Origin of the sequence: Undibacterium sp. GrIS 1.2 (assembly GCF_040544435.1) — a bacterium.
Lineage (GTDB): Bacteria > Pseudomonadota > Gammaproteobacteria > Burkholderiales > Burkholderiaceae_D > Undibacterium.
In genome coordinates this window covers 57672-114669 of record NZ_JBEONP010000007.1, presented here as the reverse complement: position 1 = coordinate 114669, position 56998 = coordinate 57672, and the positions used below count along the sequence as shown (strand labels likewise).

65 protein-coding genes (2 of these 65 only partly in view) are annotated in these 56998 nt (G+C 47.6%); 22 read left to right on the top strand and 43 right to left on the bottom strand.

All coding sequences use genetic code 11. The features are described 5' to 3' along the window. A protein-coding gene (gene sbcB, locus AAKU61_RS04805) for an exodeoxyribonuclease I (RefSeq protein ID WP_354330074.1) crosses the window boundary here: on the top strand, nt 1-706 show its end. Its footprint begins 743 nt before the window's first position; only the last 706 of its 1449 coding nucleotides appear in the window; its start codon lies beyond the left edge, outside the window; its stop codon occupies nt 704-706. A gap of 75 nt (nt 707-781) precedes the next feature. Here the strand turns inward: sbcB and AAKU61_RS04800 are convergent, their stop codons facing one another. From AAKU61_RS04800 to AAKU61_RS04620, 37 genes are all read right to left on the bottom strand, one after another. Further along, nucleotides 782-1420 (bottom strand): peroxiredoxin, encoded by a 639-nt coding sequence (locus AAKU61_RS04800; RefSeq protein WP_322120221.1) that lies wholly within the window; start codon nt 1418-1420, stop codon nt 782-784. 134 nt (nt 1421-1554) lie between these two features. After that, nucleotides 1555-3348: a protein-disulfide reductase DsbD gene (gene dsbD, locus AAKU61_RS04795; protein ID WP_503012578.1), complete on the bottom strand. Its 1794-nt coding sequence runs from the start codon at nt 3346-3348 to the stop codon at nt 1555-1557. Between the two features lie 99 nt (nt 3349-3447). Beyond that, nucleotides 3448-3573 carry a hypothetical protein gene (locus AAKU61_RS04790; protein WP_354330072.1) on the bottom strand — a complete coding sequence of 42 codons (126 nt, stop codon included), beginning with the start codon at nt 3571-3573 and terminating at the stop codon, nt 3448-3450. A gap of 215 nt (nt 3574-3788) precedes the next feature. Continuing rightward, nucleotides 3789-4184, bottom strand: a complete 396-nt coding sequence (gene rplQ / locus AAKU61_RS04785) for a 50S ribosomal protein L17 (protein WP_262835016.1) — start codon at nt 4182-4184, stop codon at nt 3789-3791. 178 nt (nt 4185-4362) lie between these two features. After that, entirely contained in the window at nt 4363-5340 is a 978-nt protein-coding gene (locus AAKU61_RS04780) for a DNA-directed RNA polymerase subunit alpha (protein ID WP_322120223.1), read from the bottom strand. A gap of 105 nt (nt 5341-5445) precedes the next feature. Then, complete coding sequence (rpsD, locus tag AAKU61_RS04775) at nt 5446-6069, bottom strand: 30S ribosomal protein S4 (protein ID WP_322120224.1); 624 nt, start codon at nt 6067-6069, stop codon at nt 5446-5448. A gap of 193 nt (nt 6070-6262) precedes the next feature. Next, complete coding sequence (gene rpsK / locus AAKU61_RS04770; protein ID WP_110255932.1) at nt 6263-6667, bottom strand: 30S ribosomal protein S11; 405 nt, start codon at nt 6665-6667, stop codon at nt 6263-6265. A 28-nt stretch (nt 6668-6695) separates the two neighbouring features. Further along, nucleotides 6696-7061 carry a 30S ribosomal protein S13 gene (gene rpsM, locus AAKU61_RS04765; RefSeq protein WP_322120225.1) on the bottom strand — a complete coding sequence of 122 codons (366 nt, stop codon included), beginning with the start codon at nt 7059-7061 and terminating at the stop codon, nt 6696-6698. Between the two features lie 27 nt (nt 7062-7088). Further along, entirely contained in the window at nt 7089-7202 is a 114-nt protein-coding gene (gene rpmJ / locus AAKU61_RS04760) for a 50S ribosomal protein L36 (RefSeq protein ID WP_014004415.1), read from the bottom strand. Between the two features lie 29 nt (nt 7203-7231). Further along, entirely contained in the window at nt 7232-7450 is a 219-nt protein-coding gene (gene infA / locus AAKU61_RS04755; protein ID WP_014004414.1) for a translation initiation factor IF-1, read from the bottom strand. Between the two features lie 23 nt (nt 7451-7473). Beyond that, nucleotides 7474-8811, bottom strand: coding sequence for a preprotein translocase subunit SecY (gene secY, locus AAKU61_RS04750; RefSeq protein ID WP_354330068.1), 1338 nt, complete (start codon nt 8809-8811; stop codon nt 7474-7476). Between the two features lie 24 nt (nt 8812-8835). Further along, complete coding sequence (gene rplO, locus AAKU61_RS04745) at nt 8836-9267, bottom strand: 50S ribosomal protein L15 (RefSeq protein WP_322120227.1); 432 nt, start codon at nt 9265-9267, stop codon at nt 8836-8838. Nucleotides 9268-9295: 28 nt separating this feature from the next. Further along, nucleotides 9296-9475, bottom strand: coding sequence for a 50S ribosomal protein L30 (gene rpmD, locus AAKU61_RS04740; protein ID WP_126771746.1), 180 nt, complete (start codon nt 9473-9475; stop codon nt 9296-9298). A 10-nt stretch (nt 9476-9485) separates the two neighbouring features. Further along, nucleotides 9486-10004 (bottom strand): 30S ribosomal protein S5, encoded by a 519-nt coding sequence (rpsE, locus tag AAKU61_RS04735; protein WP_322120229.1) that lies wholly within the window; start codon nt 10002-10004, stop codon nt 9486-9488. A gap of 12 nt (nt 10005-10016) precedes the next feature. After that, on the bottom strand, nt 10017-10379 hold the full coding sequence (gene rplR / locus AAKU61_RS04730) for a 50S ribosomal protein L18 (RefSeq protein WP_354330065.1): 363 nt from the start codon (nt 10377-10379) through the stop codon (nt 10017-10019). A gap of 12 nt (nt 10380-10391) precedes the next feature. Then, on the bottom strand, nt 10392-10925 hold the full coding sequence (gene rplF, locus AAKU61_RS04725; RefSeq protein ID WP_322120231.1) for a 50S ribosomal protein L6: 534 nt from the start codon (nt 10923-10925) through the stop codon (nt 10392-10394). Between the two features lie 10 nt (nt 10926-10935). Further along, complete coding sequence (gene rpsH / locus AAKU61_RS04720) at nt 10936-11331, bottom strand: 30S ribosomal protein S8 (RefSeq protein ID WP_354330063.1); 396 nt, start codon at nt 11329-11331, stop codon at nt 10936-10938. Between the two features lie 14 nt (nt 11332-11345). After that, nucleotides 11346-11651 (bottom strand): 30S ribosomal protein S14, encoded by a 306-nt coding sequence (gene rpsN, locus AAKU61_RS04715; protein ID WP_322120233.1) that lies wholly within the window; start codon nt 11649-11651, stop codon nt 11346-11348. A 7-nt stretch (nt 11652-11658) separates the two neighbouring features. Next, nucleotides 11659-12198 carry a 50S ribosomal protein L5 gene (gene rplE, locus AAKU61_RS04710; protein ID WP_322120234.1) on the bottom strand — a complete coding sequence of 180 codons (540 nt, stop codon included), beginning with the start codon at nt 12196-12198 and terminating at the stop codon, nt 11659-11661. Nucleotides 12199-12202: 4 nt separating this feature from the next. Beyond that, on the bottom strand, nt 12203-12517 hold the full coding sequence (gene rplX, locus AAKU61_RS04705) for a 50S ribosomal protein L24 (RefSeq protein ID WP_354330060.1): 315 nt from the start codon (nt 12515-12517) through the stop codon (nt 12203-12205). Between the two features lie 9 nt (nt 12518-12526). Further along, nucleotides 12527-12895: a 50S ribosomal protein L14 gene (gene rplN / locus AAKU61_RS04700; RefSeq protein WP_016836029.1), complete on the bottom strand. Its 369-nt coding sequence runs from the start codon at nt 12893-12895 to the stop codon at nt 12527-12529. A 242-nt stretch (nt 12896-13137) separates the two neighbouring features. Next, nucleotides 13138-13422, bottom strand: a complete 285-nt coding sequence (gene rpsQ / locus AAKU61_RS04695; protein ID WP_322120236.1) for a 30S ribosomal protein S17 — start codon at nt 13420-13422, stop codon at nt 13138-13140. Further along, nucleotides 13422-13613, bottom strand: a complete 192-nt coding sequence (gene rpmC, locus AAKU61_RS04690; protein ID WP_322120237.1) for a 50S ribosomal protein L29 — start codon at nt 13611-13613, stop codon at nt 13422-13424. Before rpmC ends, rpsQ begins: the two co-directional genes overlap by 1 nt. 12 nt (nt 13614-13625) lie before the next feature. Continuing rightward, nucleotides 13626-14045, bottom strand: a complete 420-nt coding sequence (rplP, locus tag AAKU61_RS04685; RefSeq protein WP_040723969.1) for a 50S ribosomal protein L16 — start codon at nt 14043-14045, stop codon at nt 13626-13628. 2 nt (nt 14046-14047) lie between these two features. Next, nucleotides 14048-14887 (bottom strand): 30S ribosomal protein S3, encoded by an 840-nt coding sequence (gene rpsC, locus AAKU61_RS04680; RefSeq protein ID WP_323492307.1) that lies wholly within the window; start codon nt 14885-14887, stop codon nt 14048-14050. 9 nt (nt 14888-14896) lie between these two features. Continuing rightward, complete coding sequence (rplV, locus tag AAKU61_RS04675; RefSeq protein ID WP_262834995.1) at nt 14897-15229, bottom strand: 50S ribosomal protein L22; 333 nt, start codon at nt 15227-15229, stop codon at nt 14897-14899. Between the two features lie 5 nt (nt 15230-15234). After that, complete coding sequence (gene rpsS / locus AAKU61_RS04670; protein WP_322120239.1) at nt 15235-15510, bottom strand: 30S ribosomal protein S19; 276 nt, start codon at nt 15508-15510, stop codon at nt 15235-15237. 10 nt (nt 15511-15520) lie between these two features. Next, entirely contained in the window at nt 15521-16348 is an 828-nt protein-coding gene (gene rplB / locus AAKU61_RS04665; RefSeq protein ID WP_354330056.1) for a 50S ribosomal protein L2, read from the bottom strand. Nucleotides 16349-16350: 2 nt separating this feature from the next. Continuing rightward, complete coding sequence (gene rplW, locus AAKU61_RS04660; protein ID WP_354330054.1) at nt 16351-16665, bottom strand: 50S ribosomal protein L23; 315 nt, start codon at nt 16663-16665, stop codon at nt 16351-16353. Then, on the bottom strand, nt 16662-17285 hold the full coding sequence (gene rplD, locus AAKU61_RS04655) for a 50S ribosomal protein L4 (RefSeq protein ID WP_322120242.1): 624 nt from the start codon (nt 17283-17285) through the stop codon (nt 16662-16664). Before rplD ends, rplW begins: the two co-directional genes overlap by 4 nt. Nucleotides 17286-17287: 2 nt before the next feature. After that, a complete protein-coding gene (rplC, locus tag AAKU61_RS04650) occupies nt 17288-17944 on the bottom strand; it encodes a 50S ribosomal protein L3 (RefSeq protein ID WP_354330052.1) in 657 nt (218 codons plus the stop codon). A 188-nt stretch (nt 17945-18132) separates the two neighbouring features. Then, nucleotides 18133-18447, bottom strand: coding sequence for a 30S ribosomal protein S10 (rpsJ, locus tag AAKU61_RS04645; RefSeq protein WP_262834989.1), 315 nt, complete (start codon nt 18445-18447; stop codon nt 18133-18135). A gap of 128 nt (nt 18448-18575) precedes the next feature. Further along, nucleotides 18576-19769: an elongation factor Tu gene (gene tuf / locus AAKU61_RS04640; protein ID WP_322120244.1), complete on the bottom strand. Its 1194-nt coding sequence runs from the start codon at nt 19767-19769 to the stop codon at nt 18576-18578. 103 nt (nt 19770-19872) lie between these two features. Further along, on the bottom strand, nt 19873-21978 hold the full coding sequence (fusA, locus tag AAKU61_RS04635; protein ID WP_354330050.1) for an elongation factor G: 2106 nt from the start codon (nt 21976-21978) through the stop codon (nt 19873-19875). 127 nt (nt 21979-22105) lie between these two features. After that, a complete protein-coding gene (gene rpsG / locus AAKU61_RS04630) occupies nt 22106-22576 on the bottom strand; it encodes a 30S ribosomal protein S7 (protein WP_322120246.1) in 471 nt (156 codons plus the stop codon). 140 nt (nt 22577-22716) lie between these two features. Next, nucleotides 22717-23100: a 30S ribosomal protein S12 gene (gene rpsL, locus AAKU61_RS04625; protein WP_322120247.1), complete on the bottom strand. Its 384-nt coding sequence runs from the start codon at nt 23098-23100 to the stop codon at nt 22717-22719. Between the two features lie 258 nt (nt 23101-23358). Further along, nucleotides 23359-23625: a hypothetical protein gene (locus AAKU61_RS04620; protein ID WP_354330048.1), complete on the bottom strand. Its 267-nt coding sequence runs from the start codon at nt 23623-23625 to the stop codon at nt 23359-23361. A 15-nt stretch (nt 23626-23640) separates the two neighbouring features. Between AAKU61_RS04620 and AAKU61_RS04615 the strand changes: the two genes are divergently transcribed. Next, nucleotides 23641-25719 (top strand): phosphoethanolamine transferase, encoded by a 2079-nt coding sequence (locus tag AAKU61_RS04615; protein WP_354330047.1) that lies wholly within the window; start codon nt 23641-23643, stop codon nt 25717-25719. 143 nt (nt 25720-25862) lie between these two features. On the opposite strand, the gene AAKU61_RS04610 is transcribed toward AAKU61_RS04615, so the two are convergent. The 3 genes from AAKU61_RS04610 to AAKU61_RS04600 all read right to left on the bottom strand — a co-directional run bounded on the left by AAKU61_RS04610 (nt 25863) and on the right by AAKU61_RS04600 (nt 32598). Continuing rightward, on the bottom strand, nt 25863-27410 hold the full coding sequence (locus tag AAKU61_RS04610; protein ID WP_354330046.1) for a DUF3999 domain-containing protein: 1548 nt from the start codon (nt 27408-27410) through the stop codon (nt 25863-25865). Further along, nucleotides 27407-31306: a DUF2339 domain-containing protein gene (locus tag AAKU61_RS04605; RefSeq protein WP_354330045.1), complete on the bottom strand. Its 3900-nt coding sequence runs from the start codon at nt 31304-31306 to the stop codon at nt 27407-27409. Before AAKU61_RS04605 ends, AAKU61_RS04610 begins: the two co-directional genes overlap by 4 nt. 248 nt (nt 31307-31554) lie before the next feature. Further along, nucleotides 31555-32598, bottom strand: coding sequence for a DUF3667 domain-containing protein (locus tag AAKU61_RS04600; RefSeq protein ID WP_354330043.1), 1044 nt, complete (start codon nt 32596-32598; stop codon nt 31555-31557). Nucleotides 32599-32786: 188 nt separating this feature from the next. On the opposite strand from AAKU61_RS04600, the gene AAKU61_RS04595 reads away from it, so the two are divergent. The 9 genes from AAKU61_RS04595 (at nt 32787) to AAKU61_RS04555 (ending at nt 40982) form a co-directional block, all read left to right on the top strand. Further along, entirely contained in the window at nt 32787-33926 is a 1140-nt protein-coding gene (locus AAKU61_RS04595; protein WP_354330041.1) for an MlaE family ABC transporter permease, read from the top strand. Continuing rightward, nucleotides 33926-34837, top strand: coding sequence for an ABC transporter ATP-binding protein (locus AAKU61_RS04590; protein WP_354330039.1), 912 nt, complete (start codon nt 33926-33928; stop codon nt 34835-34837). The genes AAKU61_RS04595 and AAKU61_RS04590 overlap by 1 nt, the downstream gene beginning before the upstream one ends. Further along, nucleotides 34837-35784 carry an MlaD family protein gene (locus AAKU61_RS04585; RefSeq protein WP_354330038.1) on the top strand — a complete coding sequence of 316 codons (948 nt, stop codon included), beginning with the start codon at nt 34837-34839 and terminating at the stop codon, nt 35782-35784. The genes AAKU61_RS04590 and AAKU61_RS04585 overlap by 1 nt, the downstream gene beginning before the upstream one ends. A gap of 26 nt (nt 35785-35810) precedes the next feature. Then, nucleotides 35811-36449 (top strand): ABC-type transport auxiliary lipoprotein family protein, encoded by a 639-nt coding sequence (locus AAKU61_RS04580; RefSeq protein ID WP_354330036.1) that lies wholly within the window; start codon nt 35811-35813, stop codon nt 36447-36449. Nucleotides 36450-36688: 239 nt separating this feature from the next. Then, a complete protein-coding gene (locus AAKU61_RS04575; protein WP_354330034.1) occupies nt 36689-37849 on the top strand; it encodes a VanZ family protein in 1161 nt (386 codons plus the stop codon). A 139-nt stretch (nt 37850-37988) separates the two neighbouring features. Beyond that, nucleotides 37989-38333, top strand: a complete 345-nt coding sequence (locus AAKU61_RS04570) for a (2Fe-2S) ferredoxin domain-containing protein (protein WP_354330032.1) — start codon at nt 37989-37991, stop codon at nt 38331-38333. Between the two features lie 18 nt (nt 38334-38351). Further along, the gene (locus tag AAKU61_RS04565) at nt 38352-39002 is read left to right on the top strand and encodes an alpha/beta hydrolase (RefSeq protein WP_354330030.1); all 651 of its coding nucleotides are present in this window, start codon (nt 38352-38354) and stop codon (nt 39000-39002) included. Nucleotides 39003-39083: 81 nt separating this feature from the next. Further along, on the top strand, nt 39084-40274 hold the full coding sequence (locus AAKU61_RS04560) for a D-alanyl-D-alanine carboxypeptidase family protein (RefSeq protein WP_354330028.1): 1191 nt from the start codon (nt 39084-39086) through the stop codon (nt 40272-40274). A 156-nt stretch (nt 40275-40430) separates the two neighbouring features. Beyond that, nucleotides 40431-40982, top strand: coding sequence for a GNAT family N-acetyltransferase (locus AAKU61_RS04555; RefSeq protein ID WP_354330026.1), 552 nt, complete (start codon nt 40431-40433; stop codon nt 40980-40982). 79 nt (nt 40983-41061) lie between these two features. Here AAKU61_RS04555 and AAKU61_RS04550 read toward each other — a convergent pair whose 3' ends face one another. Further along, nucleotides 41062-41907, bottom strand: a complete 846-nt coding sequence (locus AAKU61_RS04550; RefSeq protein WP_354330024.1) for a sterol desaturase family protein — start codon at nt 41905-41907, stop codon at nt 41062-41064. Nucleotides 41908-42193: 286 nt separating this feature from the next. Here AAKU61_RS04550 and AAKU61_RS04545 point away from each other — a divergent pair, with 286 nt between their 5' ends. Together AAKU61_RS04545 and AAKU61_RS04540 are read left to right on the top strand one after the other, a co-directional pair. Next, a complete protein-coding gene (locus tag AAKU61_RS04545) occupies nt 42194-43039 on the top strand; it encodes a D-amino acid aminotransferase (RefSeq protein ID WP_354330022.1) in 846 nt (281 codons plus the stop codon). A gap of 21 nt (nt 43040-43060) precedes the next feature. Beyond that, on the top strand, nt 43061-43351 hold the full coding sequence (locus AAKU61_RS04540) for a DUF493 family protein (RefSeq protein ID WP_354330020.1): 291 nt from the start codon (nt 43061-43063) through the stop codon (nt 43349-43351). Nucleotides 43352-43553: 202 nt separating this feature from the next. Here the strand turns inward: AAKU61_RS04540 and AAKU61_RS04535 are convergent, their stop codons facing one another. Next, nucleotides 43554-44180, bottom strand: a complete 627-nt coding sequence (locus AAKU61_RS04535) for a chalcone isomerase family protein (RefSeq protein ID WP_354330018.1) — start codon at nt 44178-44180, stop codon at nt 43554-43556. Between the two features lie 220 nt (nt 44181-44400). Beyond that, nucleotides 44401-45288 (bottom strand): transcriptional regulator GcvA, encoded by an 888-nt coding sequence (gene gcvA, locus AAKU61_RS04530; RefSeq protein WP_354330016.1) that lies wholly within the window; start codon nt 45286-45288, stop codon nt 44401-44403. 186 nt (nt 45289-45474) lie between these two features. Between gcvA and AAKU61_RS04525 the strand changes: the two genes are divergently transcribed. The 9 genes from AAKU61_RS04525 to AAKU61_RS04485 form a co-directional block, all read left to right on the top strand. Beyond that, nucleotides 45475-45819, top strand: coding sequence for a DUF2917 domain-containing protein (locus AAKU61_RS04525; RefSeq protein WP_354330014.1), 345 nt, complete (start codon nt 45475-45477; stop codon nt 45817-45819). A gap of 389 nt (nt 45820-46208) precedes the next feature. Continuing rightward, nucleotides 46209-46880: a lipoyl(octanoyl) transferase LipB gene (lipB, locus tag AAKU61_RS04520; protein WP_354330102.1), complete on the top strand. Its 672-nt coding sequence runs from the start codon at nt 46209-46211 to the stop codon at nt 46878-46880. A gap of 20 nt (nt 46881-46900) precedes the next feature. Continuing rightward, the gene (gene lipA, locus AAKU61_RS04515; protein ID WP_354330012.1) at nt 46901-47875 is read left to right on the top strand and encodes a lipoyl synthase; all 975 of its coding nucleotides are present in this window, start codon (nt 46901-46903) and stop codon (nt 47873-47875) included. Nucleotides 47876-48330: 455 nt separating this feature from the next. Next, a complete protein-coding gene (locus tag AAKU61_RS04510) occupies nt 48331-51567 on the top strand; it encodes a type VI secretion system Vgr family protein (protein WP_354330010.1) in 3237 nt (1078 codons plus the stop codon). A 21-nt stretch (nt 51568-51588) separates the two neighbouring features. Further along, complete coding sequence (locus tag AAKU61_RS04505; protein ID WP_354330008.1) at nt 51589-53673, top strand: T6SS effector phospholipase Tle3 domain-containing protein; 2085 nt, start codon at nt 51589-51591, stop codon at nt 53671-53673. A gap of 5 nt (nt 53674-53678) precedes the next feature. Next, a complete protein-coding gene (locus AAKU61_RS04500; protein WP_354330007.1) occupies nt 53679-54938 on the top strand; it encodes a hypothetical protein in 1260 nt (419 codons plus the stop codon). Nucleotides 54939-54967: 29 nt separating this feature from the next. After that, nucleotides 54968-55243 (top strand): hypothetical protein, encoded by a 276-nt coding sequence (locus AAKU61_RS04495; RefSeq protein ID WP_354330005.1) that lies wholly within the window; start codon nt 54968-54970, stop codon nt 55241-55243. Nucleotides 55244-55668: 425 nt separating this feature from the next. Beyond that, nucleotides 55669-56085 carry a hypothetical protein gene (locus AAKU61_RS04490; RefSeq protein WP_354330003.1) on the top strand — a complete coding sequence of 139 codons (417 nt, stop codon included), beginning with the start codon at nt 55669-55671 and terminating at the stop codon, nt 56083-56085. 73 nt (nt 56086-56158) lie between these two features. Then, nucleotides 56159-56998, top strand: the 5' portion of a protein-coding gene (locus tag AAKU61_RS04485) for a TolC family protein (RefSeq protein ID WP_354330001.1). 579 nt of this gene lie beyond the right edge of the window; the window shows 840 of its 1419 coding nt (coding positions 1-840); it begins with the start codon at nt 56159-56161; the stop codon falls past the right edge of the window.

Sequence of the window (56998 nt, the reverse complement as noted above, 5' to 3'; positions counted from 1 at the left end):
TCCCAAAAATAAAAATGAAGTGATCGCCTGGGATCTGGCGCATGATCCGTCCGAACTGGCGACACTTGATGCAGCCAGCATACAACTACGCATGTTCAGCAAAACCAATGATCTGCCTGAGGACGTCACACGCTTGCCAGTCAAGACAATTCACCTGAACAAATCCCCCATCGTGATCGGCAACTTAAAAACTTTATCCGCGCCAATGGCAGAGCGCTGGCAAATCGATCTGACGCAAGTCCACCAGCATGCACAAAAAACGGCTACGTTAATGGCAGATCAAGCTGATGCCATGCGTACGCTGTGGGAGCAAGTCTATGCACGCCCACAGCACGAGGCGGCGGATGTTGATGAGGATCTTTATGGCGGATTTATAGGCGCGGGTGACAGGCGCCTGCTGAATGAACTACGCAATATGAGTCCTGCACAACTCGCTAAGACACATCCTGATTTTCAAGATAGTCGTTTGGCAGAATTAGTATTTCGTTATCGCGCCCGCAACTTCCCGGATAGCTTAAGCGAAGCTGAACAAGCACAGTGGGAAGAACACCGCATCGCCCGTATGTTAGATGGTGCTGGCAAAGCACGGACGGTTGATGATTTTTTTAATCAGATTGATCAGTTGTCCGAAACTGCTAGTGAAAGTGATGAAGAAATTCTAGGTGCCTTATACGATTACGCGGAGATGGTTGTGCCAGTAAGATAGTAGCGCTATCAGCGCAAACCACTATAAAAAATGCCCCGTAATAACGGGGCATTTTCTTTGAGAGCAACGACACAATTACTTATTCGGCTGCGGCGTAATCCGTAAATACGGCACTGGCGATGTGTATCCTTTTGGATATTTTTGCTTAATCACTTCTTCATCTTTAATCGATAAAGGGATGATGACATCATCGCCGTCACGCCAATTACCAGGCGTCGCTACGGTATAGCCATCCGTTAATTGCAAGGCATCAATCACACGCAAAACTTCGTCAAAGTTGCGACCGGTCGTCAGCGGATAAGTAATGATCAGACGAACTTTTTTCTTAGGATCGATGACGAACAACGAGCGCACTGTGACCGTTTCAGATTGATTCGGATGAATCATGTCGTATAGCGCCGCAACTTTGCGATCTGCATCGGCAACGATAGGAAAGCCGACGACAGTCTTTTGCGTCTCTTCAATATCCTTGATCCATTTCAAATGAGATTCTGCGCCATCTACTGATAAGGCAATCGCTTTGACGTTGCGCTTATCAAACTCAGGCTTCAGCTTGGCGGTTAGTCCCAATTCGGTAGTGCAGACCGGGGTGAAATCAGCAGGGTGTGAAAAAAGTACCACCCAAGAATCACCTGCCCAGGCATGGAAATTCAATTTCCCTATCGAAGAATCTTGTTCAAAATCGGGAGCGGTATCACCTAAACGTAAAGTCATTTCATTCTCCATTCAACTGTTAAGTTAAAGACTATAGAACTTGTACGCTCCCGTTTCAAGGACAGAGTAGTTGCTTGCTTATATCTTAGCTGTTATATCGACGTTATTCAAAGGCATTACTTTGCTCTAAAGACTTAACGCGATGCTTCAAAAGCAGTAATCGACTTTAGAAATTTCTCAGCATTCTGGTAACCAATCACACGTCCACCAGTAATTTCTTCTCCGCGCTGATTAAAGAAAATAATCCCAGGCGGACCAAACAAACCAAAGCGTTTCAGTAATACTTTGTCATCTGCATTATTGGCGGTGACGTCGACTTGCAGCAATAACATCTGGTCCATTTTTGCCTTCACTTTATCATCGGTGAAAGTCAATTTTTCCATCTCTTTACAAGAGACGCACCAGTCAGCATAAAAATCTAATAGCGCCGCTTTACCTTTTGATTGCGCCAGGGCAACATCTAATTCTGCGACAGAGCGCACACGGGTGAAAGTCACGCCATGCTTTTCGCTACCGGTTAAATGTGACAATGGCGCAAATACGTCACGACCACCTGTGAGCACACCAACCAACTGAATTAGCCCCAGAACAGCAAAGATCACAGCGAATCCTTTGGAATACAAATTATCTTTGTGCAAGAACAATAGGAAAATTGCATAGCCAAGCAACAGTACCGCCCACGCAATCATCTGCACCCATACTGGGATCACAGGTGAAACCATCCACAATGCCATCGCCAGCATCAGCACACCGAAGAAACGTTTGATGCTTTCCATCCATGCCCCCGCGCGTGGCAATAAACTACCTGCGGATAAGCCAACCAGCAATAGTGGAACACTCATACCAATTGCCATTGCAAACAGAGCAGAACCGCCCACCACGACGTCGCGGGTCTGGCTAATATAAACCAAGGCACCTGCCAGCGGCGCAGCCACACAAGGGCCAACGATCAATGCAGAAATTGCCCCCATGACGAATACACCGAATAACTTACCATTACGCTGGCCCTCAGAAGCAACGGTCAGCTTGGTTTGTAAAGCCGCTGGTACTTGTAATTGATAAACCCCAAACATCGACAAAGACAAAACTACCATCAGCAATGCAAACGTACCCAGCACCCAAGGATTCTGCAGTGTTGCCGCAAGACCTTCGCCTACCAGGCCAGCACCAATACCTAATGCGGTGTAAACCAGAGCCATCCCCAATGAATACACTAAGGACAGCAAAAAGCCACGGCTGCGGCGGACTGAGGTACCCTCGCCGACAATAATGAACGACAAAATTGGCACCATAGGCAATACGCAAGGCGTAAATGAGAGACCAAGCCCAAGTAATAAAAATAAAGGAAGGATAACGATCAGCTTGCCACTTTTTAGTGCTGCACTAATGCTGTGGATTTCAGTATCAGCGCTATGATCAGATACGGTATTGGCGACGTCCGATTTGGCTGGAGCATCGGCGATCGATAACTTAATCAAAGCGTCTTGCGGTGGATAACACAGTCCTTGGTCAGCACAACCTTGGCTAGTGACTTTGAGCGTGAAGTCACCTGAAGCTTGTACGGGAACTTTGACGACTAAGCTATGACGATAAGTTTCAACCTCTTTTTGAAAGGTCTCATCAAACTTAACTTTACCTTTAGGTATCACGATATCACCCAGCTTTGCATCGTCCGAAGCAAACTTGAAGCGTTCGCGGTACAGGTAATATCCATCAGCAATATTGAAGTTGATTTCTGCTACGCCAGGCTCGATCATTTTACCGCTAACTTTGAAGGCGACTTCGGGATCTAAAAAATCATCCGCAATCGCAACAGATGAAAAACCAAAGCAAAGCAATATCATCGCCGCAACACAAGCAAATTGAATACGTAACTGATTAAGATAGCGATTGAACGTGTTTTTCTCGTTGGAATATTGAATCTTCATGCAAGTCCTATTTCTTGGATGATCCATCGCACACAAACAGGTGATTCGTGCGCAATTGAAGGTGGTGATAATTTGTGGTATTTCCTGCTGATGCGATCTTTAAATAATCGCTAATAACTCATCGCAATCTGCATTGGTTAATTTGATCAAAAATCCAAACACAATGGATAATTGTTGTGCCAAATACTGACGATGTCCAAATAGTATTTTTGATTTGAGGTTCACAGATACTACCTTCATATTTATAAACACAAAATATTTGGTGTTACCGCTCTCTCATCAAAAACTGGGTAATCACCAGCAAGACGATCGTTTCTATTTCTCAAAATAAAAATTAGTCTTGCATTTTAACAAGCAATGAGAATACCTGCCCAAATCGATAGAGACAATAAAAAAGCCAGGCTTAGCCTGGCTTTCTATATTTTGATGCAAACAACAAATTATTCTGCTGTTGGAGCTGCATCTACGTCCGTGACTTCTGGACGATCTAACAATTCTACGTAGGCCATAGGCGCGTTGTCGCCAACACGGAAACCCATTTTCAAAATACGCAGATAGCCACCATTACGATTTGCATAACGTGGGCCTAATTCAGCAAACAATTTCAAGACCATTTCGCGATCGCGCAAACGAGAAAACGCCAGACGCTTGTTCGCTAATGTATCTGTTTTACCCAAAGTCAGAATCGGCTCGATAACGCGGCGCAGTTCTTTTGCTTTTGGCAAAGTTGTTTTGATGGCTTCGTGGCGCAGCAACGATACTGTCATGTTGCGCAACATAGCCAAACGGTGGGAAGAAGTACGATTCAGCTTACGTAAGCCGTGACGATGACGCATGATATTTCCTTTCAGATTTTTAAAAAAATTCCAGCTCTTCTATCACTGCATTGTGCAGCGCGGGCCGGTAATTGCTTGGCACTTCAAATTACAAAAACTATCTATTACAGTTAGTCTACTAATACGACTGCGCGGCAAAATATTAATTAAACATTTGCCACACAGCCGTTACAACCAATTATTTTTCCAAGCCAGCAGGTGGCCAGTTTTCCAGCTTCATTCCTAAAGACAAGCCACGAGACGCCAATACTTCTTTGATTTCGTTCAAAGATTTGCGACCCAGATTTGGCGTCTTCAACAGTTCGTTTTCGCTACGTTGGATCAAATCGCCAATGTAGTAAATATTTTCTGCTTTAAGGCAATTTGCTGAACGAACCGTCAATTCCAAATCATCAACTGGGCGCAACAATACTGGATCAACAGCCGGCGCACGGGATGGCGCTTCAGCAGCAGCTTCGGTACCTTCCAGAGCTGCGAATACATTCAATTGGTCAACCAGAACACGTGCAGACTGACGAATCGCTTCTTCAGGTGTAATGACACCGTTGGTCTCAATGTTAATGACCAGTTTATCCAAATCGGTACGCTGCTCAACACGAGCTGACTCTACTGCGTAAGAAACGCGGCGCACTGGCGAAAACGATGCGTCCAGAATCATACGACCAATTGTTTTATTCGCATCTTCAGACAAACGGCGAACGTTACCTGGCACATAACCACGGCCTTTTTCAACTTTGATTTGCATCTCTAACTTGCCACCGGCAGTCAGGTTCGCAATAACGTGATCTGGATTAATCAGCTCTACATCATGTGGCAAATCGATATCCGAAGCCAATACAGCGCCTTCAGTATCCTTCTTTAATGTCAGCGTAACTTCATCACGATTATGCAATTTGAAGACGATACCCTTCAAATTCAACAACATATCAACTACGTCTTCTTGAACGCCATCCAAAGATGAATATTCATGAACTACGCCAGCGATAGTTACTTCAGTTGGGGCATAACCAACCATAGAAGATAACAAAACACGACGCAATGAATTACCCAATGTATGACCATAACCACGTTCAAACGGCTCCATAGTCACTTTTGCATGACCAGCGCCCAACATTTCCACATCAATAATACGTGGCTTCAACAGATTGTTTTGCATTGCAATGTCCTTTTCAATACCCTCGGCTCGTTACACCGATAAGGCTGATGGCATTAAAGAAAAAAGCCTGCCTATCAGAAATAGGCAGGCAGTGAAACTTGAATATTAACGTGAATACAATTCAACGATCAAAGATTCATTAACGTCGTGAGCGATGTCGCTACGATCTGGCATAGACTTGAAAGTACCTTCCATTTTCTTGGAATCAACCGCAACCCAAGATGGCATAGTATTTTGTTCTGCTAAAGACAAAGCTTCGGCAATACGCACTTGCTTTTTCGCTTTTTCACGAACAGCAACAACGTCACCAGCTTTAACTTGATAAGAAGCAATGTTGACAACGATATTATTAACAGTGAATGCTTTATGGCTGACCAATTGACGCGCTTCAGCACGGGTAGAACCAAAACCCATACGATAAGCAACGTTGTCCAAGCGAGACTCCAGCAACTTAAGCAGAGTTTCACCAGTGTTACCTTTTTGACGGTCAGCTTCAGCGAAGTAACGGCGGAACTGACGTTCCAAAATACCGTACATACGTTTAACTTTTTGCTTTTCGCGCAATTGATTACCATAGTCAGAGGTACGAGCACCAGAAGTGCGACCATGTTGACCTGGTTTTGCGTCTAACTTACATTTTGAATCCAAAGAGCGGCGAGCGCTTTTAAGAAACAAATCCGTACCTTCACGGCGGGATAATTTTGCTTTTGGTCCGATGTAACGTGCCACGGTAATTTCCTTTGTTTAATGACGCAGAGCAGAGACATTACTCCGCTGCGCTAGTCTGATCTGCTGACAACCAGACGGTGGTCTTAAAATAATAATCAATACAACACAAAACCCACCAATTTCATTGGCGGGCTATATTTTAACGGCTAAACCGATAAAAAGCTAGCAGCGATATCTTTCGATATCTTAGCTATTAGATGCGACGACGTTTAGGAGGACGGCAACCATTGTGTGGGACTGGTGTAACGTCTTGAATCAAGGAAATTTTAATTCCAAGGTTATTCAAAGCGCGTACTGAAGATTCACGTCCTGGACCAGGGCCCTTGATACGAACTTCCAGATTCTTGATACCGCATTCAACAGCAACTTTACCAGCTGCTTCCGCTGCAACCTGAGCTGCAAACGGCGTAGATTTACGCGAACCTTTAAAACCCGCACCACCAGCAGTTGCCCAAGAAAGCGCATTGCCTTGACGATCAGTGATCGTGATGATTGTATTGTTAAAAGAGGCGTGCACGTGAGCTATACCCTCTGCAACGTTCTTTTTAACTTTTTTACGAGCGCGGGCTGCGGCTGCGTTATTTTGTGCTTTTGCCATAATATTTCCTTGAATCTAGTTTACTAGATTATTTCTTCAAAGATTGCGCTGCTTTACGTGGACCCTTACGTGTACGAGCATTCGTACGTGTACGTTGACCACGGCAAGGCAAGCCCTTACGATGACGCAGGCCGCGGTAGCAACCTAAGTCCATCAAACGCTTGATGTTCATCGAGAGTTCACGACGCAAGTCACCCTCTACGACGAATTTTGCAATTTCGTCACGGAGTTTCTCTAGTTCGTTGTCGTCCAGATCTTTAACCTTTTTACTGGTCAAAACACCAGTAGCCACACAAATATCTTGTGCGCGCGGGCGGCCGATACCATAGATAGCAGTTAAGCCAATTACGGTATGTTGATGATTTGGGATATTAACCCCTGCGATACGTGCCATTCGTTATTCCTCGTCAAATAACGTCAATTAACCTTGACGCTGTTTATGGCGTGGTTCTGTGCAAATCACACGAACTACACCTTTGCGCTTGATGATCTTGCAGTTGCGGCAAATCCGCTTTACTGATGCGAGAACTTTCATTTTTGCCCTCTTTCCTTCTAGTTACTTGTTTACTTAGTACGGAACACTATTCGCGCCCGGCTCAAATCATAGGGTGTCAATTCTACTGTCACCTTATCTCCAGGCAAGATGCGAATATAATTCATACGCATTTTTCCTGAGATATGGCCTAGTACAATATGCCCGTTTTCCAACTTAACTCGAAATGTTGCATTTGGAAGATTCTCTAAAATCTCACCCTGCATTTGTATAACGTCGTCTTTTGCCATTCGATCTGCTTTTCCTCTGGGCGTTACCTAGAAGGAATTCCGCCCTTGAAATTTGCTTTACGAAGAAGCGATTCGTATTGCTGTGACATCACATAGTTTTGCACTTGAGCCATAAAATCCATCGTAACCACTACGATAATTAATAAAGACGTACCACCAAACGAAAATGGCACTTTCCAACGCGCTATCAAGAATTCTGGCAACAGGCATACTAGAGTAATGTAAACCGCACCAGCCAAGGTCAAGCGCATCAAAATCTTATCAATGTAACGTGCAGTCTGATCACCTGGACGGATACCTGGCACAAACGCACCACTCTTTTTCAGGTTATCTGCTGTTTCCTTACTGTTGAAAACTAGCGCAGTATAGAAAAAACAAAAGAAGATAATAGCAACTGCGTACAACAATGCATGAATCGGTTCACCAGGCGCCATTGACGCCGCCAAATCTTTCAAAAACCGTATGAAACCACTCTCTGAAGAATCCATACCCTTAGTAAACCAACTAGTAATTGTTGCCGGAAATAAGATGATGGAAGAAGCAAATATTGGAGGAATCACACCTGCCATATTCAACTTCAACGGCAAGTGACTACTCTGCCCACCGTAAACCTTATTTCCAACCTGACGCTTAGCATAGTTGACTAATATCTTACGTTGACCACGCTCAATAAAAACAACTACGAAAGTAACAGCACCGGCGATTAAACATATCAACATTGCAGATACGTAATGCATAGAACCCGTACGAACCAATTCAAATAAGCTAGCCAACGCGTTTGGCAGTCCAGAAGCAATACCGGCAAAAATAATAATTGATATACCATTACCGAGACCTCGTTCGGTAATTTGCTCACCTAACCACATCAAAAACATCGTACCAGTAACTAAAGTTACAGTAGTCGTAAATCGAAATGCCATTCCAGGATCAATTACCAATCCAGGTTGTGCCTCCGATCCAAAAGCTATGAAATATGCCTGTATCGTTGCTAACAACAAAGTACCATAACGTGTATATTGTGTAATCTTCCTACGTCCAGATTCGCCTTCTTTTTTCAAGGCCTCTAGCTGTGGCGAAACTATTGACATTAACTGCATAATGATCGATGCAGAAATATACGGCGTGATACCTAAGGCAAATATCGTAAAACGTGATAAAGCCCCACCGGAGAACATATTAAACATTCCAAGAATGCCACCTTGGTTTTGTTTAAACAATTCAGCCAGAGACGTTGGATCTATACCAGGAACTGGTATATGCGCGCCAACCCTATATACGACAAGTGCACCTAGTAAAAACCATAGTCTTCCCCAGGGAAAACCGCTAGCTGCACTTTTAGCCTGCTGTGGAGATGTTGCCAATTATTGCTCCAGTGTCCGCACTGATTAAGCGACTGTGCCGCCAGCAGCTTCGATTGCAGCTCTTGCGCCTTTAGTGGCGATCAAACCGTTCAAAGTTACCTTTTTAGTGATTGTTCCCGCCATAATCACGCGAACTACGCGTGCGAGCTCAGAAACTACACCAGCTTGTTTCAATGCTAGGATATCGATCTCAGAAACTGGTAAATTCTCCAGATCCGTCAATCTAACTTCCGCTTTATATGGCGTAGCCAAGGATTTAAAACCACGCTTAGGCAATCGACGCTGCAAAGGCATCTGACCGCCTTCGAAGCCGACTTTGTGAAAACCGCCTGAACGAGATTTTTGACCTTTGTGACCACGGCCTGCTGTCTTACCCAAACCAGAACCGATACCACGACCCACACGACGTTTGTAGTGTTTAGCGCCATCAGCCGGCTGTATTGTATTTAATTCCATAATTTGCTCCGATCATAAGCCTGAGAGCTTACGATACAACCTTCACAAGATACGAGACTTTGTTGATCATGCCGCGTACTGATGGTGTATCTTGCAATTCAGAAACTGAATTCACACGACGCAAGCCCAAACCGCGAACTGTAGCACGATGGGACTCACGAGTCCCGATCAGACCTTTGACCAAAGTTACTTTTACTGTCTTTGTCATTTCAATCACCTTAGCCCAGAATTTCTTCAAGGGTCTTGCCACGTTTAGCGGCAATTTCTGATGGCGTACTCATTTTGGACAAACCATCCAAAGTAGCACGAACCATATTGTATGGATTGGTGGAGCCATTGGATTTAGCAACAACATTCACTACACCTAACACTTCAAAAATTGCGCGCATTGGACCACCAGCAATAACACCAGTACCCTCTTTTGCTGGCATGATCATCACTTTAGATGCACCATGCTGCCCAGTAACGGCGTGCTGCAGAGTGCCATTCTTGAGAGTGACTTTTATCATTTTACGGCGAGCTTCTTCCATCGCTTTTTGAACGGCTACAGGAACCTCTTTCGATTTTCCTTTACCCATACCGATACGACCATCACCATCACCAACTACTGTCAATGCAGCAAAACCCATGATACGACCACCTTTAACCACTTTGGTTACTCGGTTAATCGCGATCATTTTTTCGCGCATGCCATCATCGGGCTTATCAGCCGCCATCTTCGCTTGCATTTTTGCCATGACGAATTTTCCTTAGAACTTCAAGCCAGCTTCACGCGCAGCTTCCGCCAACGCCTTGATGCGACCATGGTAACGGAAACCGGAGCGATCAAACGCGACTTCGGTAACCCCTGCTTTTAACGCTTTTTCTGCAACACGCTTACCAACCAAAGTTGCAGCTGCTGCGTTACCGCCATTGCCAGATATTGCCGCCAACTCTGCGCGCACTTCAGCCTCTAAAGTAGATGCCGATGCTAACACTTTGGCATCAGGGCCAATGATGTTCGCATAGATATGCAGATTTGTGCGATGCACTGCAAGGCGAATAACCTTGAGCTCTGCGATCTTGGCACGTGTTTGAGTCGCGCGGCGCAGACGTGATTGTTTCTTATCCATCGTCAACCCCTATTACTTCTTCTTGGTTTCTTTAATCACAACCACTTCGTCCGCGTAGCGGACACCCTTGCCTTTGTACGGCTCTGGGCTGCGGTATGCACGGACTTCAGCTGCCACTTGACCTACCTGTTGCTTGTTAACCCCTTTAATCAGGATTTCGGTAGGCGTTGGTGTAGCACACGTTACGCCTTCTGGCATTTGGTGCACAACTGGATGTGAAAACCCCAAGGACAAATTTAATTTATCGCCTTGTGCTTGGGCTTTATAACCAACTCCAACCAGGTTGAGTTTTCTTTCAAATCCTTTAGTAACGCCGCTAACCATGTTGTTGACTAGAGCACGCAAAGTACCCGTCATTGCATTGGCTTCACGACCGTCATTAGCGGGTGAAAAACTCAAAGTTCCGTTGTCATTAACTACTTTCACCAAACCGTTTAAGTTCTGTGTAAGCGCACCCATCGGGCCTTTTACTATAATCTGCTCTGCTGAAATCTTAACTTCAGATCCTGCTGGCAAAGCGATTGGCATTTTACCTACTCGAGACATCTTGCACTCCTTAGGCGACGTAGCAAATAACTTCGCCACCGACACCGGTTGCGCGTGCTTTGCGGTCAGTCATAACGCCTTTTGGTGTGGAAACAATCGCCACTCCCAAACCGTTCATAACACTTGGAATCTCGTCTTTACCTTTGTAAACACGAAGACCAGGGCGAGAAACACGCTCCAAGCGCTCAATAACAGGACGTCCTGCGTAATATTTCAAACCGATTTTTAATTCGGACTTACCTGCAGCTTCAACAACTGCGAAATCCTCAATGTAACCTTCATCTTTAAGTACGCTTGCGATTGCAATCTTTACTTTGGAAGATGGCATAGCAACGGCAGTTTTTTGAACAACTTGCGCGTTACGGATGCGGGTCAGCATATCGGCGATAGGATCGCTCATACTCATTGCATATTCTCCTATTACCAGCTGGCTTTAGTCATACCCGGAATTTCGCCACGCATAGCGAACTCACGGATCTTAATACGGCCCAAACCGAATTTACGGAATGTGCCACGTGGGCGACCTGTCAAGGCGCAGCGATTGCGCTGACGAGTCGGATTAGAGTTACGTGGCAATGCCTGCAATTTAAGGCGAGCTTCATACCGCTCTTCCTCAGATTTTGATTGGTCATCAATGATGGCCTTCAATTCGGCGCGTTTACCAGCAAATTTCTTCACAAGGTCTGCACGCTTTTGCTCACGATTAATCAGTGCCAATTTTGCCATGGCGACCTCAGTTTCTGAACGGAAATTTAAATGCGGCGAGAAGAGCTTTCGCTTCTTCGTCGGTCTTTGCTGTCGTCGTGATACTAATATTCATACCACGCAGCACGTCGATCTTGTCGTACTCAATCTCAGGGAAAATAATTTGCTCCTTGACACCGATATTATAATTACCACGACCATCAAACGCACGACCAGACACACCACGGAAATCACGCACACGCGGCAAAGCCACAGTTACGAAACGATCTAGGAATTCATACATTTGAGCGCCACGCAAAGTCACCATACAACCGATTGGATAACCTTCGCGAATTTTAAAACCAGCTATCGCTTTACGCGCCTTAGTTACCACAGGCTTTTGACCAGCAATCTTAGTCAAATCACCAACAGCGTGCTCAATAATCTTTTTATCAGCAATTGCTTCTGATAAACCCATATTTAGGGTAATTTTTAATATCCGAGGCACTTCCATTGGAGACTTGTAAGAAAACTTCTCTGTCAAATCCGCAACAACTTTTTCTTTATAAAATGCTTGTAGACGAGCCATGATGTTACGCCTTCACAACTTCACCGGTAGACTTATAGATACGGATTTTTTTACCATCCACTACCTTGAAGCCTACACGATCTGCTTTGCCAGATGCCGCATTAAATACTGCAACATTGGAAACATGAATCGGCATCAATTTATCAACGATGCCACCAACTGCCCCAGTCATTGGATTAGGCTTAGTCGCTTTTTTTGCAACATTGACACCTGCCACAACTATGTAATTCGCGTCTACGCATTGCTGCACTTGACCGCGCTTACCTTTGTCTTTACCTGTCAAGACAATGACTTCATCGTTTTTACGAATTTTGTTCATCACAACCCCTTACAGCACTTCTGGAGCTAGCGAAACGATTTTCATAAAGCGCTCAGTACGCAATTCACGTGTCACTGGGCCGAAAATACGAGTTCCTATAGGCTCTAACTTTGCATTTAACAAAACTGCAGCATTGCTATCAAACTTAACCAAGGAGCCATCTTGACGACGAACACCCTTAGCAGTTCTCACAACAACAGCATTGTAAATTTCACCTTTTTTTACACGACCACGAGGCGCAGCAGATTTAACAGTGACTTTAATTACATCACCTATACCCGCATAACGACGCTTAGAGCCACCCAATACCTTAATGCACAAAACTTCGCGCGCACCAGTATTATCAGCCACTTCAAGCCGGCTTTCTGTTTGAATCATAATGTTCTCTTTCCCAACTTAATCCACACAATCCGCACGATGCAAATCTGTAGTCAGTTTTGGTCCTGCCAGCCAACCCAATACACAACAAACAATGCACGAGCCAACTGATTAGGTGGACGAATTTTTAATTACTCTCACAAACGTTTTTCATTCTGCGAAAGGCATTTAGGCTGCCACATACATAATTTGCAAATGACAGCCAACTATTATTACATCAAAAAACAAATTGTGCAATAACTTTATAAAACTTGTGCGACTTGAACCACACGCGTCACAGTCCAAGCTTTAGTCTTGGAAATAGGACGACCCTCTTGAATTTCAACGGTATCCCCAGCCTTAGCTTGGTTTGCTTCATCATGAGCGTGGTACTTGTTAGTACGAACGATGATTTTACCGTACAAAGGATGTTTGACATGACGTTCAACGACTACTGTTACAGTCTTGTCCATCTTGTCAGAAACAACCTTACCAATCAATGTGCGCTTCAATGCCACTTTAGTTTGAACACTAACTTGATCGTTCATTATTTGGCATCCTTCTGATTCATGACAGTTTTTACGCGTGCGATATCGCGGCGAACCTTTTTGAGCTGAGAGGTATTGTTCAATTGCTGCGTTGCAATTTGCATACGCAGACTAAATTGAGCTTTCAACAGTTCATTCAGTTCTTTTGCCAACGCCGCCGGATCTTTACCTTGGAGTTCAGATACTTTCATTTACAACCCCTATTATTGGCCGACTTGACGCACGACGAACGTAGTCAATAACGGCAGTTTAGCTGCAGCTAAGCGGAACGCTTCGCGTGCGAGCGTTTCATCAACGCCATCCATTTCGTACAACATTTTACCTGGTTGAATCTCGGCAACATAGTACTCAGGATTACCCTTACCATTACCCATACGAACTTCTGCAGGCTTCTGAGAGATTGGCTTATCTGGGAAAATACGGATCCAGATACGGCCACCACGTTTAATGTGACGAGTCATAGCACGACGTGCTGCTTCGATTTGTCGAGCAGTAATACGACCACGACCTATTGCCTTAAGACCAAACTCACCAAAAGAAACAGCAGTACCACGGGAATGAGAAATCCCCTTGTTACGACCTTTTTGTTCTTTACGGTACTTTCTACGTGCTGGTTGCAGCATGATTATTCTCCTGCTTTCTCAGCCGGTGCCGCAACTGTTGCGCCATCTACTTTCGTGCGAGCACGCTTGGCTGCAGGTGCTGCTGCGATACCGGTTGTTTGACCTTCTGGACGCTTAGTGCGAGGACGGCTACTTGGCTTACCATCGTCACGGCGAGGACCACGACGCTTCTTATCGTCTTCTGGAGTAGATTCTATAACTGGCGCATCACCATTAGCTAAGCGATCACCTTTGTAAACCCAAACCTTAACACCGATGATTCCGTAAGTAGTAGATGCTTCGCTAAAACCGTAATCGATGTCGGCACGCAATGTGTGCAGCGGCACGCGGCCTTCACGATACCATTCCTTACGAGCAATTTCGATACCGTTCAAGCGACCACTAGACATAATTTTAATGCCTTTAGCGCCTAAACGCATCGCATTTTGCATAGCACGTTTCATCGCGCGACGAAACATAATACGTTTTTCGAGTTGCTGAGCAATAGAATCGGAAATTAATTGCGCGTCAATCTCTGGCTTACGAATTTCCTCGATATTGACATGAACTGGCACGCCCATCAACTTGGCCAAATCCGCCTTCAACAGTTCAATATCTTCACCTTTTTTACCGATTACAACACCCGGACGGGAGCTATAAATGGTAATACGGGCATTTTTTGCTGGACGCTCAATAGTAATACGACCTACTGATGCATTCTTCAGTTTTTTCTTCAGATACGCACGTACTTTAAGATCTTCCCCAAGCATAGAAGCAAAATTACCATTGCCTGCATACCAACGAGATGACCAGTTACGCGTTACCGCAAGACGAAAACCGGTTGGATGTATCTTCTGTCCCATCGCGACTCCTTAATTACCGACAGTCACGTATATGTGACAGGATTGTTTAGAGATACGATCGCCACGACCTTTTGCACGCGCTGTAAAACGCTTCAAAATCGTGCCTTTTTCAACATAGATAGTCTTTACTTTCAACTCATCGATATCAGCGCCATCATTATGCTCAGCATTTGCAATTGCAGATTCCAAGACTTTTTTAATGATTGTTGCACCTTTTTTCGGGCTGAAAGCCAAGATATTCAATGCCTGATCTACTTTTTTACCGCGAATCAGATCTGCCACTAGGCGACCTTTTTGCTCAGACAGACGCACACCGCGCAGAATTGCTTTAGTTTCCATCATTGCACCTATCTCTTAGCCTTTTTATCGGCGGCGTGACCTTTGAACGTACGAGTCAACGCAAATTCGCCAAGTTTATGACCGACCATATTTTCGGACACATAAACTGGTACGTGCTGCTTACCGTTATGCACCGCGATTGTCAGGCCAATAAAGTCCGGCATAATTGTCGAACGACGTGACCATGTTTTAATTGGCTTTTTGTCTTTAATTGCTTGCGCAGTTTCGACTTTTTTCACCAAGTGGGCGTCGCAAAACGGCCCTTTTTTCGCTGAACGTGTCATGTATTACCCCTTATTTCTTGCCGCGGCGTGAGACGATCATCGAGGTCGTGCGCTTGTTGCGACGAGTCTTTTTACCCTTGGTTTGCTGACCCCATGGAGATACTGGATGACGACCTGCTGCTGTTTTACCCTCACCACCACCATGCGGGTGATCAACAGGATTCATAACAACACCGCGAACGGTAGGTCGAACACCACGCCAACGCATAGCACCAGCCTTACCAATCTTACGCAGATTGTGCTCTCCATTACCAACTTCACCGATTGTTGCGCGACATTCAATATGGATACGGCGAACTTCACCTGAACGCAAACGAACCTGCGCATAAGTACCATCACGCGCCATCAGAACGACACCAGCACCAGCAGTACGAGCGATTTGAGCGCCCTTACCAGGCAACATTTCGACGCAATGCATTGTCGTACCTACCGGAATATTGCGAATAGGCAAACAATTACCGGATTTAATCGGCGCTTGGGAACCATTCATTAACTGATCACCAACGGCCATTCCCTTAGTAGCAATAATATATTGACGCTCACCATCTGCATAACACAACAACGCGATGTGTGCAGTACGATTAGGATCGTATTCAATACGCTCTACTTTTGAAGGAATACCGTCTTTATTACGCTTGAAATCAACTAAACGATAATGCTGTTTGTGACCACCACCGATGTGACGAGTAGTGATATGGCCATTATTATTACGGCCAGCAGTTTTAGATTTCTTTTCCAACAATGCGGCAAACGGACGACCTTTATAAAGACCCTCTGTTACCACTTTTACCATACCACGACGACCTGGCGAGGTTGGCTTCATCTTAACGAGTGCCATGCTTATGCCCCTTCAGTGAAGTTGATTTCTTGGCCTGGCTTTAAACACACAAAAGCTCGTTTTGTATGATTTCTGCGACCATTAAATCTACCAGTACGTTTTTGTTTACCTTGACGATTTGCTACTTGAACAGATTCAACCTGAACCTTAAACAGCAATTCTACGGCAGCTTTAATTTCTGGCTTTGTAGCATCTGGCATGACCAAAAATACTACCTGCTCATTCTTCTCAGCAACCATAGTCGCCTTTTCCGAAATCACAGGAGCCAGCAACACCTTCATCAGGCGCTCTTCGCTATGTTTAACTAATGCGTTCATGCCAGCATCTCCTCAATCTTGATCAATGCAGACTTGGTAATCAATACTTTCTTGTAGAAAACCAAAGAAACTGGATCAGCATAACGGGGCTCTACAACCAAAACATTTACCAAGTTGCGAGCAGCAAGCATCAAGTTTTCATTGAATTCTTCAGTAATAATTAACACTGAATCCAAACATCCCATCGTCTTCAACTTTTCAGACAGCAATTTCGTTTTCGGCGCATCAACAGCAATACTATCTACAATACTCAGGCGACCCTCACGAGCCAACTGAGACAATATCGAGCAAATACCAGCGCGATACATCTTTTTGTTAACCTTGTGTGAAAAATTTTCATCCGGTGAGTTTGGAAATATACGACCACCACCACGCCAGAGTGGCGAAGATGACATACCAGCACGAGCACGGCCAGTACCTTTTTGACGCCAAGGCTTCTTCGTCGTGTGATGAACTTCTTCACGATCTTTTTGCTTGCGATTACCGCTACGCGCATTTGCCTGAAAAGCAACGACGACTTGGTGAATCAAAGCCTCGTTATAGTCACGAGCAAAAATAGTATCCGGAGCAACAACATTAGAAGCAGATTGACCATCTGCATTTAGGAGCTTCAGTTCCATAATTAAGCTCCGTTCTTCGTTTTAACTTTAATAGCCGGCAATACAATTACCTGACCATTTTTTGCGCCTGGCACGGCACCCTTAACAAGCAATAATTGACGATCAGCATCTACACGTGCGATCACCAAATTTTGCACCGTACGATTATCATCACCAAGATGACCCGTCATACGTTTACCAGGAAACACACGACCTGGATCTTGCGCCATACCGATTGAACCAGGAACATTATGGGAACGCGAGTTACCATGTGTTGCACGACCGGAAGAAAAATGATAGCGCTTGATAACGCCGGCATAACCCTTACCAATTGTCACACCCTGAACGTCGACCTTCTGACCAACCTCAAACAATCCAACAGGCACGACATCGCCCGCCTTCATCTCAGAAGCTTTAACAGCATCAACACGGAATTCTTTTAATACAGTACCAGCTTCAACACCCGCTTTTGCAAGATGACCGGCAGCCGCCTTAGTTACACGGGATGCGCGGCGCTGGCCGAAAGTTACCTGAACAGCGGAATAACCATCTGTTTCAGGAGTTTTAATTTGTGTCACGCGGTTGTTGGATACGTCTAGCACAGTAACTGGAATTGAATCACCATCATCTGTAAAAATACGCATCATGCCAACCTTGCGACCTACAAGGCCCAAGCTCATTTTTTTCTCCATTCTCACCTACGATTGGGTGAGGCTGACTATTAAAAAACTTAAACAAATAGATCGACACATGTCGATCTACAGCTAAGCCTTCGATTATAGCTTGCTAAATTTTATTTCACAAGACTATTTATTTGAAAATGCTAAAAATTATGGTATGTAGCATTTTCTATTTGCGACTATAAAATTTATTGCAACTTGATTTCTACATCCACACCAGCTGGCAAGTCTAACTTCATCAAGGCATCAACCGTTTTATCAGTTGGATCAACGATGTCCATCAGGCGTTGATGAGTGCGGATTTCAAATTGATCGCGAGAAGTTTTGTTCACGTGTGGCGAGCGCAAAACGTCAAAACGCTGAATCCGTGTTGGCAAAGGCACTGGCCCTTTAACAACAGCGCCAGTACGTTTAGCTGTTTCCACGATTTCAAGAGCAGACTGATCGATCAATTTGTAATCGAAAGCCTTTAGACGAATACGGATTTTTTGATTAGTAGACATAACATTTCCTAAAAAGAACGAGCTACGGATATTAAATTCAGATCCGTAGCATTTTTTCAAACAAAGAACAAAATTACGATTAGGTCAAAACAAGTTCATGCTTAATGAAGTCACGAACTCTGACTGAATTAATCGGCCAAGATTTTAGCAACAACACCAGCACCAACTGTACGACCACCTTCACGAATCGCGAAGCGCAAGCCTTCTTCCATCGCAATCGGGTTGATCAGCTTGACTGTGATAGAGACGTTATCACCTGGCATGACCATTTCTTTATCTTTCGGCAACTCGATCGAGCCAGTTACGTCCGTTGTGCGGAAGTAGAACTGTGGACGGTAGTTGTTGAAGAATGGTGTGTGACGACCACCTTCGTCTTTGGACAAGACGTAGATTTCACCTGTGAAGTGAGCATGTGGCTTGATGGAGCCTGGCTTTGCTAATACTTGACCGCGCTGTACGTCTTCACGCTTAGTGCCGCGCAACAATACACCAACGTTGTCGCCTGCCTGACCTTGATCGAGCAATTTGCGGAACATTTCAACGCCTGTGCAAGTCGTAACTGCCGTGTCGCTGATGCCGATGATTTCTAATGATTCACCAACTTTGACGATACCGCGTTCGATACGGCCTGTTACGACAGTACCGCGACCGGAGATGGAGAAGACGTCTTCTACTGGCAACAGGAAGGCGCCGTCAACAGCGCGTTCTGGTGTTGGGATGTAGCTGTCTAGTGCATCAGCGAGTTTCATGATGGCTTCTTCGCCCAGTGGACCTTTGTCGCCTTCGAGCGCCAATTTTGCGGATCCTTGGATGATAGGCAGGTCGTCGCCTGGGAATTCGTATTTGGACAGTAATTCACGTACTTCCATTTCAACGAGTTCTAACAATTCAGCGTCATCAACCATGTCGCACTTGTTCAGGAATACGATGATGTAAGGAACACCAACTTGGCGCGCCAACAGGATGTGCTCACGAGTTTGTGGCATTGGGCCGTCTGCTGCGGAGCAAACCAAGATCGCGCCGTCCATCTGTGCTGCGCCAGTAATCATGTTTTTAACATAATCAGCATGGCCTGGACAGTCTACGTGGGCGTAGTGGCGATTGGCTGTTTCGTATTCAACGTGGGCTGTGTTGATCGTGATGCCGCGTGCTTTTTCTTCTGGCGCTGCGTCAATTTGATCGTAGGCTTTGGCTTCGCCGCCAAACTTCTTGGACAATACTGTCGCGATCGCTGCCGTCAATGTGGTTTTACCGTGATCTACGTGACCAATTGTGCCTACGTTGACGTGCGGCTTGGTGCGCTCAAACTTACCTTTTGCCATTTTATTCTTCCTTCAAAAAGAACGATTTATCAATAATGAACCCACTTCGGCATGAAGTGGGCTTGTCAGATGCTTTAAAACTTTTTAATGGACTGAATTCAGATTATTTTGATTTCGAAGTCACGATTGCGTCGATAACGTTTTTCGGCGCTTCTGCATAATGCTTAAATTCCATAGTGTATGTTGCACGACCTTGCGTTGCAGAACGCAAAGAAGTCGAGTAACCAAACATTTCGGACAAAGGCACTTCAGCCTTAATGATCTTACCGCCGCCACCAGGAATCTCATCCATACCTTGGACCATCCCGCGACGTGAGGACAAATCGCCCATCACTGTACCAGCGTAATCTTCTGGAGTTTCAACTTCAACGGCCATCATTGGCTCGAGAATAACTGGACTCGCCTTGCGACAACCATCTTTAAATGCCATCGAACCTGCCATACGGAATGCGTTTTCGTTGGAATCGACATCATGGTAAGAACCGAAGAACAATGTGACTTTAACGTCAACGACTGGATAACCAGCCAGTACGCCTGAAGCTAGAGTTTCAATCACGCCTTTTTCTACCGCGGGGATATATTCACGAGGAACAGTACCACCTTTGATCGCATCAACGAATTCAAAACCTTTACCCGGTTCTTGCGGTTCGATTTTCAGAACTACGTGACCATATTGACCACGACCACCAGATTGCTTAACAAATTTACCTTCGATTTCTTCGCAAGTCTTGCGAATAGTTTCACGGTATGCAACTTGTGGTTTGCCGACAGTCGCTTCAACGCCGAATTCACGACGCATACGGTCAACAATAATTTCCAGATGCAACTCACCCATACCGCCGATGATAGTCTGACCAGATTCTTCATCCGTCTTCACGCGGAAAGAAGGATCTTCTTGCGCCAAGCGATTCAACGCTAGACCCATTTTTTCCTGATCTTGTTTAGTTTTCGGCTCAACTGCCTGAGAAATAACTGGCTCAGGGAATACCATACGCTCCAAAGTAATGATGGAAGATGGATCGCACAAAGTCTCACCGGTAGTAGCATCTTTCAGACCAACAGCAGCAGCAATATCACCCGCATGTACTTCTTTGATTTCTTCACGCTGGTTTGCATGCATCTGCAAAATACGACCAAGACGTTCTTTCTTATTCTTGTTCGGGTTGAATACTGTATCACCCGACTTAACCATACCAGAATAGACGCGGAAAAAAATCAACTGACCAACAAACGGATCAGTCATGATTTTAAAGGCCAAAGCTGAAAACTTCTCAGTATCTTCTGGCTTGCGCGAAGTCGGCTCGTCGTACTCATCCAATCCTGTGACTGGCGGAATATCAACCGGTGAAGGCAAGTATTCAATAACCGCATCCAACATGGCTTGTACGCCTTTGTTTTTAAATGCAGTACCGCACATCATAGGAACAATTTCAGCCGCAATAGTGCGTGCACGAATTGCTGTTTTGATGTCTTCCTCAGACAAATCGCCTTCTTCAAGGTATTTGTTCATCAACTCTTCTGTTGATTCTGCAGCAGCATCCAACATTTTTTCGCGCCATTCTTGAGCTGAAGCAGCAAGTTCAGCAGGAATTTCGCGATAGTCAAATTTCATACCTTGAGAGGCTTCATCCCAATAGATTGCCTTCATCTTGACCAGATCAACTACGCCCAAGAAGTTTTCTTCTGCGCCGATAGGGATTTGCATCAAAATTGGATTTGCTTTCAAACGTGTACGCATTTGCTCATACACTTTGAAGAAGTTTGCGCCAGTACGATCCATTTTGTTGACGAAAGCCAAACGTGGAACTTTGTACTTATTAGCCTGACGCCATACAGTTTCAGACTGAGGCTGCACACCACCTACCGCACAGTAAACCATGCAGGCGCCATCAAGAACACGCATGGAACGCTCAACTTCGATCGTGAAGTCAACGTGACCAGGAGTATCAATAATATTAATGTGATGCTCAGGAAAATTATTCGCCATGCCTTTCCAGAAGCATGTTGTCGCAGCAGAGGTGATAGTAATACCACGTTCCTGCTCTTGCTCCATCCAGTCCATGGTAGCCGCGCCATCATGCACTTCACCGATTTTGTGGTTTACACCGGTATAAAACAAAACGCGCTCAGTTGTCGTCGTTTTACCAGCATCAATGTGAGCCGAAATACCGATATTGCGGTAGCGCTCAATGGGGGTCTTACGGGCCATAGCTAATCCTAAATCTTTTAATGGACAAAACCGAGCGCAATTTTTTTTGAAAATTACGCCCGGCCTGATTCAAATTACCTGCCAGAACCATTGCATAAAAATACACAATAGCCCCTTACTTTTACTTTTAGAAACGGAAGTGGGAGAAAGCCTTGTTGGCTTCTGCCATACGATGAACTTCATCACGCTTCTTCATTGCTCCGCCGCGACCTTCTGCAGCTTCGAGCAGTTCGCCACCCAAACGTTGTGGCATAGATTTTTCACTGCGCTTATTAGCTGCTTCACGCAACCAACGCATAGACAAAGCCAAACGGCGAACTGGACGAACTTCAACTGGCACTTGATAGTTAGCACCACCAACGCGGCGAGACTTGACCTCAACCAACGGTTTAGCATTACTGATTGCCAGTGCAAACACTTCCAATGGATCTTTACCAGATTTTTGCTGGATGTGATTAAACGCACCGTAAATAATGCCCTCAGCAACAGACTTCTTGCCTGACAACATCAATACGTTTACAAATTTTGCTACTTCTACATTGCCGAACTTTGGGTCCGGCAGAATATCCCGTTTCGGGACTTCACGACGACGTGGCATTTCGATTCCTTTTCAATCTTCAGTTGAGTCGCAGATAACATTTCATCTACTTCTCGCGGCAAGCCATCATAACCTGCCACTTACTCAGCCCATTAGGGGCCGACACTGCTCCATTTTATGGAGATTAATTTACAAGAGTATTACTTCTTAACGGCCTTAGCGCGCTTCGTACCGTATTTGGAACGAGCTTGCTTACGGTCTTTAACGCCTTGAGTATCCAAAGCACCGCGAACCATATGGTAACGCACACCCGGCAAATCCTTTACACGACCACCGCGCAACAGCACTACGCTATGTTCTTGCAAGTTATGGCCTTCACCACCGATATACGAAATTACTTCGAAACCGTTAGTCAGACGTACTTTGGCAACTTTACGCAAAGCCGAGTTAGGCTTTTTTGGAGTTGTCGTATAAACGCGGGTACAAACGCCACGTTTTTGCGGGCTGTTTTCCAGCGCCGGTGATTTGCTTTTGACACGTACAGAAACACGTGGCTGGCGAATCAGTTGATTGATGGTTGGCATCGTTTTTAATCCAACAAAATACAACGTTAAACACAAACCCGGAAACGGTTGCCCGGGGACTTAAATCTTTATTGGCATCGAACTTTCATCCGACACACCCGATTTTTGCTGAATAAACCAACCATATTTTTGGGAAAATATGCAAGCTATAGACCATCCAAAATCGAGAACTCGCAAGTTTAAACCCTAGATCTTGCCGCTGTCAATCTGTTTGTGTGGGCGTAAGCTGCACCAAATCAAGTAGTTAGCGCGGAATGATCATAAGTTTGGGCTTACAGAATAGCCCGTTTGCGCTGGAATACAAGGCAAGCATTTAGGGTCGTATTCACAAACAGCTTGAAAATAAATTGCAACATAGTTTTTCTCATTAACACCAAGCCATCTTAAATCCTTTATATTTACGCGCTTTAACCGAGAATTAACATTAGGATTTGAGTTGACGACGGATACACTTTTCAAGGCAGTTTTGGCATGAGCTTGTTGTAAATAAGGTGCTGATGGCGAGCCATTGGCAACGAAGTACATCAAAAGTGACCAAAAATGTTCCGTCAGCACTCAAATAGCACGACCGGTGCGCCGGATGGAAAATCTCGGTTTTCGCTGTATTCACGATTCACCGCGCTTGGCGCATGTCTGGGCATCGCGCCTGGCAAATCACACCGGACCACCATCACCATGCCGCCTTTGTTGCAGCCCGCCGCTATTTATATTGTTGTCAGCTATTTTTTACTGTCGGCATTACCATTCTTCTCATTGCTGCTAGGTAAGTCCGTAGAACAGGCTTGGCAGATTGTGATGATGGAAGTAATCACCTGGCTTGCCTTATGGGCAACCATGAAGCGGCCGCGCTGGTTTCACTGGTTGCTGCTCCCTGCTTTTTTTGCGGTACCAACGGAAATCTATTTGCGTCTGTTTTTTGGGCAAGGTATCTCAACGCACCATCTGGGTATCATCGCAGAGACCAGCCCGAAAGAAGCGCTTGAATTTTTAGGCAATAAAGTCTGGCTATTGTTACTCGTATCGATCACCGTCATTGCCTGGTGGTGGAGTATTTTAAAGTTAAGCAAACGAACTCAGGCGCTGGATTGGACACACAAGTCGCGCTGGGTGGTCATCGTCTTAGTGCTGTGCGGCGCAGTCACATGGACTTACGGCGAGCAAGTTGGCATTGCATCTGCATCCGCCAAAGCCAGCGCAAAGGTGTCAACTAGCTTAAGCGCTAGCACCTCTGCCAGCGAGGAAGAAGATGAGGATGAAGACGACGACAGCAGTACCTCGGCACCAACAGCAGCATCAATATCAGTGCCAGCATCTGTCTCAGCACCATCAGTGACAGGTAAAAAGATCACTTTCTATGAGAAAGCCTGGAATCAGCTACTGCCGACGCTCCCCAAACTACCTCATTGGGCAAAGATCCCTTACGACGAGGAAACCTTTGCCCGCACCTGGCCGTTCGGCCTAGTTATCCGGGGCAAGGATTTTTGGAATGAGCGCAGTTATTTGTCGCAGCTTGCCGAAAAGAGTAGTGAATTCCACTTTAAAGCGAGTCTGACTGGCGATAAAAATCAGCCCCAAATCGTCGTCATGGTGATTGGAGAATCCTCACGCTATGACCGTTGGAGTCTCAACGGCTATGAGCGCGCTACCAATCCATTGTTAAAGCAGGAAAGCAAGCTCGTCAGTTTTACCGATGTAGTAACTGCCGTCTCTGCTACCCGTTTGTCGGTACCTATCATCGTCTCGCGCAAGCCTGCGGCACAGAGTTTAAAAGCGGGTTTTGCTGAAAAGTCGTTTATCAGCGCGTTCAAAGAAGCGGGTTTTAAAACATTTTGGTTGTCAAATCAAATGAGCTTTGGGCAATTTGATACGCCGACCTCTGTGTTTGCCAAAGAAGCCGACGTCACACAGTTTTTAAATCTAGGCGGCTTTACGAATAACTCCAGTCTGGATCAAATTTTGTTGTCGCCGATGGAAAATGCCATGCACGACCCAGCAGTTAAAAAACTGATTGTGCTGCACACCTTGGGTAATCATTGGAATTACAGCCATCGCCATCCTAAAGAATTCGACCAGTGGAAGCCATCGTTATTTGGCATCAACAATCCGGCCTATACCGATCTAAAAAACAAGCAAGCGCTCAATAATAGCTATGACAATTCCGTGCTGTATGTTGACTGGATGTTGTCTGAGGTAATCAAGCGACTCAAAACGAGTCAGCAGCTAACCTCGATGCTGTATGTATCTGATCACGGACAAACCTTGTATGACGGCAGTTGCAACCTCGCCTTTCATGGCCATAACACGCAGTATGAATTCCATATTCCGGCTTTCATGTGGTACTCGGACGCGTATCAAGCCCAGTATCCCGACAAGATCAAACAATTGTACAAACACCAGAACGCCAGGCTGTCCACAGAGAACGTATTTCATTCTTTATTGGACATGGCGAATATCCATTACCCTGGCGAGCGCCTTGAATGGAGTTTTCTAAGTCCGAAGTTGCAAACCCATATTCGCTATGTTGATAGCTATGGCTGGACCAACTATGACAATGCGACATTCAAAGGTGATTGCCGTGAGGTGATGGATAAAAAGACACCGCTGACGCAAGAGAAATAAAAAAAACAGGGGAGTATGTGAATTGAAAGCCGTATTGTCCAATCATTCTATGGACAATGTCAGCCAACTACACCATACACCCTCATGTATATAAATTAAACTACCCAAAACTAACCAAAACTCGTCAGATAAGAAAGCGGCGATTAATTCCCGCTTTCTTTAGACATCGTCCGAAATAAAGACCACGCCATTCCGCCGAGTAGGAGTAAACCTGCTGCCAGCGCTGCCCATAACCAGATTTTGTTGGACGCACTTTTGTTCTCTTTTGTCGCTGATGGCTGCGGATTTGCTGCTGCGGATTCGACCGGTGTTGTAGCAGCTGAGATATTCACGCTTGCCGCATCCATTTTAAATACCTGATCTTTACGGTAAGCAGGTAGTAATGTCGCTAGCGGCAGCGCGCTGCTGTCTTTTTGATCCACGCCCCATTGCAGGCTAAACGGTGGATTTCCTCGCGCTAAAAAGGCCAGATTACGTGGAATACTGGCAATTTCTATTGTCGGCGGCGTCGCCCCAAGCAAACTAATCGCACCTGCTGTTTGTAAGCGCAAACGGGTATAAATATCACCGTTCATGGGCAGATTTTCTGACTCGACCTCATACTCACCTTGCTTTAAGCGATACAAGACACTCTGAGTTAATCCAATGAAATTATCTACCGGCGCGGCATCTGCCTGGCGCTTATGGCGCAAAGCATGCAAGACGTATAAAACGTACAGCGGCGAGTGATATAGGCGATGCTCTCCATAGCTTGTACCATCCGGATTACCCGATGTATTCGCTGGTAACTCACCCAAAATCTGCACATCTGCCAGTGTATTAATCTCTGCAAGCCGAATCCGCAGGCTATCGATCGGCGTATTCTTGGGTAACAGGTAATCGCAATAATGAATCTCGCACCTTATCGCCGAAATACGGCTAGACCATTGCAAGGGCGACAGCGTTTCTAGCTGCTTCACACTATCCAGCGTGAACGAGAGTATCGCCGCGCTGCGGGCTGAATCAAGCCAACGCAAACGTAAAAACCGGGCATGGACGCCATATAAATCCAGGGTTAGTCGTTCTATCGTCGCGCCCTGTTGTTTGAGTATCGCCAGTTGCTGCTCACCACCTATGCTGCGCCATTGATGCAAATCATCGCTCGCTTCCAGCGTCAAGGGAAACAAACCTTCCGCATTGTCTGCCAAGCTCACACGCGCTTGCAAAAATTGTCCTTGAACCTGGCTGGCGTCGATAATCCAATCGCCGGCCGATGCTGGCGTTTGCGCAGCAAGCTTGCCCGTACTGATGGAAATCAAAGAGCCATCCGGTTTCTGTGTAAAGCTGAGTTGCACATCATTACGCGAAGCAGATTGATCAGCGACGGCCGTTTTCAAAGGAAACACAGGGAGTTTGTTTGATATGAATTCGGGCGCAGTTGCATCTTGCTGCGCTTGCTGAAGCCATGCATACGGCACTGCGGCGCCGCTGGCATTGAGGATGCGAACATCGCGCAAATCGGCGTGAGCGGCAGAAGGATAAATCGTCGTTGGCAAACTCAATTGATAAAACGGTCCGTCACCACTGAGGGTGATGGTAGCTTGCTGAACGGGCTTTGACTTAGTCACATCGGCAGCAGCGATATTGGCGGTCTGTGTAGCAAAAGAAACCGCCATGCACCCAAGCAAGCTGAAGAGATTGCGCGACGTCATACGGTAGCTCCAGATTCGGGCTTTGAAACGGGCTCTGCATCCGGCTTCAGATCAGATTTCTCCGCATGCGACGACTCTTTTTTTACTGGAACAGGCGCAAAGTATCCGACGACCAACAACAGCACGCCCACTCCGATAAACGAGACGATGCGATACAAACCTCCGCGATCGGCTAATTCAACAATAAACAATTTCAGCACCACAACCACCAGCAAGCCTGCACCCGCCATCCACACAGAGCGTGAACCACGGCGGTTGCCAAACAACATCGCTGCGACACCGGCAATTGCCCAGGTAATTGACACCGCAGCTTGCGCCAGCCATGAGGCAAATAAGCTGTCAAACTGCCACTCCACACTCGCCCAATGATGGACGGTGCGCAGTACCATGCCGGTAATCAATGCCAGTGCTAACGCAGCAACCAGTTTGCTGATGGTAGATTTTAATTGTTCATCATAGGCTTTGACTGGCAACGCTCTCCACCAGGTAACAAGTGCCGCTAAGACCAGCCATTGTCCCAACTCCAGAGGATTGATCAGGGGAATGTAAGGCAGAGGTGCAGCACTGCCAGCGCTAAGAACATTACTGATACAGCACCATAAAAACAGATAGGCGGCAACCGGTGTGCCCGCGATCTCCACATAGGCCTGACGGAATTCGGTCAGCGGCCAGCGAAGCAATACAAACTGTGATCGCACCAGCCACAAACTGATTGCAGGTACCAAAATCCAGCCCAGCATAGGCCATGCCGACCAAGGCTGAGAAATACTACTCATCTGCCATTGCACTTCACGTGCTCCCAGCAAAACAAAGAACCAGAAACCGCATACATGAAACAGTTTGCGGAAAAAATGTTCACTCCAGCGCGCTTGCACGAATAACAAACGTAGATGCCACGCCAAGGCAATTGGCCACAGCAACCAGCCCAAGGCTTGCGAGGGTATAAATACGCCGGTGCCGTAAGCAGCTCTAAATAACTCGATCAAGCCAATCAGCATCAAAGCAGGTAAGGTGAAAAAGGTCGCCTGTCCCATTTGTGACCAGTTGCGCCAACGCGCCAGTACAGACATGACGATAGACAGCATCAGCACAATCGCAATTCTGCTGGTGGGGATAAAACTAAACAAATCGGGATTTAAAAGACGATACGCTGCCTCATCAAACAGAGCGCGCAACAACCATAACAAGCCCCAGACCACTGGCGCCCAAAGTAAAACATCCAAAGAGAGCCATGACTTAGCCGACATGCTGGCATCGTTATCAATTGATTGTTTAGCCGCCATTTGTAAACGATCACCGCTAAACCATGCCGCCAGACCAAATACCAGAGGCGTCCAGAAATTGAATGAATTGTTCATCAAAGATCCGGAGTCGGCCAAAGCGTCCAACTGGGCTAACGCTGGCGCATCGGTTTGGTACAGTAAAAATAAAGGCACGGAGAACACTTGCAATAACAGGGAAAATGCGGCCAATGCACTATGTGACATTCTCAATGCTACCCACAAAGCAAGACAAGCTGTGATCGGCCATATCAACGCGGCTTGCTGAAAATTAATCGCAAACAACATCGCCAGATGCAGCAAACCCACACCTGCAACCACCGCGACTGAATTGGCCAAGGACCAGTTTGGCGCCTGATTATTTTGTTTGGCTTCACGCAAGATTGCGGCCATGCGCCATCCTGCTGTGAATAAAATACATGCGGCGATCACCAGCGCAGTGAGTAAGCCTTGCGTACCGCTTTCTAAGGCACCGTTTGCTGGAACAAGGCTACTGGCAGAGCGATGCAAACCTGCGATAAAACTGACCACAGCGACTACTTGCAAAGTGCCTACGATAGGCAGCAAAGGCTTTAAGCGCCAGCGGTTAGCAACTCCAAATGTCACGACCGACAATACCGCCGTGGCTGCGGCGGCGACAGAAGGAACAAACCATTGCCACGGCAACACAGTCAATGCTGCCATACCCAGCCAAGGTAGCAGAGAACCTGGAATTGCTTCCCAATGGTCTGTCGTGTTTAACGCTGCACGACGATGTTGCAACCACATTGCGAATGCGCTGGCTGCTAGCAAGATCGGGCCAATGCTGGAACCATGCAAGAAGTGACCAACAGCGGTCGCATCTATCGTGATGGTGTTGAGTAATTTATAGGATGCCCCCAGCAATACCAGATACGAAAACCCGCGTGCATACGGGCGACGTTGCCTCACACCCAGCCAGTGCATACCAGCGCCCTCCACCGCCCAAGCCGCGCCAGTCCAGACACCTTCCAATCCCAGCGGAATGGCGAGCGTACCAAAGATAACACCAACAATCGCATATGCCTCAGCCAATAACGCCAGCCCAGTTTTCTCTTTAGAAAAAACTATACGTGCCAGCAATAAATAAAACCCGCTGAGCGCCAATGCCGAAAAGGCGGCTCCGAATTCCCAAGGCTTCATCAGAAGATATTGCAAGCTAAACGCAGTAAGCGGTGTGCCAAACACAAGGGCACTGTCGACTCGGCCAACTTGCACCAAGGCTGCGCCAGCTTGTTTAGCCAAACTGTCAGCCTCAGCTAACTTCGAGCCCAACTTCGCGTCTATCAGAGTGCGGCGCGCAAATAGCAATCCGACCGCCGTAAACAATAAAAAGAATACGATCAAAAATGCCTGCACTGTCGGGTATTGCGCATCGCTGTAATACTGATTGGCCCAGCCCGAGGCGAGGGTGAATGTGCCGACAAAACCGATCACATTCAACACACGCCAGGCATTAAACCAAGCAATCAATACAATCCCAACATCCAGAATCGTCAGGTAAGTGAACAGACCGACCATATGATTACCACCGGTCGACGTCAAGACCGGCGTCGCAAAACCCTCCAGCGCGGCGATGATCGCAAGTGCTGGCGCCTTCTGCAAAATCGCCAGTGCAGCGCCCAGCAAAGACACCGCTAACATAAATCCAAACCCTGCTTCGGCCGGAATTAATCCATGAAATTTAATCGCTGCTAGCGTCGTCAGATAAAACACGCCAACGCCCATGCCCTGCAAAATCAAGCCGTAATCTCGGCGCTTATGTCGCAAGAACCATCCCAGTCCCAATAAGAACATGCCAACCAATGCGACACCGGCGTAGCGCAACTCAATCGGCACCGTAACGCGCTCGGCGGTGTAACGTAATAAGAAGGCTAGCCCAAGGAATAAAATCAGTACGCCAGTTTTCACCAGCGCGTTGCCGCCATAGATCAAGTTACGGACAGGTTCCGGCAAACGATCGCGGAACGGAATCTGCGGCACCGGTGGTCGTCGTGGTGCGATCGTCGGGCGTGCTGTCGCCGCTGGTGTAGTTGCCGATGTCGATGCAGTTACTGAAATTTGCGCGTTGTTTGTATTGGCTTTGATCACGGCGGCTTGTGTTGGCTTCGCTGCTAGCTCCGTTACTGCCGGGTCTGCTGGAGCGGCAACGGATTCTGGCTTCAGAATTGCCGCCATCTCATTGATCGCCTCGGCCAGCGAACTTGTCTGAATTGTTTTAGATATAGGAGCAGAAGGAACCATAGGCACGGCAGCCACAGGACCAATCACAGGCTCTGCAATCACATCAAGCGCTGGCACCTGATCGGTTTCAACTTCGCTGATATGGGATTGTTTGCTGACGGCGCTTGATGCAGCCAGTTGCCGCTCTACCGTCTGCAAACGCCGCTCCAACGCGGCGACCTGTCCCCTGAGTTCGACCAGTTCTGCATTCTGGCTTTTGCCGTCATCAGATTTTTTATTCCGACTGTTCTGACTGAGCACTTGCTTTAAAACATGCGCCGCAAAACCACCAACGATGACATATAACACCGCAGCGTTGGTTGATGAGGTCGCTATACCAAGGATCAAACCAATAATGGCGCCCAATATCCACATACTGCATCCTTTAGATCAATACCCCCGAAACGAGGGAAATAGTCGGGCGATAGTAAACCAGGAATGATGTTATTTCTACAAAATTAAAACAATCGCAAGAAATGGCTCTTCTTTTGCCAGATATTTAAAACGCGTGAGACTACTCAAAGTTATTAAAATTGGGGGAGTATTGCCATCTATAGCCTTGATGTCCATACTTTGTATGGACACTTATAAGAAAAGTTATCATACCCACCCAAGTATAATAATTAAATCAATGTCACAAACAAGACGCACAGCGCGATGCCAACGCAGATCAGATACAGCCCCATTAACATCAGCGCCCGCAGTATCTGCGCCAGCCAGCGACCGTGATAGACCTGCCGTAATGCAATCACAAAATAAACCGGGAACCCAATCGTCAGCAATTCAGACGGCACAAACGGAATCATCAATAGCAAGAACAATAAAAATGTAAATGCGTGCAAATGAAACGCCAATACCAGGTGAACGCCATACACCAGACGCCGGCGGAAATACACCAGCCACAACAAGAACGCAAAAACAGGCATTAGCACGAACACGGCATACGGGGCTTTATGCAAGGCTTCTTTGCCTAATTCTTTTCTGGTTTCTTCGGGATGATGTTCATAGTCCTTAAAGCGTTTTGCCGCACGCTTTATCCATGCAATGGCAATAGGACTGCCTTCTAACTGTGATTTGACTTTGGGTGGTGTTGAGGCATGGGTGTTTTCCACTGTCTCGGATGCCGCAGATTCCTCAGGCGTCTCCTGCAATACGCCATTCTCTCCAACAGATTGCCCAGCCTTACCGCTGTCAGTATCCTTTTTTACATTTGCTTTTGAGGATTCCAGAATATTGCCAATGCTGGCAGCTGTAGCGGCGACATCTTCGTCTGGGTCATCCATCAACTCCTTCATGACCTTCTCTTTGTTAGCCGTCTGTGCTGTCTCAATATCGCCACCACTGACAGGCAGATGTCCGAACAGCCCAAACAGCACAAAAAATATAAAGCTCATCGTCAGATATAGCTGCAAGGGCTTGATATAACGTTGTCGTCTTCCTGCCACGTATTCCGCCGTCAGCCTGCCGGGATGCGCGATCAACATCCATAAGGTGCGGGTTAAGGTGCCTTCCAGCGCGATGTAGTGATGCAGATATTCGTGAATAAATTCCCACAGAGTCGGGGTTTCTATATGCGTTTTTTGACCGCATGCGGGACAAAAATTCTTCGGTGCTGGGTGATCACAATTGGCACAGTAGCCAGTGGAATGATGGTGACTGGAAGTCATGCTGGGGGATGGTCAATAAGTTAAAAAGCAAATGAGATAGCGTCGAAATTGGCGGCTAGATAAAGCGACAAACGTAGAAATAAGTTGCAGTGAAACATGATCAGATTGCAAATGCAAGCTTGGCAAGCTCATGCTGATTTTGGGTCAGGATGATTGCCGCTCAATTCAATCTCCCTTACACTGCGGGTATGCCCCGTGACACACCTCCCTCGCTGACCAGACACTCATCCAACCCGAATACCATCCATCTGGCAGGATCATGGCGGGCGCACACACTAAGCAACCAAGCGCTGATGCAAACCTTGACCAGGCAATTACAAGCGCTGCGCACACCATTGGAGTTGCCGAATAATTTGCGCTGGGATTTGCGCGACATTACCGCACTTGACCATATTGGCGCACAAATTTTGTGGCAAATCTGGGGTAAAAAACGCCCTGCTGATTTGCAATTGCAGACATATCACGAAGGCTTATTTGTCAGACTGGAAGAAGTCAGCCAGTTACCAGTGCCGCACTTGCCAAAAGAACGGTGGGAGCGGGTCAGCCAATTGGGTACATTTGTACTGAGTTTTGTCGAGCATGGAAAAGGTCTGACCATTTTATTGGGGCAGCTCATCCTGGATTTATTCCGCCTGATCCGTCATCCCCTGCAAGGTCCCTGGAAAGAAATTTCTGCCAACCTGTACCGTACTGGTTTTCAGGCATTGGGGATTACGGCGCTAGTTGGTTTTTTGATCGGTATTGTGCTGTCTTATTTGTCGGCGCAACAGTTGCGCGCTTTTGGCGGCGAGTTATATATCGTAAATATTTTGGGGATGAGCATCGTCCGCGAACTAGGACCTTTGCTGGCAGCGATCTTGGTTGCAGGTCGATCAGGGTCAGCGATCACTGCGCAGCTCGGTGTGATGCGGGTGACGGAAGAACTAGACGCCATGCGGGTGATGGGCATACCACACGGTTACAGGTTAATCATGCCGCGGGTGATTGCATTGGCGATTGCGATGCCTTTGCTGGTGATCTGGACCGATGTGATGGCATTAGCCGGTGGCATGCTGGCAGCGCAATCCCGGCTGGGGATGTCACCAACATTTTTTCTGTATAAATTGCCAGAGGCTGTTGCCTTAATTAATTACTGGATTGGTATGCTCAAAGGTGTCACCTTTGGCATATTGATTGCGCTGGTCGCCTGCCATTTTGGCCTGCGCATTAAGCCCAATACCGAAAGTCTGGGTCAAGGCACAACCAGCTCGGTTGTGATCTCGATTACGATTGTGATTATTGCTGACGCGATATTTGCGATCCTGTTTAGTAAGTCAGGATATTACTGATGGCTACTACCTCGATTGCTTCGATTGCCTCGGTTGCCTCGGTTACACCCACTGCCTCCAATTCCATCATCGATGTCCAGCATCTGCGTACCCAGTTTGGTCACGCGGTTGTGCATGACAATTTAAATTTACAAGTGCAGCAAGGCGAAATTTTATCGATCGTTGGCGGTTCGGGCTCGGGCAAAACGGTCTTAATGCGCCAGATGCTGGGCTTGGAGACACCGGCGCAAGGCAATATTCGCGTGTTTGATGAAGACATCCATGCGCCCAGCACCAACAATCTGGATTTTTTACGACGCCGCTCTGGCATGCTGTTTCAGCATGGTGCTTTGTATTCTGCACTCAGCGTGTTTGATAACGTCGCCCAACCGATGCGGGAACTCCGTACCTTATCGGAGAGTCTGATTGCCGACATGGTGTATCTCAAACTACACATGGCGGGGATTGGGTTTGAACATGCGAAAAAAATGCCCGCCGATTTGTCCGGCGGCATGATCAAACGGATTGCGCTGGCACGTGCCTTGGCACTTGATCCCGAATTATTATTTTTGGACGAGCCAACGGCCGGGCTGGACCCTGATCGTTCTGACAGTTTCGTCAAGCTGATCCAATCCCTGCGTCAGCAATTACATTTGACAGTCGTTATGGTGACGCATGATCTGGATACCTTATTCGCCTTGTCCAGCCGGATCGCCGTGTTAGCAGAGAAAAAAGTCGTTACCATCGGCACACCGCAAGAAGTGGTGGCGTTTCAGCACCCGTTTATTCAGACCTTCTTTCTGGGTGGACGTGGTTGCAGAGCGATGGAAGTATTCACGTCACCTGATGTCAAAGATAGCAGTGATCATAGTCATAGTAAGAGCAACAGCGGTAGCGTGGACGATGCGCACGGCAAAGGAGTTAATACCTGATGGAAAACAGATCTCACGCACTGATGGCAGGTTTTTTTACGATTGCCTTATTGGTTCTGGCTGCGGTCTTTGCGCTCTGGCTGGGCAAAGATAAAATCAAGCGCACACCGTATGAAATTGCGACCAAATTGTCGGTCGCCGGATTGAACATGCAAGCCGCGGTGCGCTACAAAGGCATACGAGTGGGGAATGTCAGCAATATCAGCTTTGATCCCACCACACCTGGTCAGATTTTATTGCATATTGAAGTGATGTCAGACACACCGGTGACCAAATCCACCTATGCCACACTGGCTTACCAAGGCGTGACCGGTATTGCGTTTGTGCAGTTGGATGAAGACAATATTCATGCAGATCATGCACCACTAATGGCTTCGACTCAAAACGATGTGATTCCACGGATTCCGCTACGTCCGGGCATGATGCAAAATCTGGAGCAACGTGGCGTCGCCATCCTGAACCAGACCGAAGAACTGACTAAGCGCCTGAACCTGTTGCTCGATCCAAATAATCGCCAATCCATCGCCACCGCAGTAGAAAACATCGGCAAAGCCGCCGCCGCTTGGCAAACCGTGCCGGAAAAACTTGGCCCGGCGCTGGACAAATTGCCCGCACTTGCCGAGCAAACCCAGAGCACTCTGATTGCGATCAAAACCTTGTCGGGCGATGCCAGCAAACTCAGCAATAATATCAACCAGTTCACGGTCAGCATGCAGGCACCAGACGGCCCTTTAGCCAGGCTCAACCAGTCAGTAGAACAAATCAGCGCCGGCATCAGTCAAGAAACCCTGCCCAAAATCAATGCCATCACCAACGATGCCCGCAGCAGTTTGCGCGCGATCAACCGTACCACCGATGCACTCAATGAGCGCCCGCAAAGTCTGTTATTTGGCAATGCAGCGCCAGCACCAGGGCCTGGTGAACCGGGCTTTGTCGCACCGAAGTAATCGCGTATAAAAAATAAGGATTGTTCATGAATCACAAGCAGATTTATCCATCACTTTCTGGTGTCATACGGACGTATAGCTTGATGTTAATTGCACTGGCAATAGTTTTAACAGGCTGCTCAAGCGCTCCGGCACAGAAGCAAAGTTATGACTTTGGGCCTTTATCTGCGTCGGCGTCTGCATCGACTGCGATTACTCCCACATTGGCTATCAGTCTGGCAGATATCAATGCCCCCGCCTCGCTAGACAGCACAGCGATGCTATACCGGCTGCAATACGATAATGCGCAGCAAGCGCGCCCGTACGCGCAACATCGCTGGAGCATGCCTCCAGCGCAATTGCTGACACAGCGATTAAAAACCAGAATCGCCGCGGCTGGCGGTACCGTGATCGCCAGCCGGGATGCAGTAAGCAGTTTGCCAGTCTTGCAAATGGATCTAGATGAGTTTTCACAATTGTTTTCCTCCGCTAGCAGTAGCATTGCGCAAATCCAAATCCTCGCTACCGTCTTCAAAGGACGTAATCTACTGGCGCAGCGAAGTTTTCAGCAGCAGGTCGTAACGCCAACTGCGGATGCGCCGGGCGGTGCAAAAGTCATGGTCACTGCCAGCGATGCCTTGATCAGCGACGTGATTACATGGATGCAGACATTAAGGTTGAACTAGAGAGAATTTGTTTTGTTCACATTGCTAGAAATGGAAATAAAATCGAAGTCGCTTTTGCTCCATCTCCCGCAAGCGGGAGATGGGAATAAAGTCAGGAACAAAACGTAAAATAATATAGTGCTCTTAATATACTGGTAGTAGGTATATATTGAGTGTCCATACGATACCTGGACAATCCGGTATATTTATAAAAAATAATGGGGAGTATATTGATTCAACCCTCATTCTCGATCATCGCAATGCAGAATACGTCGTCAAAAAATATCGAGCCGCAGATTGAAACGCCACTTGAAATCCAGCGCCAGGCCTCGCCATTTGCGCGGGTCGCTTTGCTTGCGTATGCCTTCCTGATTGTTTATGCCAGTCTGTACCCTTTCTCCGGCTGGCAAAACGATAATCTGGCAGCACTGACCGATGTGATAAAACAGTGGCCACGCTATTGGACTGGCTTTGATGCGGTTACCAACGTGATCGGCTACATGCCACTAGGTATGCTGATTGTATTTGCGCTATATCCGGTGTGCAGGCGGCGCTGGTCCGTGTTGATTGCCTCGTTTTCTGGCGCGGTACTCTCGGCTAGCATGGAAACGACGCAGTATTTTTTGCCCAGCCGCGTGACCTCCTTACTGGATTTTTTGACTAACTCTGGCGGCGCTATTCTGGGGTCCATACTCGGTGCGCTGCTGATCCCCTTGCTGCTAGAAAAAGGACGTTTGCGATTACTCCGCAAGCAATGGCTGTATGGGGAAGCCAGCCGGGAAGTCCTAGTGCTCGGCTTGTGGCCAATGGCACAAATTTACCCGCAAGCCTACTTGTTTGGTCTGGGTCAAATCCTGCCGATTTTATCGTTTTGGCTGAGTGATTTTTTAGATATGCCAATTGACTTGGGCGGCATGCTACTCAACGGGATAGAACTCAGTCCAGAGAAATTCCTGCTGGCAGAAACCATTATCACGGCCTGCGGTTGTACCAGTGCGGTACTGATTTGCCTGTTTATTCTGAATCGCCATGCGCCCAAGGTCCGCTTATCAGGCTTACTTTTACTAGCGGCTATTGGCATCAAATCACTAGCAAGCGCCCTACTGTTTAAACCGGAATATGCTTTCGCCTGGCTTACTCCCGGCGCACAAGGCGGCCTATTGATCGCGCTGATTATGTTGTACGGATTTTCGTTCGCACCGCACCAGGTGCAGCGACGGCTAGCGATTTTGATGCTGGTGATTAGCTTAACGGTAATTAACCTGATCCCCAGCAATCCTTACTTTACGGTCACGCTGCAAACCTGGGTGCAAGGCAAGTTTCTTAACTTTAACGGCGCTGCGCAATTTTTATGTCTGCTCTGGCCATTCATCAGCTTGTGGATATTGCTGAGCAGAAAAACATCCATCAAGAGTAAATAACTATCATCAATAAAAAACGTAACGAAGTGTTCCGATCTGCTTACGTTGAGCTTGATCCTAGTTTGAGCGTGTATCATAGTCGCCTATGCATTCGTCTACATCAAATGCGCTCACTCACCTCAGAACACGATAAATGATCATGGCTGATACTCTTAATAATTCCAAAACTCCCGACGCACCGTATTTTGAAAAGCATGTTTTTTTCTGCATGAACCAACGTGAAGATGGCCGCCCTTGCTGCGCTGATCGTGGCGCGCAGGCTGCTCAAGAACATACCAAGAAACGGATTAAGCAACTCAACCTCAGCGGTCACGGCAAAATTCGCATCAACAAGGCGGGATGTCTGGATCGCTGCGAAGAAGGTCCAGTGATGGTGATTTATCCGCAAGGTACTTGGTACACCTTCGTCGACCAATCCGACATCGATGAAATTATCGAAGTGGATCTGGTCGGTGGCGGTACGGTAGAGCGCCTCAAGATTTAAGTTTGAAGATTTAACAATATGAATGCCCAAACAGAATATTTTTTCTCGCAAGGTGCGGTTGGTCAGCTGGAATGTGCACTGGATTTACCTGATGCAGAACATTTTCCAGCACCACGCGGGCTTGCCTTAGTTGCTCATCCGCACCCCTTGTTTGGAGGGACGATGGATAATAAAATCGCCCAAACACTGGCACGTGCTTTTGTTACCTTGGGTTATGTCGCAGTCAGGATGAACTTTCGCGGCGTCGGCAAGTCAGAAGGTGTGCATGACAACGGCGTCGGGGAAACTGATGACATGGCTTTACTTCTGGCGCAGATGCGGACGCGTTATCCTGATCTGCCGCTGGCCTTAGGCGGATTTTCTTTTGGTACCTTTGTGCAGGCACAATTGCAACAGAAGCTGATTGCGCAAGGCACGCCAGCAGAGAGACTGGCATTGATCGGTACCGCGGCAGGCAAATGGCCGATGCCGGATGTACCAGCCAATACGATTTTGATCCATGGCGAACTCGACGATACGATCCCGCTGCAAGCCGTTTTTGATTGGGCACGACCACAAGATATTCCCGTCATTGTGATCCCGGGAGCAGATCATTTCTTCCATCGCAAACTACAACATATAAAAAATTATGTCGTCAATTTGTGGGATGAGTCTGCCAATGCAGGCTAACCCACGCTAGACCAAACTTGTCCGCTAGACGATGAACGTCCTTACTGTTTTACTTTTCAATGCTACTTTTTTACTGATTCAATGAAAAAATTTCTCGCTAGATTCCTCTCCGTCAGCTCCTCCGCTGTCCTCGTACTTGCCAGCGCATTGTCAAGCCTGACTGTCAGTTGCATTGCCAATGCCCAAAGTCTGCCAGCGCCCACGATTGCCGCTAAATCCTGGATTTTAGTCGACACCACCAGCAATCAAGTCATCGCATCACAAGATGCGACGCTGCGTATTGAACCTGCATCGCTGACCAAAATCATGACCGCGTATCTGGTGTTTTCTGCGCTCAAAGATAAAAAGCTCGATCTGAATCAGTCTGTTAACGTATCGACTCACGCATGGAAGGTCGATGCCAGCAGCTCCAAAATGTTTATCGAGCCAAACAAGCCTGTCACCATCAATGAATTGCTGTACGGTCTCATCGTTCAGTCGGGTAATGATGCCGCTGTCGCGCTGGCGGAGACGGTAGCGGGCAGTGAAGAAGCTTTCGTCGTCCAGATGAATAAAGAAGCTGAGCGTATGGGCCTTAAGTCCAGCCACTTCGCTAATCCACATGGTTTGCCTAGCCCTGAGAATTATTCTACGGCACAAGATTTGTCGACTTTGGCTGCGCGCCTGATCAATGATCACCCACAGTTTTATAAAACCTATTACTCGACCAAAAGCTTCACGTATAACAAAATCACCCAACCAAACCGCAACCGCTTATTGTGGCTAGACCCAACCGTTGATGGTATGAAAACGGGCCACACCGAAGCAGCAGGTTTTTGCCTGATTGCCTCCGCGATTCGCCCTAATGGTAGCGGTCAGCGTCGCCTGATTTCTGTCGTCACAGGCACTGCCAGCGATCAGGTCAGAGCGCAAGAAAGTTTAAAACTGCTGAACTGGGGTTTCCTCAATTTTGATACCGTCAAGCTGTATGAAAAAGGTCAGGCCATCGCCACACCAGAAGTCTGGAAAGGTACACAAGCCCAAGTCAAAATCGGCTTCACGCGTGATCTGTACGTGACTTTGCCAAAAGGTGCTGCCGCCAAACTGAAACCTGCTCTGGAACGCAAAGATCCGCTGGTCGCTCCTATCCCATTGAATAGTCAGGTTGGCACAGTCAAGATGATGTTGGACGGCAAACCGGTCGCAGAATTTCCAGTACTGGCGTTGGAGCAAGTCGATCAGGCAAGTATCTTTGGTCGCGCCTGGGATTCTTTACGCTTGCTATTTAAGTAAGCGATAGCTTTCAGATGCGCTGATGGATTGATTCATCAACGCATCCTCAAAAAGGACAAGGCTCATGCAGTTCTTGTCCTTTTTTCTTATTATTGATCGAGATTAAAATAGAGTTTTTCTGATTTGACCTTCACAAAAATCAAGACTTTAAAACCAATGAGCCGCACCTCCTTTACAGTCCGCGCCGCAGAACCTGCAGATGCCATCCGTCTGAAAGCGCTCGGCATTCACGTCTGGTTGCACACGTATGCAAAAAATGGCATTTCTGATCCTATTGCCCGCTATATATTGGAAGAATTTACTGTCACAAAAATGCGTGCGCTGATCGCAGACAACAAGCAGCGCGTCTTGGTCGCTGAAAATAACGACAATTTACTCGGCTATGCGACGCTTAACATGGATCACCTCATGGATCAACCCATGGCTGACCTAAGCGACAAACCAGCAGATCAGCGACGCGCTAAATTAGAGACCTTGTATGTGCAGGAGCACTTCACAGCTAAAGGCATAGGACGGGCGCTGCTGCAAAGCGCCTTACAAGAAATCGAAGGGAAATTCGATACGCTATGGCTAATGGCAAACGCGCAAAACCAGCGCGCAATTGATTTTTATCTTGCCATGGGTTTTGTTGAAGAAGGCATTACTTATTTTGATCTGGAAGGAAGCCAGCACAAGAATTTGGTGCTGGCATACACTGCAAAAACCTAAAGAGATTTCTTGTTTCTTTGCATTCTCTATCTGGAATTGCTGTTGACGAAGTACTCAGCGATTCCAGAGAAAAATACATTTATTCAACAATCACTCGCTCTTTACCCAACGCAGAATGTGATCGTTTAGATTTAAACACTGGGAAAAACACTTCAATATGCCAAGCCTCTTTCCCATATTGAACATCGTCCATCAGGCCAACTTGTTGGGGATATTGGCGCGTAATTAAGGCGCTTTTAAACATGATGTCCCAGATGAATAAGAAATTACCAAAATTGCCTTTGTAATGACCTATACCGTCATCCATCGTAATCGCATGATGCGCATAGTGCGTGGCAGGTGTAGAGATGGTGCGCTCTAGCAGCCACATTAATGGTCTTGTCAGACGGAAACGATACAGAGGCTCATCCCAGCGTACTGCGCTGTGAGCACCGATAATGACCAAGAGTTTGAGGACGACATAGACCACATACACCTTGGCAAATCCAAGAAAAATCAATGCAGAGGAAATCCAAATTCCCGGCATCATCGCGTAATATAAAAAATTATTTCGATACACAATACGAACGCTCATATAGCTGGCGGAATGATGCACGCGATGCAGTGGCCACAGCAAAGGCGTGTGCGAAATCCGATGCCACCAGTATTGCGTCATATCATCAGCAACTAGCAGAATCAAAAACATCCCCCACCACGGCAAGAACGAAAGGCTATTTTTGTACTCAGGAAAATAATGCTGCCCTATCCACAGAATGCCAAACAAGATGCCGGGCTGTATCAACACCAGTAACAAGACAGGCACTAAAATCTCAGTCTTCCAATCATCTTTGGCAACGTTGAGTTTTTTAAATCGACCGGTGAGGATCTCTAACACCAAGAAGATAACGAAAGCGAGTGTAATCAATAAGGGCTGTAGCAAATCCATTTTGTCACCTGAGGATAAATCAGTTATTTTTATTTATTCAAAATAGTAACCGTAAATATAAGCTCGTTGTTCATGACTTCATTTGCTTTAAACTTTATATAAACTACTGGCCAGACTGATAAAAACATCATAACAACCTGTAGAAATCGTTCGGCATAACCTAACTTGGTTTCGTTAAACAGAACATGCAATAGCTTTTTATCACCCATAGATATGCTAACTTTGCATCGATCCTATCAGCAGCTTATGTAAGAATGAGGTTCCATCACTCACCCGGTATCCCATCATGAACGGACCACTTGTTTACCTCAACGGCAGCCTGACTCCGCTCTCTGAAGCCAAGATCCCTGTGCTGGACCGCGGCTTTATTTTTGGTGATGGTATTTATGAAGTGATCCCGGTGTACGGTCGTAAAATGTTCCGCGCTGATCAGCATCTGGCGCGCTTGTTCCGCAGCCTGGCAGCGATCGGTATTCCAAATCCGCATGACAAAGCAGGTTGGCTGGCATTGATCGCGCAGGTGATGAATGCGCATCCGGCGGATGATCAGATGGTGTATTTGCAAGTGACGCGTGGCGTGGCCAAGCGCGCACATGCGTTTCCGCAAGAGATGGTGCCGACGATCTTCATCATGACCAACCCGATTGTGTTACCGTCCGACGCGGTGCGAGCCAAAGGTGTGGCTTGTGTCTCGATGGAAGACAAACGCTGGTTACGTTGCGAAATTAAATCCATCTCTTTGCTGGGTAACGTGCTGGCAGCGCAGAATGCAGCAGAACATGGCGTCACCGAGAGCATTCAGTTCCGCGATGGATTTTTGACCGAGGCATCGGCGTCGAATGTCTGGATTGTCAAAGATGGCGTTCTGTCCGGTCCGCCAAAAGATCATCTGATATTGGAGGGCATACGCTACGGACTAATTGAAGAATTGTGTGCCGCTGGCGGCATTCCGCTGCAAGCCCGCAAAATCACGCAAGACGAAGTATTTGCAGCGGACGAGGTGTTGTTGTCCTCCGCGACCAAAGAAGTGCTTGCGGTCATCAAGCTAGACGAGCAGACTATTGGAAACGGCGTGCCCGGCCCCATCTATCAGAAACTATATGCGGCCTATCAGCTTGCCAAAGCCGCTTAACACTTTCTGAATGTTGTGATCATGTCAAACCAAATGCTGCCTCCTGTCGATCCCGCCGCGAGCCTGATCGAATACCCAAGCGACTTCCCCATCAAAATCATGGGGGCGATGCATGATGACTTTGCGCAGACGATGCTGGAGGTGGTGGTGGTACATGATCCTAGCTTCCACGCAGGCAAGATGGATATGCGGCCTTCATCGAAAGGTAATTATCTGGCGATCACGGTAACGGTTGTAGCCACAAGTCGTGAGCAACTGGATAATTTATACCGCGCTTTGTCCGGTCATCCTATGGTGAAAATGGTGTTGTAGGCAAAGCTGTTTTAGACCAAATCTTTACGTCATTGCTGGGTTAATATTATTTCAACCCAGCCTGACGACATCGCTACATCGCCCTCTTAAATAAAACATAACCCCATATACTCACGTAGAGTATTTTTAATTGTCCTTATAAAACTTGGACAATTGGTTGTTTTTATCAAAAATGATGGGGAGTATCGAAAAACTATCCTGATCAGTTGTAGGTTTTATCAGCAGGCGCATACGCTGTCTGCCCCAACAATTCGCGCTTCAGGCTGTCTTGTACTGGCTGGTCGCCTAACCAGATGCGGAAAAATACCCGGGCGAACTGGTCGCCTGGCAACACTGTGCCGAGTTGAGTTTTGTTGACGTAGGCGCTGGAGCCAATCCCAGGCACATAATCAAAGGTGATGGTGTCGCCGTTTCTGACCATGGGAATAGTGCCGAACACCTGACCAAACGACGCCATTTGTATCGTCACATCGGACAAATCCTTGGCTGTATTGTTTTTGCGCATGCCTTTTAGCATGGCGGCAGCCAGCTCATTGACGTCGATATCCCGCAAGATATGCAACACCATTTTGCGGGGACCACTGGCGATAATCTGGGCAGGATTGTCGGTTTTTACCGGCACGTACAAAGCGGCGACATAGGCTTTGGCAAACAAAACTGAACGGGTACCGGCGCCGTTTAAGACCAGTTCTTTATTCGCTAAGGTAACTTGATTAGGAATTTTGACTTGCTGTATTTCTACTGCTTGGCTGGGAGCAGCCAGTGCAAACAAACAAAAGCTGGCGATGGTGGCACACGTGCGGGCAAAGCGAGAAATCGGATTAGTCATTTTGGTTTTTATAAAATTAGATTTAATCCTCTATTTTATCTAAAAATTAAGCAAAAATAACAAAGTTGCAAAGCCATGTCTTGTGCGCTGCAACGCCCAAGCGCACTGAGTTCGGACGGAGTTCGGGCTGAGTTTAGATTAAGTGCAGTGTGCAATATAAATTTGCGCTGATAAGAACAGGCGCAATAAAAAAGCTAAGGGCCAGTCAATAAGCTGGAACCTATTCAGCCGCAATTTCTTCCAATAACCAAGTCCTAAACGCTCTGACTTGCGGCCGCTCCAATGCATTCGCCGGATATACAAGGTAATACGACACGGGGCTGGGCAAGACAATATCAAACAAGCGCACCAGACTGCCGTTACGGATATCGCTTTGTACGATCGCATGCCGCCCCAGAGCAATACCCTGCCCGTCAACAGCAGCACGCGCCAGCATGGACGAGTCCTGAAAGATCAAACCACCGGTCGGTTCTGCATTGGACAAACCCGCGGCGCGGAACCACGGTTCCCAAGGCTCGCGGTCACAGCGCAACAAATGCGCCTGCGCCATTTCGGCTGGCGTGGCAGGTAAATGTCCACCATTAAAATGCGGACTGACGACGGGGTAATACGTGTCGTCCATGATGTGTTCGCTCTTCAGCCCCGGATAATCGCCGTTGCCAAAGCGGATGCCGATATCAATTGATTCTCGTCCAAAGTCGGTCAAATGGTTACTCGACTGCAGACTGACTTCCAAACCAGGATGCTGGTCGATAAACCGCCCTAGTCGCGGCGATAGCCAGCGTGCAGCAAAGGAAGGTAGCGCGGTAATTGCCAGCCGCTTTTGTTGCTGACGACCTTTGAGCACATCCGCTGCCTTAGCAATATCCTCCAGCGCAGACCGGATCGCGGTGGCAAATTGCTCACCGTCATTGGTGATCGTGATGCGTTTGCCACGACGGGTAAACAATTGCACACCTAGTTCTTCTTCCAGCGCCCTGACTTGATGGCTAATGGCACCATGCGTGAGATGGATTTCATCAGCCGCACGCGAAAAATTTTGATGCCGTGCGGCCGCTTCAAAGGCCCGCAAAGCGGCCAAATTGGGCAAATGTCGAAAATCATTCATGGTTAATAAGCTTAGGTAATCAGATGTTTTTCTATGTGAACCATTTTAGCAAGCAAATCCAAAATTACTCGTTTTGTTTCTCTATCTCATGCAACTACAATGCTTTCATCGCAGCGCAACATGAGATTTTTCCTTTATAAATCAATGGCTCGCTGATTATCATGCAGTAAAGCAAGGGGTTCTGAAATGACAAATTATTTAGCAAAACCATCGTACACCATTCCTGCCGGTAAAACCGTCTCTGGCACCTCTGAGCAAGCACGTCTGGTAACCGTGACTTGTGGCCGCGTCTGGTTGACGATTGAAGGTCAGGAGAAAGATTTTTGGCTGACAGCGGGTGAATCTCTGAACATACCGGCCAAGCGCTTAATCGTGATCGAAGCGGATCAGCAGGCTAGTTTGGTTGAAATGACGAATGCTCATGTGACCTCGATCGCTCAAAAAATTGAAAGTGATAGCGAAGACCGCTTGTTGACGACAGCATTCTTTAGCAAACTGTCGCAAAAACTCAAACATCACGTATTTGCGTAATTCGATTTGCGTAATTCGTTTAGTCATCCGCTGATACAAATTGATGAATTTAAACAGACCGAAGGTTTTAGCAATATACCTTCGGTCTAGCTTTAACCCAGATTTTCCATTGGAACAGCGACAAGTGTGCCTTTGGCGAACTGACTGGTTAGACGCGACGACGACGCAAGCTGCATCTTGCTAGGAGGAGCAACAACGCCAGGCAGTTCGCCAAAGGCGCAATTGTTGCTGTAGCGTTTCCACTCAAATCGCGGTGTTGCTATCCCTCTGAACACCGCACGCCGTCTGCGTTTCTGCGAAGTGGCAGCGGTCTAATGGAAAATCTGGGTTTAACTGAGATATGTAAGCCAAGTCCAAGTGCGCCGCACACGATGTTACACTTGCGCCCTATGTCTGCCATCTCCGCCTCCCCTATTTCTTCCCAGCTGCGCATCATTGATCGCGGCATTGAAGACTATCAAACCACCTATGACGCGATGCGCGCTTTTACCGATGCACGCACCGAACTGACGCCCAATGAATTCTGGATTGTTGAGCATCCGCCAGTGTTTACTCTCGGCCTTGGTGCAGATCAATCGCACGTGCTGGCCGCGCATGAGATTCCGGTGATTCAAACTGATCGTGGCGGCGAAGTGACTTACCATGGCCCAGGGCAAGTGGTGATTTATCTGCTAATGGATTTACGTCGTGGTCACCCCAAAGCGCGCCTGTTTGCACGTGAGTTCGTGAATAAAATCGAGCAAGCCGTTATCAACACGCTGGCAGCGTATAATCTTGGTGGTGAACGCAAGCAAGGCGCGCCCGGTATTTACGTCAGCGATGGCGCCTGGCAAGGCGCAAAAATTGCAGCACTTGGCTTAAAAGTCCGCGGCAATGGCTGCACTTATCACGGCGTATCACTCAATGTGACAATGGACCTGACCCCTTTTTCCTGGATTAATCCTTGCGGTTATGCCGGTCTTGCGACGATTGACATGACGACTCTGGGCGTCAGCGTCCCGCTGGCAGATGTGCAACATGCGCTGGCGACTAATTTACAAGACCTTTTGACCGTATCCTGACATAGCAACTGATCAGCACCATGACAACAGAAAACACTCCCGTCTCTACTCTGGCTCCCGCCTACGATCCAACCGAAAAACAAAAAGGCGCGAGTAAAACTGCGCGTATTCCCATCAAGATTATCCCGATGGAACGTTTGCCAAAGCCGGATTGGATACGGGTTAAAGCAGGCTCGCCGACGACACGTTTTTATGAAATTAAAGACATCCTGCGTGCCAACAATCTGGTCACAGTATGTGAAGAAGCCTCTTGCCCTAACATCGGCGAGTGCTTTGGCAAAGGCACAGCGACCTTCATGATCATGGGTGACAAATGCACACGCCGTTGCCCATTTTGCGACGTTGGTCATGGCCGCCCAGATCCGCTGGATGTCAACGAGCCACTGAATCTAGCAAAAACAATTGCTCAGCTCAAACTGAGTTACGTCGTCATTACCTCAGTAGATCGTGACGATCTACGCGACGGCGGTGCAGCCCACTTTGCAGAATGCATTACCAAGATCCGCGAACTCTCACCTAAAACCCGAATAGAAATTCTGACACCGGATTTCCGTGGTCGTATGGATCGTGCACTAGAAATTTTGAACCTGGCACCACCCGATGTCATGAATCACAATCTGGAAACCGCACCGCGCTTATATAAAGAAGCGCGTCCGGGTTCGGATTATGAATACTCATTAAATTTGCTAAAGCGTTTTAAAGAGCAGCATCCAAATACCCCGACCAAATCCGGCATCATGGTTGGCCTGGGTGAAACCGATGAAGAAATTCTGCAAGTCATGCGCGACATGCGTGCCCACAATGTCGATATGCTGACGATAGGCCAGTACTTATCACCAAGCGGCCACCATCTGCCAGTACGTCGTTATGTACACCCGGATGTATTTAAAATGTTTGAAGAAGAAGCCTACAAAATGGGCTTCGCACATGCTGCGGTCGGCGCCATGGTCCGTAGTTCCTACCATGCTGATCAACAGGCGCATGGGATAGGGTAATTTAGTTTTAGCAAAACCAATTGAGGCTTGTCACCGATCAAACCGGAGGTACTCTGGGCAAGTCTCAATTGTTAACGTATCAGATGGAATCATGCTCCATTCACCTAAGCAATCACGCTTATCTCGCAGTAAAAATCAACGCAGACACAAAAGCATTTCGAGAATATGAATAATATTTTGATTTCGCTATTCCAATCCCATCCTATTTGAAGTGCTAGCCGCATTATCGTAAACGGCCGCGATAGCACTTACTTCTTTTTATACTGGCATTTAAATTTTCTTATTTATTAGCAATAAAAATGATGAAAAAAATGTAACTCACAGCTAACCTATCAAGAAAAGATGTTATTTTTTCTTGCAAAAAGGTCAAATTCATGATGAAATGCATAACTTTATAATTGCCAATTAAATAATTATTTAAGGCATTATTATTGCATTCCAGGAGCAGTACCCTCATGTCCCAATTCCCCGCCCTGCAAGCGCAGCTTACGCAGTTTGCCAGTAACGCCGCCAGTGGCTTGCTCAGCCAGTTCTCTGGCGAATTTTCAAGCGACACCCGGCTCTACGACTTCAGTCTGCAGAATGCAGAACAAGTGGTGGACTTCGGATCGGGCGGCTTGCTAGTCGAAGGCTTCGCCGCTCAAGAAGCGCTGCACAGCATTAGCACACGAGACGTCATCCTGTTATCAACCAATCCCAGCATCAAGCTAAGTAGCTTACTCACCCAAACCGCCAGCCTGCACATCAGCCTCAGCGACGGCACCCGCAGCAGTTTCACCGGCTTAATCCAGCAAGTCGCCAATCTTGGTAGCGACGGTGCCTTAGCCCGTTACCGGGTTCGTCTGGTTCCCTGGCTGTGGCTACTCACCCAAGTTCATACCAGCCGCGTCTGGCAAGATAAAACGGTGATTGAGATCATCGAATCCATCTTCAGCAAATATAGTAGCCACGCCGCCTGGACCTGGAGTGAAGATGTCACTGATTTTATGCGTGACGCACGCCCCCGCAGCTATGTCGCCCAATACCGCGAAAGCGACTACGACTTTGTCCGGCGACTGTTGACCGAAGAAGGACTCAGCTGGCGCTTAGAAGAAGATACGACCGCTCCCAGCGGACACAAACTGATCTTCTTCGCTGACAGCACCCACACCAGTGCCACCCCAGAAGATGCGACCAGTCAACATAGCTTAGGCGGTGCTGGTATCCGCTTCCATGGTGCCAGTTCCAGAGAGCAGCAAGACAGTATTCAAGCCTTAGGTGCCAAACGTCAGCTTACCGTCGCCCTAACCACCGTTCTCAGCATGGACTACAAGTCCAAACAATCGGTTACCGCCAGTGTGCCCACGCATCATCAATACGGTGGCAAAAATGTCCCCGTGATTGAAAGTTACGATACGCCCGGTCTGTATGCATACGCCGATGCGGCTCAGGCAGAACGCTATGCCCGATTGCAACAAGAAGCCCATGAAGCCAGAAATAAAACCTGGATCGCTCGCTCCACCGTCAGAACTCTGCGTCCCGGTACCCGCTTCACGCTGAGCCAAGGCCCCTTGGATATAGTTAATAACGCAGCCAACACACCGCCCGAATTAGTCGTTTTGAATGTCACCAGCATCGGTATTAACAATCTCCCCAAAGCCGCCAAAGAAAGTCTGGCAGAACTATTTGGTTCGATTCCCCAGCTACTGACAGAATGTCTGAACAGTGCGAAAGAAGAGAATGGTAGTGATGGTGACTATGGCAGCCGCGGTGGTAAAAATAGTGTTAATGCAGGTAGTAGTCGTCAATCGAATGACGGCTTTAATGACGACAATGCCTTTGCACAAGCCTTACAAAAAAAAGAAGAGCAGCAACAATTACGGCAAGTCATTACCCAAGCGACGACGCTGGGCTACGCCAATCACTTCACCGCCATTCGCTCTGATATCCCATGGCGACCTGTGGCCTGGGAGGAGACGGATGTGAGTGGCAGCTACAACACCAGCCACAACGCCAAACCGACTGCTCTAGGCAGTCAGACCGCCATCGTCGTCGGTGCGGACGGACAAGATCAACCCAATGGTGCTGATGAAATTTACTGCGATCGCTTAGGCCGGGTACGCATCCGGTTTCACTGGCAAGGGCAGCAAGATGATGCCAACGCCACTTGCTGGGTCAGGGTTGCCCAACGCTCTGCGGGGAATGGCATGGGTGTTCAGTTTCTCCCCCGTATCGGTCAGGAAGTCGTGGTCCAGTTTATTGAAGGTGATATTGATCGTCCTATCATTGTGGCGGCACTGTATAACGGCCAAGGCGAAGGAGGTAGTGCGCCTACGCCCGGTGGACAAACCATGCAGGATGCCAATATCACGATCTTTGACGCCGCCACAGACCACCAACCCAGCGGTCAAGGTAATCTGGTCGGAGGCAATAGCCCCGTCTGGCATGGCGCTTCTGCGAGCAGTGCAGGACACAACAATCCCAGCGCCCAATGGGGTATTCGCAGCAAAGAATTTGGTGGCAACGGTTACAACCAGCTCAACTTTGATGACACCGATCAACAAGCTCGCATTCAACTTAAAACTACCCAAGCCGGTACCGAACTTAACCTTGGTCACCTAATCCACACCGCCGACAACTACCGCGGCAGTTTCCGTGGACTGGGTGCCGAACTCCGTACCGACGCTTATGGTGCACTCCGCGCTGGTGCCGGACTACATCTCAGTAGCTATCCTATTAGCCATAACGCCAATCAACGCGATTATGCGGCTGATAACACCGCAGGTATGGCACTTTTAAAGCAAGCGACCAGCTTGGCAAAAAGCTTCAGCGATGCGGCCAAGACGCATCAAACGGTGGAGCTTGCCAGCCACATCGGGAGTATTCGTAGTTATAGCAGCAGTCTCGATCCACGTGCTTCCCCTATCAAAGCACTGCACACCGCCGCCAGTGGCATGCTTAGTTCCCAGAGTGAAGCACAGGCAAAAGCCGATGCCGCTGATAAAAACACAGCGCCCAACAAAGACACTTTGCCGCATAGCACTGACCCCATTATCAGCCTCAGCGCTAAAGCTGGCCTGAGCATGACCGCCGGACAAAATATCCAATTCGCCAATGGAGAAACCACGACGTTCCTTAGCGGACAAGATACGCAGCTACATACTGGGAATCAATTCCGGTTACACACAGGACAAGCGATTGGCATCCTAGGCGGGGTCGTTAAACCTGGTGAGCAACAAATCGGATTACAACTGATCGCCGCTAAAGACAATATTGATTTGCAAGCCCAAAGTGACCAGATGCAGATTCAGGCTAGAGATGAGATCAATATACTCAGCAGCCATGCACATATTGACTGGGCTGCGGCGAAGAGTATTAGCCTCAGTACCGCTGACGGGGCCAATATTACGATCAAGGATGGCAATATTACTGTGCAGTGTCCGGGGAAGATTCTGGTACAGGCTGGGAAGAAGAGCTTTGTTGATGCTGACACCTTGAACTACGCGATGCCGACCATGCCAACATCTGGTCCGTTTCAACGCAAGTTCATCATTACACGTGCGACCGACCAGCAAGTGGTGCCACATCAAAAATATCGTCTGACGCTAGATGACGGACGGAAGGTGGAAGGTATCAGCGATGCACAAGGCGCTACTAATCTCGCGCACAGTGACAGTATGCAAATCGTCAAAATTCAATTTCTTTACGACTGACTTCTTTACGAATAATTCAACGTGATAACAAATAATCAAACGCCTTACGGCGCCAGCGTGAATATGTCCGCACCAGGCATGCCAGATGCAAAAGTAGAAATGCTTCATCAACCTGGCATCATCATCTTTGTCCATGGAGTCAACTCAGATGGCGAATGGTACGAGGCGGCAGAAAGAGGTTTGTTAAAAGGTTTAAGCGCTCGCCTCGGTCTGAATGACGCAGTGGGCGGCGACCTTAGCTTGAGTCCAGTCACGTATGCCAAGGAGTTGATGCCTGATGGCAGTCTGAACCGTGATATTTCTGGTAAAAATTTTATCTCTGACCATGGAAATTCACCGGTTATTCGTTTTCGCTGGGGCTATAAAGCAGCAGGTCAGGATGGTACGCCCGGCTCACGAGATGAAGTAAGCACCTACGGTGGCAAGATTTATCTTAACGAGCTAGATGCCTGGGGTGGTGGCCCCTTCCAAAACGGTACCACCGCGCTTCCCTACATGTGGGGCTTAGGTTTGGATGATCGCGTATTCTGGTGGTTATATGCCAATATGTTTCCCGTGGCCGGACGCGAAGTCTATGCCAGTCCGCCCCGCGCCTACTTTGCCCATGCGGCACATCGCCTCAAAGAGCTGATCAAATCCATCCGTGATAAACAGGCAGATTGCCCCATCACCGTGGTGTGCCATAGCCAAGGCAATATGGTCACCATCGCCGCTGCTCTGCTAGGCGAAAAAGAACATGCCCTGGCCGACACCTACATACTCTGCAACCCACCGTATAGTCTGGAAAGCCTGGGTATGGATAAAATTATCAACCATGATGACAAATCCGCCGTAGGTCAATTTGGTAGCGTCACCACTGCCGCACGCAAACTCACCTTTGCGAACTTCCTTAAAACGGTAAAAGAGCTCCAAGCCAAGATAGGCCCGCAATCTCTTGATCTCATCAATCGTTATCATGGTTTTAAACAGCCCGACAGCGGTAAGACTATTTTTGAATTAAGTGCATTCCCAAGCGACCCTAAACAAGTGCCGCAAGAGGGACAAGACCGCGACAATCGTGGTCGCGTATTTTTGTATTGCAATCCGCATGATCAAGTCATTGGTGTGAGCCCGGTCGAAGGCATAGGCTGGCGTGGTGTGAGCCAGGCACAATTGCCTGAAATAGGAGCCGATGGTGTATTCCACCAACGCGTTTGGGCTACACCGGGAGGCAATCAAAGTCCCTCATTTGCCGTTGGTTCACCAGATTGGACCGGGCGCGCTTACCGTTATATTGACGATCACCATAAACCGGGACATTTCTGGTATCCACCTGCGCCGCGCATGAAGTATGAGTTGAGCCTCAACCCCAACCAGAGCGTAGCGTCCCAAATCATCACGGTATTGACCTCTCCGATTTTTTTGATTTTTACCAGACTGGTCACGCTGCGTATCAACAATGAACCCAAAAAAGACTGGGCAGTCCCCATTACAGCACCCGTCCTCAGATCTCCCGTCGTACCGCAGTCTGTACGTTACGGAAAAACAGCTGAATTTGATCAGGGTTATGACCCTGCACATGATGCCCTTGCCAATGCCGAAGATAAGGACAAATTAAAAGACGATGTTCATGGCGGCCTATACCAAGATAGTGGTGCAGGCGATGCCAATAGTGAAGCAAGTTTGCGCTACGAACATCAGGCACGCATCCGTCGGCTAGAACGAGAACGCGACCCCACGGGTAACACTAAATTACCTGAAGAAGATCAGCGTGCTGCCATTACACGGATGTTGAAAGAAAACCCGAATGCGACAGACCATTCCACTATCCTGACTAATCCGGCACATTCGGAAAAGGTTCTTGCCTACGACGTGGCAATTGGATGGGTGAACCCCAGTAAGATTACTGAAGAAGATATGTTCGCGTTCAGGCAGTTTGCGCATTGGATGATGTTAAAAGATACATTTGGACTTCCAGTTACTCAGCAATTTGAAGATTACTGGAAGCGTGGCTTCTATAACGAACTACAGCTTCAGCACACCTACACCATGGAGCACATGGATAAGAACGCTTCACTCATCAAGGATGAGCGCGAGCGCAGTCTGCTTGGTGCGATTAAAGGATGAAGTTTATGCCACACCATATCAACATAAAACAACGCCGTACTCTACTGACAGGAGCCCTAGGAATGGGATTATTGACACTTTTAGGATTCAAGCCCGCGACTGCCGCCAGTACAAAGGCTGCTGACGCAATAGCACCTAAATCCACTACATGGCCGCAAGGTGCAATGGTTCAACTGGTCGGCGCCAACCTGATCTCTAATCTGTTTGACCAAGGCTTTGGGATAGAGAAATATTTGCCTAAACTGTTTGAGTTAGGATCGAATGGCAAACCACCTAAATCATTTAAGTCTATAGCTCCTGGCAACGGAAAATTTTATCCCGAAGGACGCTACAGGTGTGATGTAAGTTATATAGATGAACTCTGCCTAGGCCTCCAGTTTGTCGTCAGCTATTACGGCCGCGACATCCAAGGCTTCAACATGTTCATGTGGAATGGTATACGCATGAATGGTCTGCCTATCGTCAGTGGCTTTACCGCTGAACGTACTGAAGAGGAGGCGCGCACCATATGGCGCAAAGCTTACCAAGCCTATGGCCTCACCTCCAAACCAGTGCTCACTTTATCATCCGGCAATTCTGGATGGACGACATTGGAAACAGGCTGGAACATGATCTCCACTCCAGACGCTAAAGTGATCTGGCAAGCGACCGTAGATTCGCCCAGCTACCCAAAAGATGACGAACCCAACGAAGCCGCAGTGCTTTTAATGGTAGCCCATCCCGCCTACGACACAGGCCGCAAACCTCTGGCCTACTTCAGCGCACCGCAGATTGTGCCGGTCAAAGAGGTTAAGTCGGTTGAGGGAGAAAGTCGCAAAATCACCGCCATGCGCCAAGCCGTCATGCAAGCCTGCACCGCCGCAGGCATTGACTCCACATCGATAGGCTCAGTAGCGACTGATTGCGGACGCGGAACAGCATTATCTGCCCAACACCTGGGAGAAGTTGGTCGCGTATTGCACGATGTACTTCCTGAATTTGACGTCACCAAAGACAGAATCGATATGGTGGCTTTAATAGGTGAGCTGGGCGCAAATACAGTAAATTACACCTTGCTGATGGCCGCTTATGCTGCACATCAGCGCAACCATGTGGTGCTGTATTTATCCAACGTAGATCCGGAAGCTGGTCGCGCTATGTTGATATTCCCACCAAAAGATCACACGCCACCTGATCCGCATCGTAGCTTTCCAGAACATAAACCGCGTGGTCAATGGTACGCGCCTTGGTGGGGACAGCGACTGGATGGAAAATTGGATTATTAAGCGGACTTAAAACGAAGGTATCAAATAAGATGACAACGCAAAAGATAGAACTTACACAACCCACACAAGAAAAAAGCTACAACCCCAACCACTTGCTCGATGCTGTCATCAAGCACGTCGGATTAAAAAACGATGCAGCGCTGTCACGGATGCTGGAAGTTGCACCGCCGGTGATCAGTAAAGTCCGTCATGGCCACTTGCCTGTCGGTGCGACTTTGCTGTTGCGCATGCATGAGATCAGCGACTTGAGTATTCGGGAACTACGCTCGTTGATGGGCGACCGTCGGATGAAATTCAGGGGTTGATGCAACCGCGCTGAATAAGTTGGTCGCTGTACACCAGTTTATACTCCCTGCTAGTATATTTATAGTGTCCATATAATCCTTGGACACTAAGGCATATTGATTTAAAAATAGTGGGAGTATATGGTTTTACGTCTTAAACGATCACATCGTTAAATAATAGTCACGACGCAGTCTGATTTTATTTTTGCCCGATCAACTAGCCAATCACTTGATCGCGTAGAGTCAAGCTAAGTGCTTAGTCCTGCAAGGATTTTTGATACTTTTCTGGCGACACTTCATAGCTGATGTACTATGATGCCGATTGGGTGGCGTAAAAAGAGTTTGGATTTTAATGGCCGGCTTGCGGTGGATGTTAATCCTCATCTACTCATACAATCTACTAATACCAACTGACACTGACCTGCCAAATAATTGCCAAATAACTTGTGAAACTCTCTCATCCCTCTCGCCTGATTGCAGCGTTTTTAACGCTGTTTAGCATGCTGTTTATGCAGCTTGCTGTGGCATCTTATGCTTGCCCTGGCAGGACGATGGGTAATGTTATGAGCGGTATGAGCAGCACGAGCAAAAACGTCAACGCTATGACTATGGTGGGCTGCGAAGGTATGGACAGCGAGCAACCCGCACTGTGCCACGCCCATGCTGAAGATGCGTTTGGAAAACAATCGCTGGATAAACCAACAGCGCCGGATGTACCTGCCTTTGTACAGGCTGGATTAGTGCTGACGCTGGTCATCATTGAAATATCAGAACTCCCACAAGAACCTCAGCGTCAAAGCTTATTGCTGGCACGCTCTACCGCGCCGCCCATCGCTATCCGCAATTGCTGTTTCCGCATTTAAATCTCCAGATCGCTTAGCTTGTTGCCGTACGTCTTTTTGACGACAGTGCCGTTGATCGTTCTCTGGAGATTCCATGTCTTTCCCAATCTACGCACCTTTGCTTGCGCATCTTAATGCTGACCATCATTCTAAGCTGGTCAATACCATACTCCGTGCCGGAAAAATCGGCAAAATAATCACCGCGTTCGTGATTACGCTGTCGTCACTCAACGTCAAGGCTGCGGATATATCACTAACTATGCCAATGACGTCGCAGACTGTACCACTCACCGTGCCGCTAACTTTGAGCCAAGCGCAGCAACTTGCGGTCGCCCGGTCGCATCAACTGATTGCACAGGATTTAGCTGTTACTGCCTCACGTGAAATGGCGATCGCGGCCGGACAATTGCCTGATCCAGTATTAAAAGCCGGCATCGATAATCTGCCTATTAACGGCCCTGACCGTGGCAGCCTGACCAGCGATTTTATGACGATGCATCGTATCGGTGTGATGCAAGAACTGACCCGAAGCGATAAGCGCCAGTTGCGCGCCCAACGCTATGACCGGGCAGCCGATAAGTCGTTAGCAGAAAAATCCAACCTCATTACCTCTATTCAACGCGATACTGCGATTGCCTGGTTGGACCAATACTATGCAGAACGCATGGCTGTCGTGGTCGCAGAACAAACAGCTCAAGCCAAGCTTGAAATCGACGCGGCGGAGGGAAATTATCGCGCTGGTCGCGGCAGCCAGGCAGATATCTTTAGCGCCCGTAGTGCGCTAAGTATGGCGAATGACCGCAGCAGCGACATCCAACGTAAACTACGCAACGCCAAGACGATGTTACATCGTTGGACCGGTGTTAACTCAGAGCTGAGCTTAGCGGAGCAGCCTCAGCTTGACACTATTCGCCTAGATCAATCAACGCTAGAC

Bases quoted from the DNA above. Each gene is read 5' to 3' on its own strand.
- AAKU61_RS04800 (WP_322120221.1), bottom strand. From the start codon at position 1,420: ATGACTTTACGTTTAGGTGATACCGCTCCCGATTTTGAACAAGATTCT.
- dsbD (WP_503012578.1), bottom strand. From the start codon at position 3,348: ATGAAGATTCAATATTCCAACGAGAAAAACACGTTCAATCGCTATCTT.
- rplQ (WP_262835016.1), bottom strand. From the start codon at position 4,184: ATGCGTCATCGTCACGGCTTACGTAAGCTGAATCGTACTTCTTCCCAC.
- AAKU61_RS04780 (WP_322120223.1), bottom strand. From the start codon at position 5,340: ATGCAAAACAATCTGTTGAAGCCACGTATTATTGATGTGGAAATGTTG.
- rpsK (WP_110255932.1), bottom strand. From the start codon at position 6,667: ATGGCAAAAGCACAAAATAACGCAGCCGCAGCCCGCGCTCGTAAAAAA.
- rpsM (WP_322120225.1), bottom strand. From the start codon at position 7,061: ATGGCACGTATCGCAGGGGTTAATATCCCAAATCATCAACATACCGTA.
- rpmJ (WP_014004415.1), bottom strand. From the start codon at position 7,202: ATGAAAGTTCTCGCATCAGTAAAGCGGATTTGCCGCAACTGCAAGATC.
- infA (WP_014004414.1), bottom strand. From the start codon at position 7,450: ATGGCAAAAGACGACGTTATACAAATGCAGGGTGAGATTTTAGAGAAT.
- rplO (WP_322120227.1), bottom strand. From the start codon at position 9,267: ATGGAATTAAATACAATACAGCCGGCTGATGGCGCTAAACACTACAAA.
- rpmD (WP_126771746.1), bottom strand. From the start codon at position 9,475: ATGACAAAGACAGTAAAAGTAACTTTGGTCAAAGGTCTGATCGGGACT.
- rpsE (WP_322120229.1), bottom strand. From the start codon at position 10,004: ATGGCAAAAATGCAAGCGAAGATGGCGGCTGATAAGCCCGATGATGGC.
- rplR (WP_354330065.1), bottom strand. From the start codon at position 10,379: ATGGATAAGAAACAATCACGTCTGCGCCGCGCGACTCAAACACGTGCC.
- rplF (WP_322120231.1), bottom strand. From the start codon at position 10,925: ATGTCTCGAGTAGGTAAAATGCCAATCGCTTTGCCAGCAGGATCTGAA.
- rpsH (WP_354330063.1), bottom strand. From the start codon at position 11,331: ATGAGTATGAGCGATCCTATCGCCGATATGCTGACCCGCATCCGTAAC.
- rpsN (WP_322120233.1), bottom strand. From the start codon at position 11,651: ATGGCAAAATTGGCACTGATTAATCGTGAGCAAAAGCGTGCAGACCTT.
- rplE (WP_322120234.1), bottom strand. From the start codon at position 12,198: ATGGCTCGTCTACAAGCATTTTATAAAGAAAAAGTTGTTGCGGATTTG.
- rplX (WP_354330060.1), bottom strand. From the start codon at position 12,517: ATGAACAAAATTCGTAAAAACGATGAAGTCATTGTCTTGACAGGTAAA.
- rplN (WP_016836029.1), bottom strand. From the start codon at position 12,895: ATGATTCAAACAGAAAGCCGGCTTGAAGTGGCTGATAATACTGGTGCG.
- rpsQ (WP_322120236.1), bottom strand. From the start codon at position 13,422: ATGAACGATCAAGTTAGTGTTCAAACTAAAGTGGCATTGAAGCGCACA.
- rpmC (WP_322120237.1), bottom strand. From the start codon at position 13,613: ATGAAAGTATCTGAACTCCAAGGTAAAGATCCGGCGGCGTTGGCAAAA.
- rplP (WP_040723969.1), bottom strand. From the start codon at position 14,045: ATGCTGCAACCAGCACGTAGAAAGTACCGTAAAGAACAAAAAGGTCGT.
- rpsC (WP_323492307.1), bottom strand. From the start codon at position 14,887: ATGGGACAGAAGATACATCCAACCGGTTTTCGTCTTGCGGTAACGCGT.
- rplV (WP_262834995.1), bottom strand. From the start codon at position 15,229: ATGATGGAAACTAAAGCAATTCTGCGCGGTGTGCGTCTGTCTGAGCAA.
- rpsS (WP_322120239.1), bottom strand. From the start codon at position 15,510: ATGACACGTTCAGCGAAAAAAGGGCCGTTTTGCGACGCCCACTTGGTG.
- rplB (WP_354330056.1), bottom strand. From the start codon at position 16,348: ATGGCACTCGTTAAGATGAAGCCAACCTCGCCAGGTCGTCGTGGTATG.
- rplW (WP_354330054.1), bottom strand. From the start codon at position 16,665: ATGAACGCATTAGTTAAACATAGCGAAGAGCGCCTGATGAAGGTGTTG.
- rplD (WP_322120242.1), bottom strand. From the start codon at position 17,285: ATGGAACTGAAGCTCCTAAATGCAGATGGTCAATCTGCTTCTAATGTT.
- rplC (WP_354330052.1), bottom strand. From the start codon at position 17,944: ATGAGCTTGGGCCTTGTAGGTCGCAAGGTTGGCATGATGCGTATTTTT.
- rpsJ (WP_262834989.1), bottom strand. From the start codon at position 18,447: ATGTCTACTAATCAAAAAATCCGTATTCGTCTAAAGGCTTTCGATTAC.
- tuf (WP_322120244.1), bottom strand. From the start codon at position 19,769: ATGGCAAAAGGTAAGTTTGAGCGCACCAAGCCGCACGTCAACGTAGGC.
- fusA (WP_354330050.1), bottom strand. From the start codon at position 21,978: ATGGCCCGTAAGACCCCCATTGAGCGCTACCGCAATATCGGTATTTCG.
- rpsG (WP_322120246.1), bottom strand. From the start codon at position 22,576: ATGCCACGTCGTCGTGAAGTCCCGAAACGGGATATTCTGCCGGACCCA.
- rpsL (WP_322120247.1), bottom strand. From the start codon at position 23,100: ATGCCAACCATCAATCAACTGATTCGCCAGCCACGTGTTTCTGTACGT.
- AAKU61_RS04620 (WP_354330048.1), bottom strand. From the start codon at position 23,625: ATGTACTTCGTTGCCAATGGCTCGCCATCAGCACCTTATTTACAACAA.
- AAKU61_RS04615 (WP_354330047.1), top strand. From the start codon at position 23,641: ATGTTCCGTCAGCACTCAAATAGCACGACCGGTGCGCCGGATGGAAAA.
- AAKU61_RS04610 (WP_354330046.1), bottom strand. From the start codon at position 27,410: ATGACGTCGCGCAATCTCTTCAGCTTGCTTGGGTGCATGGCGGTTTCT.
- AAKU61_RS04605 (WP_354330045.1), bottom strand. From the start codon at position 31,306: ATGTGGATATTGGGCGCCATTATTGGTTTGATCCTTGGTATAGCGACC.
- AAKU61_RS04600 (WP_354330043.1), bottom strand. From the start codon at position 32,598: ATGACTTCCAGTCACCATCATTCCACTGGCTACTGTGCCAATTGTGAT.
- AAKU61_RS04595 (WP_354330041.1), top strand. From the start codon at position 32,787: ATGCCCCGTGACACACCTCCCTCGCTGACCAGACACTCATCCAACCCG.
- AAKU61_RS04590 (WP_354330039.1), top strand. From the start codon at position 33,926: ATGGCTACTACCTCGATTGCTTCGATTGCCTCGGTTGCCTCGGTTACA.
- AAKU61_RS04585 (WP_354330038.1), top strand. From the start codon at position 34,837: ATGGAAAACAGATCTCACGCACTGATGGCAGGTTTTTTTACGATTGCC.
- AAKU61_RS04580 (WP_354330036.1), top strand. From the start codon at position 35,811: ATGAATCACAAGCAGATTTATCCATCACTTTCTGGTGTCATACGGACG.
- AAKU61_RS04575 (WP_354330034.1), top strand. From the start codon at position 36,689: ATGCAGAATACGTCGTCAAAAAATATCGAGCCGCAGATTGAAACGCCA.
- AAKU61_RS04570 (WP_354330032.1), top strand. From the start codon at position 37,989: ATGGCTGATACTCTTAATAATTCCAAAACTCCCGACGCACCGTATTTT.
- AAKU61_RS04565 (WP_354330030.1), top strand. From the start codon at position 38,352: ATGAATGCCCAAACAGAATATTTTTTCTCGCAAGGTGCGGTTGGTCAG.
- AAKU61_RS04560 (WP_354330028.1), top strand. From the start codon at position 39,084: ATGAAAAAATTTCTCGCTAGATTCCTCTCCGTCAGCTCCTCCGCTGTC.
- AAKU61_RS04555 (WP_354330026.1), top strand. From the start codon at position 40,431: ATGAGCCGCACCTCCTTTACAGTCCGCGCCGCAGAACCTGCAGATGCC.
- AAKU61_RS04550 (WP_354330024.1), bottom strand. From the start codon at position 41,907: ATGGATTTGCTACAGCCCTTATTGATTACACTCGCTTTCGTTATCTTC.
- AAKU61_RS04545 (WP_354330022.1), top strand. From the start codon at position 42,194: ATGAACGGACCACTTGTTTACCTCAACGGCAGCCTGACTCCGCTCTCT.
- AAKU61_RS04540 (WP_354330020.1), top strand. From the start codon at position 43,061: ATGTCAAACCAAATGCTGCCTCCTGTCGATCCCGCCGCGAGCCTGATC.
- AAKU61_RS04535 (WP_354330018.1), bottom strand. From the start codon at position 44,180: ATGACTAATCCGATTTCTCGCTTTGCCCGCACGTGTGCCACCATCGCC.
- gcvA (WP_354330016.1), bottom strand. From the start codon at position 45,288: ATGAATGATTTTCGACATTTGCCCAATTTGGCCGCTTTGCGGGCCTTT.
- AAKU61_RS04525 (WP_354330014.1), top strand. From the start codon at position 45,475: ATGACAAATTATTTAGCAAAACCATCGTACACCATTCCTGCCGGTAAA.
- lipB (WP_354330102.1), top strand. From the start codon at position 46,209: ATGTCTGCCATCTCCGCCTCCCCTATTTCTTCCCAGCTGCGCATCATT.
- lipA (WP_354330012.1), top strand. From the start codon at position 46,901: ATGACAACAGAAAACACTCCCGTCTCTACTCTGGCTCCCGCCTACGAT.
- AAKU61_RS04510 (WP_354330010.1), top strand. From the start codon at position 48,331: ATGTCCCAATTCCCCGCCCTGCAAGCGCAGCTTACGCAGTTTGCCAGT.
- AAKU61_RS04500 (WP_354330007.1), top strand. From the start codon at position 53,679: ATGCCACACCATATCAACATAAAACAACGCCGTACTCTACTGACAGGA.
- AAKU61_RS04495 (WP_354330005.1), top strand. From the start codon at position 54,968: ATGACAACGCAAAAGATAGAACTTACACAACCCACACAAGAAAAAAGC.